Origin of the sequence: Sphingobium sp. BS19 (assembly GCF_027925545.1) — a bacterium.
GTDB lineage: Bacteria > Pseudomonadota > Alphaproteobacteria > Sphingomonadales > Sphingomonadaceae > Sphingobium.
This window is the reverse complement of the sequence record NZ_BSEF01000020.1, coordinates 1-57,671: the sequence shown is the minus strand read 5'-3', so window position 1 is coordinate 57,671 and position 57,671 is coordinate 1. Positions and strand designations below refer to the sequence as shown.

Here is a 57,671-nt window from a genome sequence, read left to right as displayed (position 1 = left end):
CCCAGCATGGCAGCGTAAAAACGTGCGCGGCGTCCGATTGGAGTGCGGCGTCGTGCTATGGCAAGGGTCAGCGCCCAAACCAGAGTGAACCCTCCAAAAACAAGCGCGCCGACAAGATGCCAGGACGCAAAATTTGACCACTGCATCTCTGCAGACTTCAGATAGGCAATGTCGCTAAGGAGGGCAGCAACAAAGAAGGTGACCGGAAAGGCCAGCAGAAGGGCGTGCAAGGGATGCAGGAACGGCCGGGGGGCAAGCGGGCGATGAGACAAGGGTTTTTCCTAAAAAGGCAGGATAGGAGTGTCGGAATTCACAATGCCCGGGAACGCCCTTTGGTTGCCTGACTTTGCCGCAGACAGGTACTTGGTCAACGATCCTCTATTGAGCATAAGGGGAACGACTTCGTGCCGAAGGCACTTCTGTCTGCGTGAAAATCGCGACCTACAATGTGAACGGCATCAATAGCCACCTTGCCGTGCTGCTGCGCTGGCTTGAACTGGCCGAGCCGGACGTGGTTTGCCTGCAAGAACTGAAAGCGCCCGATGCTGGGTTCCCCGAGGCCGCCATCCGCGATCTTGGCTATGATGTAATCTGGCAAGGACAGCCGCGCTGGAATGGCGTGGCGATCCTCAGCCGGGTCGGGGACATCCACGAAACCCGCCGCGGCCTCCCCGGCGATGCGGACGACAACCAGAGCCGTTACATCGAGGCGGCGGTCAACGGCGTCCTTATCGCAGGCCTCTACCTTCCCAATGGCAATCCCCGGCCAGGCCCCAAGTTCGACTACAAGTTGCGCTGGTTCGAGCGCTTGCATGATCATCTGGTAGGCCTCTACGCACTGGATGCGCCCGTCGTCGTCGCCGGCGACTTCAACGTCATGCCGACCGACCTGGATGTCTACGCGCCCGAGCGCTGGCGCGAGGATGCGCTGTTCGCGCCCGAGGTGCGGCAGGCTTATGCGGGCCTGATCGCACAGGGATGGACCGACGCCTTGCGCCATCTCCATCCTGACGAACGGATCTACACCTTCTGGAAATATTGGCGTCAGTCCTTCGAACGGGACGCCGGGCTGCGGATCGATCACATCCTGCTCAATCCACCAGCCGCCGCGCGGCTTGCCGCAGCCGACGTCGACCGTCGCCCGCGTGGCTGGGAAAAGACCAGCGACCATGCGCCGCTATGGGTTGAATTGGCCGCCAAGGCCAAACGTCGTGGTAAGAGCTAATCGTCTTCTTTGGCGACCTTCGCATACCAGTCTGCATAGGGGCCGGTGCGGGCGAGATGACGGTTGAAGTCAGGTGCGCCGTCGTCCCACCAGACCGGACCGCGTTCGCCAAGTGCGACCTTGGCGCGATCGACCGCGTCATGGGCCGCCTTTTCCGCCACGCGATCATTCGTTCGCTTTGCAACGCCAACGGCACGGCGGGCGTCCATAAGCGCGCCAACCAGGCGTTCGCGAAGCATAGGCTCGAGCGCGGGATTGCTCGTCCGCCACAGCCGCCCCCGCACGACGAAATAACGACCGTCGGGGGTCTTGGGATAGTCCTGCCCGCTCACTGTCTACGGTTCCGGTCGGAAAGGCTGCGAAAGGTGATCGACCATCGCGGCTGTTCGATGGGGGCAATGCTATGCTCCCAATGATGCCGCACTTCCCCGGACAGCTGATAAACCGAGCGGGGTGGAAGCGCGGCTTTCGCGCGTTCAAACCCATTGGCGGTCCGGCGTCGCAGCCGCAGGGTTGCTTCGTGTCCCAGCGATATGCCGACGACATGCGCAAAGACCGGGCGATCCTTGTGCCATCCGATCCCGGCGCCCGGATCGTATCGGATCAGCAGGGCCTGGACGAGGTCCGCCGGGCATAAGTCTGCGACCTGTGCCGCGCGCGCTCGGACATCGTCGAGCCATTCCGGCATCGGCTCAGTGGGCGCGAACAGGCCGGTCTCGAAATCATAGCGCCAGCCATAGGAACGGGTAAGCCGCTTGCCGGTCCATCGCTGGAAACGGAAAGGGCTGAGGCTGGTCTCTTCAATGTGGGCGATGAGCGCCGCTTCCTCGGCCGCCGAGAGAAAGGCGTCGTGCGTCGACAGCCCGGGCACGACAGGCGTTGCGAAGAGATCGAGCATCATGTTCCCCCTGGTTTTCCTTGGCGGCCCTGGGTACCGCTCGCGGCCCGCAGCAGCGTGCAGCGTGCCACGACAGGATCGTAGTCACCCCTGCTGGCGCGGCAGGTCAGCGTCTTGCCCATCACGATCCGTTCGAGGCGGCTCTTGGCGTCGATCCCGCCGGGTGCGTGCAGTGCCCGTGCATAGAAGCCAGCGAGCCGGACTTCGATCCAGCGTGCCGGCCGACCAGCGGGGCTGACGCACAGGCCGTCGCTATCCCCGACATAGCCCACCGGACCAGAGAAAGCGCAGCCCATAAACGGCAGCACAGCTTCACACGGATCGGCAAGTGCCGGTGAGGCCCGGGCGCCTGCGGCACAGGTGGCGATGATGGCGATGATGGCGATAGTGCCGTTCATGGTGCTGGGGATATAGGAAGCGTGTCTTCTCATTTCACAGTAGCGCCCCTGCTGCGGACCTGCCGGACGATGCCGTTATAGGCGGCGTGAAGTCCCTGGCTTCGACCGATGTCGTGATCCGATCCGGCCGCTTCCCAGAAGGAGACCAGCCAGTCGTCGGCGACCCAAGGCCGCAGGTTCCAGAGCGCCAGGGCGACACCGCGCGACTGCGTCTGTCCCCGTGCTGCGGTCGCTTCGCGAAGGACGTTGAGGGCGCGGCTGATCGTGCCCGCCGTGCGTGGGTCGGTATTAATGGAAGTCATGGCTGCGGATGCGGAGAATCTCTTCCTGCTCCTGGATGTTGCCGAATGGCGGCGACGCGCCTGTGCGGGCCTTGGGGAATGTGGGGTCGCGCGGGTCGGGACCGCCGCCGCTGGTCGCGCCATCGCCATGCCCTGGCATCACCTTGAAATCTCGTCCGGCGATCGACCGCAGCATTGGATCGTGGTCGGTGATGCGATCGCAGATGACATGGATGACTTCGCCTTCCTTCTGAAGCCGCCCACGCATTGCGATCATCGAAGCGGACATGACCTGACGGCGATAGATTTCGAAGCGATCTGGCCACAGAATTCCTTGTGCGACACCGGTCTCGTCCTCGATCGTCACGAACAGCACGCCCTTGGCCGAACCGGGGCGCTGGCGCACGAGAATGACGCCAGCGACCTCGACATTGCGGCCGTCGCGGATCAAGGCGAGATCGGCGCATGTGACCATGCGCATGGCGTCCAGTTCGGCCCTAAGGAACTGGAGCGGATGCCCGCGCAGCGAAAGGCCGATCGATCGATAGTCCTCGACCACTTCGCGACCCTGGGTCATCGCCCTGAGCGAGACTGTCGGCTCCATGCCCTCGGGCAAGAAACCGCCCTCCCGTGCATCGGCGGCAGCAAAAAGTGGCAGCGGTGCCTCGCCGAGGCCCTTCACCTTCCACAGTCCCTGGCGGCGATTCTCGGCGAAGCAGTGGAAGGCGTCGGCCTCCGCCAGCTTTTCGATCGCGGCGCGCGGCGTGCCAGCGCGGCGCCAGACGTCCTCGACATTGTCATAAGGGGCTGGGCCACGGGCGCCGACGATCGCCGCGCCATGGCCGTTGGCAAGCCCGAGAATCTGCCCAAGGCCAAGGCGCACGGCCATGTATCGCCCGTCGGTCGGTTCAAGCGTGCAGTCCCAATGGCTGTGGTTGACGCAGACAGGCCGCACTTCGACGCCATGCTTGCGGGCATCGGCAACGATCTGCGCTGGCGCATAGAAGCCCATGGGCTGCGCGTTGAGCAAAGCAGCGCAAAAGACGTCGGGGTGATGATGCTTCATCCAGCAGGACGCATAAGCGATCTTGGCGAACGACGCTGCGTGGCTCTCGGGAAAACCGTAGGAGCCGAACCCCTCGATCTGCTTGAACGTCCTCTCGGCAAAATCCTTGGGATAGCCGCGTTCGATCATGCCTCCCACCAATTTATCGTAGAAATGGCTGACTCCCCCTGTAAGCTTGAACGTTGCCATGGCCCGGCGAAGCTGGTCCGCTTCCGCTGGCGTGAACCCGGCGCCGACGATCGCAACCTTCATCGCCTGTTCCTGGAAAAGTGGCACGCCCAGCGTCTTTTCGAGCACCGCGCGCAGTTCGGGGCGGGGATATTCCGGCTTCTCCTTGCCCTCGCGGCGTCGCAGATAAGGGTGGACCATGTCGCCCTGGATGGGGCCCGGCCGCACGATCGCCACCTCGATCACGAGATCGTAGAATTCACGCGGTTTCATGCGCGGGAGCATCGACATCTGCGCGCGGCTTTCGATCTGGAACACGCCAAGCGTGTCGGCTTTCTGGATCATCGCATAGACGGCCGGATCGTCGTCCTGCAGGTCGGCCATGCCGACCGTGATGCCCTTTTCTTGCTCGAGGAGAGTGAAGGCGCGATTCATGCAGCCGAGCATGCCAAGGCCCAGAATGTCCACCTTCATGAACTTGAGCGCATCGATATCGTCCTTGTCCCACTCGATGATCTGCCGGTCCTCCATCCGGGCCGGTTCGATCGGCACGAGATCGTCGAGCCGGTCGTGGGTCAGCACGAAGCCGCCGGGATGTTGCGAGAGGTGGCGCGGTGTGCCGATCAACTGGCGTGCCAGCTCCAGCGTCAGCTTGAGGCGATGATCGTCGGCGTTGAGGTTGAGGCTTTCGACCTGTTCCTGCGGGATACCATCCATGCTCCAACCCCAGACGAGGCCCGTCAACATCTTTGTCAGGTCTCGCGGCAGTCCTAGCGCCTTGCCGACCTCAGCCACCGCGCCCCGGGTGCGATAGCGCGTGACGACGGCCGTCAGCGCCGAGCGGTGACGGCCATAAGTCTCGTAGATCCACTGGATGATTTCTTCGCGCCGCTCATGCTCGAAGTCGACGTCGATGTCGGGCGGTTCCTTGCGCTCGCCCGACACGAACCGCTCGAAGAGCAGCTCATGCTGGATCGGGTCGATCGAAGTGATGCCGAGCAGGAAGCAGACGCAGCTATTCGCAGCGGACCCGCGCCCCTGGCACAGGATGCCGCGCCGTCGGCTTTCGGCAACGATGCTGTTCACCGTCAGGAAATAGGGCGCATAGCCAAGCCGGGCGATGAGCCTGAGCTCATGGTCGATCTGGTCGCGATAGCGCTGCGGGACGCCGTCTGGAAAACGCTCCGACGCGGCCTTTTCGGTGAGGCAGGAAAGCGCCTCCTGCGCCGTGCGGCCCTCCATCACCTGCTCATAGGGATATTGGTACTCGATCTCGCCGAGGTCGAAGCGACAGATGCCAGCGATATCGGCGCTGGCCTGGATCGCATCGGGGAAGGCCGCGAACCGACGCTCCATCTCCTGGGGTGACTTGAGGTTCCGGTCCATGAACCGCTCGCGCCGAAAGCCCAGTTCCTCGACCTGGCACTTCTCGCGGATCGCGCTCATGACATCCTGTAACGGGCGGCGTTCGGGCGTATGATAGAGCACATCGCCGGTCGCGACCGCACGCAGGCCTGACGTGCGGATCATATCGTCCAGCAAATGCAGTCGGGCGACATCGTCGGGCCGCCGCCGGAACGACAGGGCCGCATAGCCCCGCATACCGAAAACCCGACGCATGTCATCGAGCTGCGCTGCGGTGACGGCATCGGGCGTGTCGGGCAGAAGGATGCCGATCATGCCCTCGGCGTGGGCGGCTATGTCTGCAAGATCAAGAAGGCACAAGCCCTTGCCGCCGCGCGCTTTGCCGATCGACAGCAATCGGGTCAGTTGCGACCAGGTCGCGCGGTTGGTCGGATAAGCCAGGAGCGCATGACCCTCGCGCGTGTCGATACGGGCGCCCGGTATCATCCGGCAGCCGGTGGCTTTCTGGCCATCCCAACCCCGCACGACGCCCGCGACCGAACCCCGGTCCACCAGGCCCAGCGCGCGATGGCCGAGCAATGCGCCGGCGGCGAACAATTCCTCGGGCGACGATGCACCGCGCAGAAACGAGAAATGGCTGGTGACCTGGAGTTCGACGTAACGCGTTTGAGGGTTGCCCATCAGCCGAAGACCCCGTGCATATACCAGCTCAGATCGCCGGTCGGGCCATCGATGCCATCGCCGCGACGGAACACCCAGAATCGCGCGCCGCCCTCGGCCTCGACCCGGAAATAGTCGCGGACAGCCCAAAGCTCCCCAGGCCGGCGCCACCACTCGCCATGTATGCGTTCCGGTCCATCACCCGCGATTACGCGATAATCCTGCCGCCGCCATGTGAACCGGCGCGGCGGATGATCAGGCAGCAATGCGATGACATTGCGCAATATCTCGGGACGGGGCAGCAGGCGTGTGGGTCGCTTCCATATCGGCCAGCCTTGCGGCTCGGTAAGTGGCCCGACCCGCTTGACAGCGCGTTCGGGCACGTCGCTTTCCTGGCTCGCGAGGCGGAACAGTGCAGACGCCCCGGACCGGCCGATAAGCTGATCGACCAGAAGCGTGAGGTCCGGCGATTGTGTGCGATCCTCCAGCAACCCTGCCACCGCACTGGCGCCGAGCGGCTCGCTATGCGGCACCGCGAGGTGCATGGCTTCGATACCCAGGCCTGGCTCGATTTCGGCAAGCTTCAGCGCGAACATGCGCTTGAGATGCTTTGCGTCCCGCGTCGCCTGGGAAGCGCCAACCCCGATATGCTGGACCGCGCTATCGACCCGGTCGAGCGCCAGAGTGATCTTGCGTGCGCCCAGCCCGCGCAGGCGCAGCACTGGCACGAGATCGTCGACGAGGTCGGATATGACCTGGGTGATGCTTTCGGGCGTGCCGATCGGTTCGAGCAGTCGGCGCGTCACCCTGGGGTGTTCGAACGCTATGACCGGTATGATTGGCTCGGCGACCATGCCGCGGGCCTGGTCGAGCCGCTCGACGGTCGCAAGGCCCAGCCGACGCGCCAGCGGCCCGCGTGGCATCGAGTAGAGATCGCCGATATTTTCGAGCCCGAACCGCGCTGCCGACAGCAGCGCACCCGGCGCGAGCCGCAATGCCGCCAAGGGCAGGGGCCCGAGCGCCTCTGCTTCATGGCCCGGCGGCAGCAGGATGATCGGTGCACCGCCATGGCGCGCCAATGCATGGGCTGCCCCAGGCGTGCCAGCGATCGCGATCTGGGCACTGAATCCCAGACGTTTGAGGAAGCCAAGCAACCGGCGGCAGAAGCGTGCCTCGCCGCCGAACAGGTGCGTCGTGCCGGTAAGGTCGAACCACAGGCCGTCCGGTCCCGAAACGGCAGCCATGGGGGTCCATTTGCGGACAGCATGCAGTGCGAGACGGTCAAGCCAGGCACGATCGGCATCGGGCTCGGCGTCCAGGACCTCTAGGCCGGAAACCAGCGCGCGAGCGTGGGCAGCAGCCATTCCAGGGTGCAGGCCTAACTCCAGAGCCTGAAGGCAGGCGGCGGTCACGACGTCTTTCTGTCCAGTGCGGGCGATCAGGATCGTGGGCGTGCCCCAAAGATTTGACCACGTCAGCGGTGCCGGTGCCTTCGATGGGCTCGATGCGCCATCATCGCCACGCAGCGTGCGGAAGGGCGGGTCGGCAGCTTCGCTGCGTCGGCCCATCTCGCGCATTGTCGGGCGCTGATGTGCCGCGAGCCGGTCGATGTCCGCCGCATTCGGCTTCGCGACGATCGCCTTGTCCCGCGCCCATCGCGCGCCCGGGCGCCAGCCTCCGCCGCGGGGAACTGAGCAAGCGCCAGCATTGTCGTCGACCGGAGGCGCGAGCGCTGCGGCGATGAGCCGCAGCGCGTCAGGCGGCCTGGGCGACCGCTCTTCCGCGCGCAGCCGCTCGATCGGGAGCTGCGGCAGGAAGAGCGAGGCGACCCTGTTCATCGCAGGCCTCCAGTTCGAGAGAAAAGGGATTACCGGCACGCTGGCGGGCCAATTCGACTGACCAGCGGGACCGGCCAAGACCGGGGAAAGGCAATCGCGCAGACTCGACACAGCCGATCCGCCACCGCGTCATCGCTGCCGACACTGTGCGCAAGGGACAGCGCTCGCGGGTGCGATGGCGGCGAAAGAGCAATATGGGTGTTCGTCCGTCCGATGCCGCAAGCTGGAGCCGTCGGGTAGCGGTCATGTCCGCCGCCTTTACCTCAGCGATCACGCAGGCGAGCGAGCCGTCTCGCAGGCCATCTTCGGCCATCGCCAGCACCTGCGTGTCCTTGCTGCCCTGTGCATACAGGATGCGACCGGGGCAAAGCCCGACCTGCTCCAGTCCCGGCGCGTAAAGGTCGAACTGTGAGAGTGCCCAGAGCACTGTATCGCCGCGCTTGCTCGCAAATCTGGCAGCTATGCCAGCTGCAAATAGCGTCGCGGCTGCATCGTCATTGAGACTAGCAGTCGCCGCCGCGATTTCGTGCAGCCCCGCGCTTGCAAGACCGCGATCGGCAAGCCGATCGTCCACGGCTGCGATGCCGAACGCCAAGGCTGGCCCGCGCGTCTCGTTGGCGCTCGAAAGCGCGGCGCGTAGCGACGCAATTTGTTCGGCCGAGGGCCGATCGGGCAAGGATAGAGAGGAGGGCATAGGCTGGGATACGACTCATATGTTCCCTTTATGTTCCTATGAGTCCGGTCTGCCGTCAAGTCGGTTGCGGTGAGCGGGGGGCAAGACCATGGGATCGCCGCTATCCGGGTCATTCTGCAAGACGCGGGAGGATATGATCAACATAGCAGCACGCCAACAGCCGCAGGCCTGGCTAGCTTGCCATCAGCACAGGCGGCGCTTACGCGGCAAAGGCAATTCACGAAGATCGCAGTCCTGCAATGACGCATGTCCCAGTATAAGAGCGGATGCAACGGACATGGCGGCGCTTGTATCTACCGGCAATGAGCGGCAGGCGCGGTTCGAGCCGGTGCCGGCGCTCCGCAGCAGCGTGTCCTCGGCCGGTTGTACCAGTCTATTATTGCGTCGCTATCGACGAGATGACCATTCGTATCGGTCCCGCTTGATCTTTGGTCCTTATGAAACGTGCCAACCATATTTGGACAGGTAAATTCGATACCCCCCCTTGGGCGGCGATGGCATGTCCAGGCGATCGCATGCCGAGGGCGGCAGGCCCCCTTCACTGATGGTGCAGCGTCTTCTCGAACCCTGCATGTGCCTTCGTCATCTTGGCGAGCTTCCTGAGATGGGTGCGAACATGCCGTTCGAACCGGGCATCGTCATGGATGCCTGTCACAGGATATTCCTCCTGGCTGATGAGTTCCTTGACGCGCTTGGCGAACAGGACTTGTACATTCGTGCAATCGGCATTCTTCAGCGCGCGGCAGACCCATTCCTCTGCGGCGGCCTTGTCATAATCGTCGCGCGCTTCGTAGCCACGCCGGTCCGCTGCAGCCTGATCCAGCCTTGAGGCTTCACACCGGCGCTCAAGCCATTTGCGGACCTGTGCTCCATCCCATGGCGTCGATGCTTCGGTCATTTCTTTATCTTGTCCCCATTTGCTCCGGCGACCGCCGGTTTTCGACAAGGGGTCGATGAATGCGCTTGCCAATATGATGCGGAAGGTCGCATCGCGCTGGCTGAACCGTCATCAAGGCCCTTAAATCGAACCATGGCACGCAAGCATTCGAAATACGATCCCGGCGATCATCCCTCGCAGGAAGACGACGCTCCAGAAGCGGTGGTGACCTGCTGGCTATGCAGCCGCCCGACCGGCAAGACCATCGTTTGGCATCACCCCATACCCAAGAGTCGTGGCGGTCGCGATGTCGTGCCGATGCACGCTATCTGCCAGCAGACGCTGATAGCCAATTTCACCAATTCTGAACTGCAGCGCCACGGAATGGAGGTGGCGGGCATCCTGGAAAATGCGAATGGTCGCAAATTCGTCGACTGGGTAGCAAAGAAGGATCCGGACTTCACGGCCACCATCGCAAAGAAGCAACGCTGATTGCGCAGGTATAAGGGGCCTCAAGCGGTTACAGGTCCGGAAACCCAATAATCTTCGCGTCGCCAAGCTAAACCCGGCGGCAGGGCGGATGACGGATGCCGATTGGCCCTAGCAGCTATATCGTAGGTCGGGTCGGCGATGTGCTTTCGCACTGACGGTGCTTTACCAGATCAATCACGAGATGCGTCTTATAAACCACCGCTATTGCGCTCGGTCGCCTCCAAAAGTGCCGTTTGCCTGGTAAGTGCCATCGACACTGCGGACTTGAAATTCTCCGATTGTCGCGCCAGGCAGCGCTCGTGCGGTCGGAACATCCACCAGTTCTCCGCTCACTTTAGCTTGTCGGCTGTCGACCAGTAAAGACGTTCCGCCGTAGGCCAAACCCGTAGTACCGGATACCGCCAGCGGAATAGCCTGGAAGGCGCGCGCATCGAAGGCCAGGTCCATCGTACCTGTCCTCGCATTCAAGTCCCATTGCTGGGTGAAAGACCCGACCTTGACGGCCGCACTTGCGCTTGGGTCTGAAAGCACTGTGCCTATCGCATGTCCGCTGAAACTGACCGAACCCCTTATCGAAGAATCCGCGCCCACGTCGGCATTGTTGCCTGTAAATCGTTTACCTGCGACCCAGGTGGAGAGCGCGCTGTGGTTGCGACGCTCTGCCCCGGATGGGTCTGAGGGCAAGACATCACCAAAAAAGAAGCCCCACTGCAAATGCTGATACGAACCGATTGCTGCGCCTTGCGTGCCAAGGCCAGCCTTTACAGCGTCACCGGCGATCAAGGCGGCATTGCCTCCACCTGTCGTGCTCGCTGCCCCATATGCGCCATCTTTTATGAACGTGCTGAGGTCGCTTCCGGATCCGAAGTTCATGGTTCTGGCAGAACCGTCATTATAACTGATGCTGGCAGCGACCGTGTTGGCCACCGGATTGAGCGTGAGGTCCGAAATGGTGCCGAGATAAGGTTGCACCGTTACGCTTCCTGTCGTCCCAACCTTTTCGATGGCGCCGGCGACATAGCCTTGGAAAATAGCCGACGACGCCCCGTTAACCGTGTCGGCATCGCTTTGGCTGCTATATCCTGCAGCAAGTCGCAGGTAGCCATATTCGTCGGAGCTGCTGGCGCCGAGCTGACTGGCCTTGCCAGTAACAAGGCTGGACGAAGAATTGGCCGCACCCTCTAATACAAGGTATCCAGCATATCCGCTGCGCAACTGCGTGCCATTCCCCGGTTGCCAGTCGCGTCCGCCGCCGATTGCCGTTGCCGTCACCGGCCCCGCGAACAAGGTAGAGGCTCCAATGGTTGGTTGACTCGATCCGATTGTCGTCCCCTCCAAGGTCACCTTTGCACGCGGATCGCTGACGTTGATTGCCAAATTATCAGGGGGAACATCGTCATCGGGACCAGAATATGAATCGTCCTGGTAGGTTGGAATGCGGTCTGGGTAGCCGGCATTGTCGTAGACTAGCGTGCCAAATGTCGCCGATACGGACACGGAGGTTCCGTTAGCCGATGCACCAAGATCGGCGTGGAACAGGCGAGACGTGGAAAGGTTCCCACCCGCCGCCGGATTGGCTACAAGAACATTGGTCTGGACGATGTTTGCGATGGGTACGTCGCCGGCGCTATTTTGCGGCAAAAATGCCCGGAAATTGAGGGTTGATGTAGGCTGTCCAGTAAGTTGGACAGCGTCCTGCGCAGACAGTCCGCGGCTGAGGCCGAAGGTATCGATGGTCGCCCCGCCGGTGCGTGTTTTACCGACGTCGCCCGTTGCAAACAATATGGACCGGCCAGCCTGATCAAATATCTGCGCAAAAAGAAAATTGTCGAGCGCACGGCCCCCCAATTCGTTTTCCGCGCCTGTGCCGCCGAACCCGCTCCGCAACGTGACAGAAGAATGTGTGCCGGTACGTGAAAAGCCATTACCGCTATCTGCATCGACGATATCCACGGTTATGATGCTGTCCAGGTAATCCGTCAGCGAATTTTCTACATCTTCGAATGTCGTATAATTTTTGTTCGCAAAGAAATCACTATAGTCGTTTTCATCGAACGAATTGAATGCGCTGGCTGCGACCTGTGAAGGCAAGTTGGACGTGCGAACGATCTGTCCGTCAGCGCCAAGCGCGTTAAAGGGCAGATAAGCCTGACCATCGGAAAAACTGCTGAAGAAATCGAGCCCAATAGTGGCGCCCAGAACGAGGACATTGCTCTCCAGATATCGGCTTTTATCGGGGACTTCCAGGTCGATCATGTAGACTTCGGTACTGCCGAATTGATCGCGCCGTATCGTCCGGCCTTGACTGTCTTCGTACCCCAGGCCCAAGCCCTGTGTATCGGTAAAAGTAACACCGCCGAAGGTTATCGAGACCGGAGGATCGAGGCCGACACCAGGGGTTATCGTATCGGGCGTTATCCTCACATCGATAAAGTCTCTGATGTCGTTGAAACCATTCAAAACAGACAAACCTGTTGAGACGGCATAGCTGATGTCTGAATTGCCAAACTTGGGAAGACTGGCGAGACCTGCCGAACCATAGTCAAAACTGCCGGACGGTAGCAGCCGGCTGGTTGTCAGCGACCGGGCGCGACTTGCGTACGCGCCAGTGCTGCCTCCCTCTCCGTTGAACCCGGCGCCGTAATCCGTGATCACGAAATTCTGTGCCACGACGATATCGTCCGCGTTATCGCCCGTGCTTCCGCTTCCACTTGACGCGACCACGCCCGTAGCAGGCAAGCCAAGCGCAAGCTCGCCTCCAGCGGGAACACCTACTGGCGTGTTACCGAACCCGATGGGCGTTGGTGTCGGCGTGGGTGTTGGCGTTGGCGTTGGCGTGGGTGTCGGCGTTGGCGTTGGCGTGGGTGTCGGCGTTGGTGTCGGCGTGGGTGTCGGCGTGGGTGTCGGCGTGGGTGTCGGCGTGGGTGTTGGCGTTGGTGTTGGTGTTGGCGCCGGTGTCGGCGTGGGTGTCGGCGTGGGTGTTGGCGTCGGTGTTGGCGTTGGTGTCGGTGTTGGCGCCGGTGTCGGCGTGGGTGTTGGTGTTGGCGTTGGTGTCGGTGTCGGCGCCGGTGTCGGCATGGGTGTTGGTGTCGGCGTTGGCGCCGGTGTCGGTGTCGGTGTCGGTGTTGGTGTTGGCTTCGGTGTCGGCGTGGGTGTTGGCGTCGCGTCCTGTGAGGCCACCTCGGTGCGAGTCAGCGATCCATCGTCGCTCTTTCTGGCGAGGGCTTCTGCTTCAGCGTCCGAGCCGCCTAGGATCCTGGCCAGCCCCCCAGACGTCAGGCCGGGATTGACTGCACTTGCGTCCGCGAATGCTTGCCCTTCAGGTTGCCGTCGTGGGCCCGAAGGGCTTCCGTCAGCGGACGTCCTGAGCTCAAAGCCGGGCCGCACAATCTCTTGTGTCTGTCCAGCGCCACTGGCAACCAACGGTCCACCAAGCAATAACGACGCGCGATCGCCTCCGGGCTCACGACTTATAAACATGCCCCCCGAACTGAGACGGAATGTCGTACCTCCCGACTGAACAGTCACAGGACCGCTGGCAGCCGCGTTTCCTGCCATAAGCCGCAACGATCCCGACTGTAGCGTGAGGGAAAGTGTCCCTTTTCCGTCGGCAAAGACATAACTGTCGATCACGATCTCGGATCCCGGCGCCAATACTATCGAGCCGCCGTCCGATAGCATGATCTCCAATGTCTCGCCCGCCTTGGCGCGCAGCGGTTCGGCCGTTGCCGTTGATCGTTCGATCCGGACGACCGTCCGCTGGGCTTCGGCCTTGAGCTGCTGCGTCACGGGAGGTGTGTCGGCGTGTGCCGGAATGGTCGCCAATGCAGCCAGGCACGCGCCGGACATCAGCACCCTCAATGCTGTTGAAGTGCGACGAAAACGGAATGGAACAGCCTGAAATTCAGTCATGTCGTTTTACCTCGGTTACACAAGGGCGTCAAAAACGGTAGCTAACGCCAACCGCGCCAAGGGTGTTCTTGTAGTCGTAGTTGGGCAGATTGGACGTGTTCCAGGCTTGCGAGGCACGCAAATCCATCGACAGCCTCTGGGTCATTGGAATGCTGAGCAGCAGCTCCAGATCAAACCTGTCTTCGTCTCGCTTTTTTAAAGCATCGACCAGGGGATCGGCGGCATCATAGTCGCTGCGTCGATAGCTTCCGTTGGCGCGCAATAATACGCTCTTCGCCCCCGCTCCGAAGGCATACAGCGCTCCCACCTGGCCGCCAAAGGTTGACCGGCTCCAATAGCTGCGATTGGCATCAACATGTTCGAACAGGCCGCCGACGGTCACCCGCATACGGGCGGAGAGCTGTTGCGTCAGATCGAGCGAACCGCTCGTATAGGTCCCGCCTTGTTCTTCTGCTGTCGGACGGCGTCGGGAATTATGAAAATCGCGTTTCTCAACGGAGATCTGCCCGGCGATGTTTGTGACGATAGACGGACGAAAGAGAAATTCGACACCGCCCCCTAGGGCTCCAAAATAGCGTGCATGTCCCAGCGCGAGGAATGTGCCTGTAACGACCGGACGAATGAAACCTGTCGGTGCATTTGCTGGTCCCGTAAAGAAGCGCGGCCCGATGCGGGCGTTCACATATGTCGCATCCAATTCAGTCGTATCATTATAATTGGTTTGCGAGAGAGCTATGTCGGCCATGATGTCGTTTCCGCGCTGACTGTTAAGGCCATATCGCAGCTGCAGCGAACCGCCCAACGAAGCAGAGACGTCCGTTCCGCGCGGAATATTAAGGTCGTCACCTGATATGATTATGGGAATGCCTCCAGCGCCCGCCACGCTGACTGCACCAGGTGAGCCATTTGGATTAGATTGTACCTGCGCCCCGGCAAACAGACTGCCCGATAGCGTGAAGCCGCCCAGTCCTCCGTTGGCGCTGCCCAGGGCAATCCGCGCACGCTCGCGCGCCAATCCCGGCGCATTGGGCGAATTCACTGCTTGGCGCAGATACGACTTGGCAAGATCGACATTGCCTGCCCGTAAATACAGCAGCCCAAGTTCCAGTTTGACGTTGTCGAGATCCGGGTTGTTCTGCAAGACCCGTTCCAACGCCGATATCGCACCGACAATGTTTCCTGCCGCAGCCGCATCTGCGGCATAGCGGAAAGACTGTTCGGCATCATCGGCATTGATCTTGGCAGCCGCAGTACTGTCAATTTCCTGAGCGTATAAGCCACTGGAACTAAACAATACTGCCAAAACCGCGGATACACAAACACTGCCCCCAAATACGCGCCGCACCGAGCTTCCTTTCATATGGAAATGAGCACAGAAACGGTCGCGCGACCCCCCGCCGACTCTTTTAGCCCTCGCCTTTGCGGCGATTTCATTATTCTGTAGATGAGAATGTAAATAATTCGCAAGCAAGATCTTACAGTTTGTTTCTGGTTCATGATACGGATGGCAATGCGAGGACGGCGAACTCTCTCCCTTTTCTGCGCAGCGTGCTTGGCGGAACCCTCCGTCACATACGGTAATCCTGTTGATCTTATCACAGCAGCGCGTGAAAGTGCCGCCCGTTGCGACATCACCACGGCATATGGCCTGAGCGTCGCAGCGCTCGCCGAAGCGCAGGATCAGTGGCGTCCTGACGATGCGCGCTTCCTTATAGCCCATCAAGATATTGCCACGTTCGCCAATCGTGGACTTGATTTCAAGCGAGCCGAAGACAGTGCACGAATTGCGCTGGGTTTCGCCACGCGCAAGGCGACTCCAAATGCACTGGAAAAGGCGCTGGTCACACAGAATCTTGCAGTCGCCCTGGCCGGGCAGGGAAAGCGCACCGAAGCGGCGATATTATTTGCACAACTCGTTGCAGAGATGGCCAAGTCGGGCACGCCCGAGATGATAGCCAATGCCGAGCTTGCCTATAGCGACTTCGAATATGGAGCCGGTCGTCCGTCTAGCGGTTTGCACCATGCGCAGAAGGCTGCAGCCGTTGCCGCAACGAATGCCATCGGTCCCGATCTAAAGGCGAACATCCTCCTTCGGTTGGCCGCTGCCTATCGCCGTACTTTGCTGTTCGATAAAGCCGCACAGGCACTGGCAGATGCACGCCGTTTGGACAGTCGGCTGGGGTCGTCTGCTCGGATTGCATTGATCAATGCTGATGTCGCCTATGAGAAAGGCCAACTCAATCAGTCGCTCAACGCGATTAGTGACATCGAACAATCGGCCCCGGCCTTTGACGCTTGCGATCCGACGTTGATGGCCGACGTTGCACAGCGTCGCGGTACTTTACACATGGTCCGGCGCGAACTTCCCGAAGCCGCCGCTGCATTTACCACAGCGTTAGCCCTGCTGAGCAAAATCAAACTTAACGACAATCAGCGCAGCGGAGAAATTACCTACGGGCTTGCCATCATATCGGGAATGTCGCGAGACTTCGATCAATCTGCGCGCCTCTTTGATAGCGCGGGCGCTTCCTTCCGCAAAATTTATGGAGGCGACAGCGAAGCAGAAGCGCTCGTGCTAATGGAAAAGGCATTGATGCTTGGCGAAGCGCAACGGGGTGCACAAGCCGTCGCAAGCGCGCGTGCAGCTCTCTCAATTGTGCTGGGCAAGGTTGAGCAGGGGCCGCTAACCCGTGCTTACGCACATGCATCGCTGGGATTGTCGCTCCAAAAGACCGGCCATGTGGCTGAGGCGGAAAGCGAGCTGAAGATGGCCCTGTCGGCTTTCGAACAGGCACGCGGCGCCAAATCGTTCGACCTTGGGCCGGGACTGCGTGCTCTGGGCACAATGGCGCAAGATCAGGGTAATCTTAGAGCCGCGGAAGCATATTTCATGCGGGCGCTGACGATAGAAAGGCGTTGGGGTGGCGACAGCGCCCTTTCTTTGGGGACGACCTTATCGAACCTCGCGGGCGTATTGGAACGGCGCGGTGATCATGACCAGGCACTCGCGCGAAGCGCAGAGGCCGTCGAGGTGCTGCAACGCAGATTGGCGATCGGGGAAGCGCGCCCTTGGAATGACGCACAGGCTGAACGCATCGCGGCGCGTTCCATTCTGACGAATGATCTGGCGTTGGCGACGTCTGGTCTGAAGCCCGATGACATTAGCGAAGATCCGCAATTGGTAGCGCTCATGCTGGCGGCGGCGCAACTCGCCAATGCCACCACAACGGGAGGCGCCATCGCGCAAATGACGTCGAGGCTGCAAACAGGCAATCCAGCGCTCGGCGCACTTCTTGGGCAACGCAATGATCTATCGGCAGAATGGCGCGCCATACAGGATGCGCTCGTTGGCAGTCTTGCGCAAAGCGCCGGCGACGATGACGGGATGCGAGATAGCTTACTGACGCGACAGCAGGCAGTTGCGACACAGTTGAGCAAAATCGATGGCCAACTCCTTGCCCGCGATGCCAAGCTCGACCTTCTGATCAAGTCTCGCGTCGTCACACTCGCTGCCATTCAGCGCGCGTTGAAACCCAGGGAAGCGCTGATCAGTTTTACGCCCGACGCCACCGCCACCTTCGTTATCGTGGTGACGCCCACCAGGACCGTGGCTTTTCGTTCCACACTTACGCAATCCCGGACTGCCGAACTGGTGGCCAGCGTACGCTCCGCACTTGACCCCAATCGCTGGCGCGCAGAGCTTCCGATATTCGATGTTGAAGCGGCTTATCGTCTTTATTCGGCGCTGATTGCGCCTGCCGCATCGGCATTAGCGGACATCGATGAATTGATCACGGTTACTGAAGGGCCAATGGCGAGCTTACCGCTTTCCGTTTTGCTAACCGCACCGCCGCCGGACATCATTGGCGACAAAGGCGAGTATCAATCCCTCCCGTGGCTCGTTCGGCGCTATGCCACAACGACCTATCCCTCAGTGGCGGCTATTGTCGCACTGCGTACTATGGCTGTCACCACAAACAGCACAAATACCATGTTGGGGGTAGGCGACCCAATTTTCCTCGGCAAGAAAGGCGGCAGCTTACAAAGTTCGCAAGTCCTGCGCAAACTCGGGCAAACCAGACTGGCAGATGTCAGTATTCTATCTCAGTTGGCCGCGCTCCCTGATACCCGTGCCGAGCTTACCACGATGGCGCAATCCTTTGGCACGGGGCGCTCACGCCTTATGCTAGGGATAGAGGCTACTGAAGGGGCCGTGCGCTCCACGCCGCTCGATGCGTACGGAACGATCGTATTTGCTACCCACGGTCTGGTAGCAGGGGAACTGTCCGGTTATGCCGAACCGGGGCTGGCTCTTACCCCGCCTTCGGTGCCTTCCGCATCGGATGATGGATTGCTCTCGGCTAGTGAGGTCGCGATGCTGAAGCTGCGCGCGCGATGGGTAGTCCTTTCCGCCTGTAACACCGCAGCGGGCGATGGCTCGCCAAGTGGAGAACCACTTTCCGGTCTGGCAAAATCGTTTTTCTACGCTGGCGCCAGGTCGCTGCTCGTCTCGCATTGGTCTGTCGACTCACAAGCAGCCGCCCGGCTGACGTCGCAAACAGTGGCGCTTGCAGCTAGCGGGCAGGCAGCAACAAGGGCGCTTCGCGATGCCGAGCTAGCGTTTATCAATGACGCTGACGGCAGTTATCGCACGCATCCTTTTTTTTGGGCCCCATTTGCCCTGATCGGCGACTAAAAGGGTATATTGTCGCCAGATTCCGCTCGCGCCATCTAGGAAGGGCAGGGGGCCCCACTGCATCGCAGGAACCAGTCCCTTGAGATGTCCTGCTTGTTTTAACGTACTGCTTACCCGTAGTCGAAAAATACTGATAAACTGTGACTTCTGTCTCCTGAAGCCAGCTTCAATGTTTGCAGTTGCGTGCGACAAGTTCGCGTCATGGCAAACAGCGGGAAGGGTAATTCGGCCGTTCAAAGCCGCGCTAAACTGTCCGCCAAATCACTCTGTTTGAAAGGCTTGGGCAGTCTGGGCAAATCCAGTGCAATGCCTTTTGCTTCTGCATAACCTGAAATTATCAGCACCCGGACCTCAGGCCTTACCCGGCGTGAATGCAGCGCAAGGTCAGTGCCAGTTATGCCCGGCATCAGATGATCTGTAACAAGCAAATCAATAGTTTGCGCTCCGTCAAGTAACTGAATCGCTGCCTCGCCGGAATTTGCTTCCAGGACCGAATAGCCCATCTCCCCTAGCATGTGCGCGGTGCTGGCCCGGACCAGGTCCTCATCATCGACCACCAAAACCACGCCGCGATCTTGCTGAGATATCGCCGCGTCTGGAACCGGCTCTGCCACCGGACAAGCGTCGGTCACGGGAAGCCAGAGATGGACTGTAGTCCCGCGGCCGATTTCGCTGTCGATAGCCAGGCCACCTCCTAGCTGCGCCGCAAGCCCATGCACCATCGAAAGGCCTAGGCCGGTTCCCTGGCCAATACCCTTAGTCGTGAAAAATGGCTCGATAGCTTTGGCGACTGTATCCTGGTCCATTCCCGAACCGGTATCGGCAACGCACAGAAGGACATATTCGCCCTCTGCAAGCCCGACCGCATTATTCCGGTGAACGGGGCGTTCCTCGACGCTGATGGTCAGAGTGCCTCCTGTCTCCATGGCGTCTCGTGCATTGACCGCCAGATTGAGAAGCGCCATCTCGATTTGGTTGGCATCGGCCTTGGCAGGCTTAAGGTCGTCGGCGATGTCGAACAGCACCTGGATACGCGGCCCACAGGTGCTTATGATCAGATCGCGCATCTCATTGACAAGCGTGCCCACGTTGATGGCCGTGGCCTGTAATGGCTGTCGTCGCGCAAATGCCAGCAGGCGCTGTACGAGGGTCCGCGCACGGTCTGCCGACTTTATCGCACCCTCTATGAGTCGCTGCTCGCGGTCCGTTCCGACACCTTTCCGGCGCAGGAGGTCAAGACTGCCGACTATCGGAGTAAGCAGATTGTTGAAGTCATGGGCAACACCGCCTGTAAGTTGCCCCATGGCTTCCAACTTCTGGGACTGCCGGAGCGCGTCTTGCGCTAATTCCAGCGCGCGGGTGCGCTCCTGAACACGATCCTCCAATGTATCGTTAAGACGCCGTAACCGATTCTGGCTCTCTTGCAGGGCGTTGTCCATTTTTCGGCGTTCGGAAATGTCGTTGAACAAGATGGCCACCCGCGCAGCGGACGGGTCGCCGACACGGAAGGCATAGACGTCGTACCAAATGTCGCCCAACGCCTTGGCGTGCTCCTCGAAGCGAGCATGGTCCCCCGTCTTGGCAACGGCGCCGTAGATATCGAACCAATGCTGCTCATGCCCGGGAACCATCGATCGTATGGACTTGCCGACCGCGTTCACCAGCCCGGTCTGGCGAACGAATGCCGGATTGGCCTCTACGAACACGTAATCGACCGGCATGCCTTGTGAATCAAAAATTACGTCAATGATGCAGAAACCGGCGTCTATCGATTCAAACAGAGACCGGTATTTGGCGGCTCCGCGATGGAGTTCGTCAAGGCGAGACCGCGCATCATACTGACGTCGTCGGCCTCGCAAGGCAGATTGCGCCAAACTGACAAGCGTAGTGGGATGAAATGGACGCTCAAGAAAGGTCACATTCCCAAGTATGTCGAGCAGCCTTTTGGCAGCAGGGTTCCTTTCAATCCCTCCGCCCTTTTGCGTTAGCAGAACAAAGGGAAAATCAGACCATTCCGGTTGCCTGTCCAGCCAGTGCGCCAAAGGCACAAGATTGGCAGAACGCAGGCCATCCTCGGTCATGAGCGCAAAACCCGCTCCCCTTTCAAGTTCCGATACCAATTCGTCAAGAGAGGAGGTTACAGCAGATGTAAGTCCTGCATCGCGCAGCAGAGTTGCTGCAATTGACGAATCCCGCCCGCCAGGCGCAAGAATGACGGCTCGCTCCGACAGAAGAAGATTCATTCGCGTTCGTCTTCGAGCAGAGCAGATTTTCCTTTATTACCAACAAAGGTTGGCACGCCGCGCAGTACGCCTTGGAAATCAGTCAGAGGCTCGCCAAGCCTGATCCCATAGCTGCCGATCCGATATTCACGGATGGTGTCTTCATGTGCGCCCGTACGCTTCTTGATGATGGAGATAGCGCGCCGTACCCGCCCTAAAGCCTCAAAATAGCGAAGGAGAATAACGGTGTCCGCCAAATAGGTAACATCGACCGGCGAGCGCATGTCGCCCACCAACCCATGCTGAGCGACAGTCAGGAAGGTCGTCGCCCCCTTGCGATTCAGATATTGCAGCATCTCGTGCATATGAAGGATCAGCGAATTTTCTTCAGGCATCGCCGCCTGATATCCGTTCAAACTATCGACTACGACAGTCCGCGCACCATGTGTCTCGACGCAGTTCCGAACGCGTTGCGAGAATTCCCCCGGAGACAATTCGGCAGCATCGACCTGCTCTATAATGAGGTCTCCGGCATCAACCATGGCTTGCATGTCAATACCCAGCATCATCGCGCGATCGAACAACAGAGTGATTTCTTCGTCGAAGACGAACATTGCGGCTCGTTCCCCCCGGGCAATTGCCGCAGTCACGAATGTAAGGACAAGCAAAGATTTGCCGGTGCCTGCCGGTCCTAACACCAGGACGCTGGATCCCCGCTCTACCCCGCCGCCTAAAAGTGCGTCCATTTCCGCAGAGTCGCTTTTGATGACTTCGCGTACAAAAGCATTTTTGTGCTCGGCAGATACCAATCGCGGGAAGACGCGGACACCACCTGTGTCAATGAGGAAATCGTGGAAGCCGCCGCGAAACCGTCGGCCACGATATTTTATAATGCGAAGCCGACGCCGTTCGGATCCATAGTCGGGGGCCAGTTCTTCAAGTCGGATCACGCCGTGCGCCACGCTGTGGACAGTTTTGTCGGCAACGTCCGCCGTCAAATCATCGAGCATCAGAACCGTCGTATTCTTTGTGGAAAAAAAATGCTTCAGCGACAGGATCTGGCGACGATAGCGCAGGGAGCTTTGTGCCAGGAGACGGATTTCCGATAGGCTATCCAGCACGACCCGGTCCGGCTTTATTCGCTCGAATATCTCGAAAATGCGCCGCGTCGTCTCGCCCAGTTCCAGATCCGACGAGTAGAGCAAACTTTGTTGCTGCTCCTCATCCAACAGACTTTCAGGAGGGACCAACTCGTGGACCTCGACCCCATCAAGATCCCAACCATGTGACTGTGCGCTCTCTCGCATCTCATCTTCGGTTTCAGACAAAGTTATGTGGAGCGACCGCTCGCCTTTTGCCGCCCCTTCCATCAAAAATTGCATGGAAATGGTTGTTTTGCCTGTACCCGGACTACCTTCGAGCAGAAAAACCCGGCCGCGGGTGAGACCTCCCGCCAATATGTCGTCCAGGCCTGCCACACCGGTCAGCGCCAGATCAGTCGATTTATTCACCATTTTAGCCTTATGTTCTCCCATACCGGCTACGACGTGAAACCGGTGCCAGCACAGAAATACAATCTCGTGCCAACTGAGATACGCTTAAGTGGCATTTTGGCTGCATCGGATCCATAAAAGCTCATTCTATCGCGCCTAGGCTCTTAGGCAATATAAGCCGTCGCTTTTGGACCATCCCGTTGCGTCCTGCCGGTACCGACGATGCATCCAAGAATGGCCAATATGTTGATTTGCCCGACTGCCTTGCTGGATTTGTGAACGGAAGGACCGGCCATATTGCACGAAGGGTTTACTCGCCATTTTTGTTGAAGGCGGGCATCGCCTCCGACCTCGTCGAGTGGGCTGTCGGTCTTTGGCAATCATCATCAACAGGAAACGGCCTGCGAAAGCAGCGACCAGGAAAGCGTCACTGATCTGAATGCTCGGTCTGCCGGAACACTTGCTCCCATCATTGCCTTCCAGGGTGAACCCAGAATAGAGGCTCGGCTACAGCGTCACTATCTCCAGCGTCCAACGTCGCCATTTCCGCACAATTTCGAAAGACTCGTCGCCCCGAGTTTTTTCTTCGACAGTCTCGCGCTGACGGAACCGGCGACATCCTCTCGCAGTTTGCTGCCTGCCGCAGGAGAGCCTGAAGATGGAAGCGAAAAGACTAGGTAAGAATCAGCAAGCAGATCCGCCGATAGCCCAGACGGGTAGCTCTCATCAGAAAGTCGCGCCGACATACAACCTTTGCTCATCCGATAAGGAACGACAATGATCAAGGCTGCGCGCAGGAAAGCCGATCGCAATCTCGCTGAGATACCCGCATTGGGCCATGGTGATCCTCTGGGCGAAGACGGGTTTTGAGCCGGTTTGCTGTCTGGTCACCGCAGGTCGACGCCTTCAAGGCTGCAGCAAGATGAGCGCTTCCTTGGGTCTGGGCGAAACCATTTTGATGCTGGTAGATGCGCTCGGCGAAGGTGATCTGCTCTATCTTGCCGATGACGAGCAGGATGCCGAAGCAATAGCAAATGGGCTTATGCAGGTTTTGCCTGGTGTCCATGTCGTCTGCTTACCGTCGAGCGATACCTTGCCAGGGGACAGCGCGCCTGCTTCTCCAGCAAACATAGGAAGACGCGTGGCGGCCTTGCGGCACATTCGGCGGCTCGCGCACACGTCGCCCCGCCCCCCTCTTGCAGTCATTATGAGCGGGGAAGGGGCCGCGCGGCTTTACGCGAACCCCGGTGCATTCGACGTTGCCCCTCCTAGCCTGCGTCGGGGCGACCAGGTCAATCCAGTAGAATTCGCAACGCACATGGAGCGGCTTGGCTATGTAGCCGACGATCGGGTTGATGAACCAGGCGAAGTAGCCGTACGGGGAGAGGTCATAGATATCTTCCCGGCAGATTCCGGGCTACCGGCCCGCATCGATATTGCTGACGGTCATATTGTGGGCATTCGACACTATGATGCAGCCAGTCAGCGGACGCTAGAACCGTGCGAAGTTCTCGAGATCGGCCGGGCATCCGAACCGGAATCGCACCGACACGTGACCATTCTGGCGCACCTGCGGCCGGGCCGGATCTACTTCTCGGCGAAGGCCGAGCAGCGTCGCAAGCGTTTCATTCGCTTGGCAACCGAAGCTTCAGCCAGTTCCGCTTCGGCGATCGATGCTGCCTCTGACGCGTTATGGGCAAAGGATCTTGCGCCTTGGCATATGGGCGATCAAGGGGCTTTTGCCGTATCTTCCATTCCCCGTTTTGGAGAAGAACGTTCGCCATTAGCGGCACTCAAGCGCTTTGCTGTACCGCATTTGCAAGAAGGTAAACGTTTGCTTTTGGTCGGCAGCGAGCGTGACGTACGTTTTTTGAGACCAAAGTTCGCTAAGACGTTCCAAACCGCCGTCGAGCCCATAGAGTCGATCGCCGCTGTAGAAGCACTGTCCCCTAACGCCATAGCCGGACTGGTCGCGCCGGTCACGAAAGGCGCTCTTAGCGCGACCCTGGTGCTTATTGCGGCCGCCGATGTTCTGGGCAGCCGTGCACTTTCCAACCCGGGGAAGGGGGGCGCGGCAGCAGGTCTCGCCCATGCAGGCAGTGACGTGCGCGCAGGTGACCTGGTAGTGCATGAGGATCGGGGTGTGGGGCGGGTCCTTGGTCTTGAGCCAGCGCCCGGCGGGAGCGATGCTGAAATGATTGCCCTTGAGTATGCCGGTGGTGCGAGGCGGCTCCTGCCGTCTCAAGAAGCAGGGCTGCTTTGGCGCTATGGTGCCGATGCTGAAGCAGTGCGGCTCGACAAGCTGGACGGTTCGACCTGGTCGAAACGTCGCGGTACGATCGACGAGGCGGTTGCCCAAAGCGCGCGCGTGCTCCTTCAATTGGCGCTGGAAAGAGATACGGTTAAAGCTGCTATTATCGAGCCAGATAGCGCAGCTTACGAACGATTTGTCTCCACATTTGCGTTTAATGAAACCGCCGATCAGGCCCGAGCGATCCAGTCGGTGCGAGATGACCTTGCCAGCGGGCGGCCAATGGATCGCCTCGTGATTGGCGATGTGGGCTACGGAAAGACGGAAATTGCTTTGCGCGCCGCTGCTTTGGCCTCTCTTGCGGGATATCAGGTCATTCTGGCTGCGCCCACCACGGTTCTCGTGCGTCAGCACCTCGAAACATTCCACCGCCGTTTTGCAGATACGGGCATAAACGTCGCCGCGCTCTCGCGCCTGTCCACCGCCGCGGAGAAGAAAGCGGCTAAGGAAGGGCTGGCTGATGGTTCCATCGGCATCGTGATCGGAACAGCCTCGGTGATGGCGAAAGACATTCGCTATGCAAAATTGGGGCTTGTCATCATTGACGAGGAGCAGCGCTTCGGGGCTGCTGACAAGGCAAAGCTGCGGGGGCGCGCAGACCTCCATCTTTTGGCGATGAGCGCGACGCCCATCCCAAGAACCTTGCATCGTGCCATGATTGGACTGCAACAAATGTCGGTGATAGCGAGCCCGCCCGCACGTCGTCAGCCGATCCGCACCAGTCTGAGCAGCCCCGATGATGCAATGATCAGGACAGCGCTGCTGCGCGAGCGGACGCGCGGCGGACAGAGTTTCGTGGTGGTTCCCCGCATCGAGGATCTCGCGTCCATTTCCGCGCGTTTGGCGCGCATTGTACCAGACTTGGTACTGATCGAAGCCCATGGCCGGATGCCTGTAGCGGCGATCGATGACGCGATGGTGCGCTTTGGTGCCGGGCAGGGCGACGTTCTTCTCGCTACCAATATCATCGAGGCTGGTCTCGACGTGCCGCGGGCCAACACGATGATCGTATGGCGGGCGGACCGGTTCGGCCTTGCGCAGCTTCATCAACTGCGCGGCAGGGTGGGTCGCGGCAATCGCCGGGGCCAGGTCATTCTGCTTACGCAACCTGGAGCGATCGCCGAACGGACTGTGAAGCGGTTGCGAACGCTCGCCACCTACGATCGGCTCGGCGCGGGCTTCGGGATTAGCGCAGCCGACCTGGATCAGCGAGGTTCTGGCGATCCGCTGGCTGATACCCAGGCAGGCCACATGAAGTTGATTGGCGTGGAACTCTATCAACATCTCTTCGAAGCTGCCTTGAAGGAAGCCCGTGGAAAGGACGCTGGCCTCTGGACGCCGGAACTTAATCTAGGCTGCGCTGCGGGACTGCCATCGGATTGGATTCCCGACCCTGATATCCGCTTAGGCCTGTACGTCAGGCTTTCCCGACTTGTCGATGAAACCGGACTTGAGGCGATGGAAGAGGAACTAACTGACCGGTTCGGTCCGCTGCCCTTGGCTGCTGAACGTTTGGTCGCAGTCACCAGGATTGCCATTCTGGCGCGTGCGGCGGGCATTGCCCGCGTTGATGCAGGCCCAGCTGCGATAGCGCTGACCCCGCGCGACGCTACCGCCGACTTAAGCGACTGCCCGCAGCTCCACCGCAAAGACGGCCGCTGGCTTCTTAAGCAGCAGAGTGACGAGGCTGATCGGCTTGTCAAGCTGGCCACTCTCCTCGAAAGCCTGACGACTTTGGACCCTCAAGAATGTTCGGCCGCATAGCCCGCGACTGTCTGGCGGTGGAAGTGCGAACGACTGCCAACAGCGCAGCCCTATAGCGCGCGCACGCGCGTCACCCTGGATGCCGGCTGTGGACGCCCATCATCGGGCATCAAACCGGTGTTTTACAAAAGTTAAATTTCGCTTTGTGATCGGTTTTTCGTCGTGGACATTTTGACTACAAAGAAATGCGATGGGTCTGGCAGGGCGCTCAAGCGGGCAGCACTAACGTACATCATGACGATTGTTTACTGCGCTTTTGCAACAGGCTGCCTCGTCGCCCGTTAGTTGCGAGCGGCACGTAAGCCATTACGTCTTCACATGGTTGAAGGCGGCTGATCCGAGCCTTCTAAGCTCTTTCTTGCTTGTCTTTCTAGGGTGACCAACATGACCGCCAGCTCTCTGATCCAGCCAGAATCCGAGCCCGGAATCGCGAGTGCGGAGGCGGGCTTTGTTGTCCTTGAAGGTCCCGGTGGGATAGCTGCGACGATGACGGTCCAGGCAGCCGAACTGACCGCGCTAAGCCTGCACCGCGCCGCAATGGCAGCCGCTGATGGCTTGCGGCGGGAAAGTGACAAGGTGAAATAGCTCTGCGCACGCCCGATGCATCTCATGTGTTCTTGCGTCTAAGTGCATCGACGTTTGTTTCGCCAGATGCCCTGTCTAATAGGCTGCAAAGTCTTCGTAAAAAGCCCAACTCACAGGATGCTTGCGCGCACATGGAGACTGTATGGAAAGCATAGCGGGATGGATCGCGCCGATTGCGACGATGGCTGCAGCGATGATGACCGCAGCGAATTTGGGAGCGCGGGTTACCGGATGTGGCTTTGTCGTCTTCGCGCTCGGCTCGGTGTGTTGGGTAGTCGTCGGCATCAATACTGGCCAAACTAATCTGTTGGCAACCAATGGCTTTCTGCTGTTCGTCAATATGATAGGCATTTGGCGCTGGCTTGGAAAACAGCGTGCCTATGAAGATGGGGGCAGGTCAGCGACGATTGCAAGCCGCCGCTCGTCGGTCCCGACGCTTTTCACCGCCACGGGTATTGCCGGCATGATGACGCAGGACGCCCAAGGCGAGTCATTAGGAAAGGCGGTCGAGGCTTTAATCGAATGTGTCTCCGGACGAATAAGCTATGTCGTGATTGCTTCGGAGCACCATGGATTAAGAGAAGACTTACGGGCGATACCTCTGGATCGCATCACATTGGGTCCTGATCGCATCCGCGTTGGAATGGACAAGTGTGAATTTCATGCTTGGCCCGTTTTGGCGTCCGACGCCTGGCCAGCCGCAGCGGCGCACCGCGAACCCCCTGCCATATCGACAGGAACGGGCTGTAGGACCGGTGCGTGAATGGACCACGACGATCCGCTAGCTATTGCCCAGCAGGTAAGGTCGAAAGAACGTGACGCATAAGCGCGCTCTTTGAGGGTAATGAACGCTTATAAACGAGAGGATTGCCTGGCCACGACTCCAATGGTTTTTTCCATGCCTGCTTGGTTAGCAAGCCTCGGCCATGGATAGAGAAAGGACCAGCAGTGTGACGGCGTTGCGCCTCACAGCGCCCCACCCTGGAAGCGTGTCATTTCTGAGCTGCCAAGGGCGCCATCGTCCTGCACAATACGGGGAAATTTCCACGGTTTTGTGTCGATGTGCAGATAGTCCCGGTCAAACTCGCCGATTGCAACAAGGGCGTCCCAGTCCAGAATGTCAAGCATCCTGTCGGTTGATGTGGCGACCACATTAGCGTCCCGAAGCTCCCGAAACACCCTGTTGACGTGCACATTGGTTAGGCCAAGCGCATCGGCCAGATGCAGCTGAGTGGGCTGGAGCCGATATTTCGTTTTCGTTCCCAGGCCAGCCTCCTCCAATCTTAGCCCCAATTCGGCAAGAAGATGAGCAAGGCGGCCAACTGCAGATTTGCGCCCTAGATTGACTACCCATTGCGCCAGTACGCACGCATCCACAGCACATTCCCGCCAGAACGCGTCTGCGAGTGCCGGAAATAGTGTCACAGCAGACTTCAACGCATAATGGGGCATCTTGATAATCGTGACAGGGGTCAAAGCCTGTAATGACTGCGCCGTGCTGGGAAAGACGACTGATTGCAGGTTTGCCATGTGACCCGCCACATAGAAGGCGGTGATCTGCCGCCGGCCATCCCGCATTTGCCCGAACCGACCGACAAGCCCTTTAACGACGAGACACGCATGATCGACTTGCTCACCTGGACGAACTAGGTCGCGATCACCCCCAGCGGTAACTGTCTCGTTGGGCAAATGTAGGATCGTGTCGATCTCTTCTTTGCCTAGCTTTGTCCGCGAAGCGAGACGTTCGACAAATATCTGAATGGCCAGATGAGTAGAATAGGGCATGGGCATACTCCGGATAAAGCGGGAGCACTCCAGTGTCTCTCTGTCACCGTTTACTAAGACATTTTACGGCAATGCCCGGGTATAGAATGAACTTCTGAATGATAGCAAATTGCGGTTTGGTATGAAGGCGTTGTTCGCGGGCCGATGCGTTGTATCCACTGAACGCGCGCCTGTGACCTGTTTCTGGCTGTTCCGTGCGGATGGCTGCCGCGTTTCGCTCAAAAATAATAACCTCGTCGATGGTTGGTAATATTGTCTGTCCGGCTTGGCTAGAACGATATGAACAGGCTGTCCTTCCTATCGACCGGGGCCAAACGTCCCGACTCGTTTGCAGCGATACTACCCGCGCAAGCGGAAGCCGCACGTACGATAAAGGGCAGGCCCTTGAGGAGCCCGCCGTCCCTTTCACGTGCTTTACCGGCTGCACAGTGGCCAGCAATTGCTACAGCTTCACAGATCATGTGGCTTTGAACGACATTCCACAATGTTCTACGATCCGCCTACCGCTTCGGGTGGCAATCGGCCCCTGCGGGCGAGCCGGGCAGGCATTTTCAATCCTCAGGTTGGGACCTCGTCTGGACCAATGACGACAATGAACAAGGCGCGATAACGACTGTAACTTTCGAGGCCCAAGACCAACGGACATTACTTCGTTTCCATGAGGTCTATCCATCCAGAGAAGCCTTGGAAGAAGCACTGGAGGGCTCGGCGGCAGGCTTGTCCGAGCAATGGGAGTAGCGCGACGCGTTGATGGCTCGACAAGTCGCTGAGAACCGATCGGAAACCTCAACCGGAGGGACGGATATCTCGGACAGGTAATCTTATGGACCCTTTGATCGTAGTTGGCACATCGCATGCGTTTTTACCGACCAGTCGGTGTCGCCAGTGAGAAGGTCGTTTTCGCTCTCCAAGAGTGGACGGACAGTTGTCGCTCCTTCAGGACTCAGAAGCGGCCAAAGATCTGCTTCCTGTGCGGCAAACCCCTCGAGCCTTTTTTTCGATTTGAGCGTTGTTGCCTTATGAGGACTGTCACTTTGGAACGGCTCGGGGGCTGCGCATGTGATGCGCTGCGATTTATCGTGCGAGGTGAGGCATTGCGGGTAGGAATCTGCCACTGTCTCGTGTGCCAGAAGGCGCATGGTGCGCCGTATTTCGCTTTCGCCGTATTCCCCCGCGCTGCCGTCAGTCTGTCTGGCCCGCATGTACGATGGGAAAGCAGTCTCAACTATCACCGGCTATACTGCGCTGCGTGCGGATCGCGCTTCGCGAACCTCGTCGGAGATGAGGTGGAGCTCCCTGTCGCGAGCTTCGCCGAAGCGGCTGGGCTCGTACCGCAATATGAAAACTGGACTATCCGACGACTGCCTTGGGTCACGCCTCTTGCGGTTCGCCAATTCGAGCGTGATCCAGAAAAGTGAACCTTCACATAAGAGGCACCATGCGGCAGACTACGATGATCCTCACGATCGAAACACCAGGGCAGGGGCTCCATGAGGTGACCAGGCCGATCCTGCGTTGGGTTCATGACAGTGGGATCGTTGCAGGTCTTCTCACAATCTTTTGCCAGCACACCTCCGCTTCGCTTCTTATCCAGGAGAATGCCGCCCCCGCCGCCCGGCGGGACCTCGAAGCCTATTTCGCGTGTATCGCGCCGGAAGACGCGGGGCGCTATGACCATGACGATGAAGGGCCGGACGATATGCCTGCTCATCTGCGCGCGGCATTGACGCACGTGCAACTCACCGTGCCGGTCATCAATAGGGCCCCGGCGCTTGGAACATGGCAGGGCATCTACCTGTTTGAGCATCGACGGGCAGCACATACGAGACATCTTGCGCTCCATCTCATGGGCGAGTGAGTAGCGCGCCGAACGAGGAGACAGAATAATGACTAAGATAGGTGATCTTCGAAACAATGAGTCCGAAGGACGCTATGAGTTGATGATCGACGGACAATTGGCGATTGCCGCCTATGACCGACGGGATGGCGCTTTGGTCTTTACACATACCGAAGTGCCCCACGCCCTCGAAGGGCAAGGCGTGGGCAGTCGCATCGTCAAAGCTGCGCTTGCCGACGTGCGCGAAAAAGGGCTCAAGGTCGTTCCCCTCTGCGAATTTGTCGCGGCCTATATCGAACGCCATCCTGACGATCAGGATTTGCTTGCGCTCGACGCGCCGGGATAGACCTGCAGCGACCTCCTCCGCTCGTTTCCAGAGGTGCACAATGTCAGGAGGGGCTTTCGGTAAATATGTAGACATGCTGGCCGTCACGGAGCGTCAGTGTGCGTTTGCCATTTTGCATGCCCACTAGCAGCTCAATACCAATGAGTTCAGCGTCGCTGGTAATCAAGGAAACAGTGCCGTCATCGTTGCGGCGCGTTACGATCGCGCTGTCCCAGGGGGTAGCGTAAATCCGGGTGGCGTTGCCTTTCTGCTTGATCTGCAGGGGACCCAGATCAGGATTTTCGTAGCGGGGAGCGAGGCCCGCGAGAACCTTTGGGTCGCCCGGTACCGTGAGTTTTGAACGATACTCGGCGCTTTCGGCGGCTACGCGCTTCACTGCAGCAGCGACATCGCCTTCCGCTTCAGGCTTGCCATCATAGAGGACCTCGAGGAGCCGGCGCATAAAGGGCCCACGCAAATAAGGGCCATTATCCGCGTTGGTCAGGATGACCGCAGCAACACCCGCTGCCGGGATCGCATACATGTCGCTGTGATAGCCTGCCAGGTCGCCACCATGATGGATAACGGAGACGCCCCACCGCGCATTCTCTTCCAGCCCCATGCCATACCAGATATCCTCGCCGGTCGGTACGCCCCGTGTCCGCCGGGCGAGGAGCGCTTCTTTGGACAGAAGTTGCCTACCGTTGGGCAGCAGCCCTTCTTCCAGTTCGTTGCGCATATAAAGGATCATGTCGTGCGGCGACGACCAGGCACCGCCCGCCGGACGATAGGGTGCAATTGCGCTGTTCAGGTTTTGCGGCAAGATGGTCAACCTGCTGTCCACATCCTCGCCGTGCGGGCTTGCATGATCAGCGGCGAGCGCAGTTTTCATCGACATGGTCGAATCCCTCATATCCAGCGGATTCCATATCTGCTCCTGCACGGCGCGATCGAATGCGGCGCCTACCTCCATGTCCGGATAGTAAAGATGGGCTGCAACATAACCGGCAGCCGCCGCCATCAAATTATTGTACTGAAAGGCTTCACCGAATTTACTCGTCGGCTGCGTGGTGGCGAGTTGTTTGAACGTGTCGGCAGCCGGCGTTTGGGGGGTGGTACTGAACAACCATTCCATGTCCTTACGCGGCAAGCCTGTGCAAGCGCACACAAGATGACGGATCAGGACCGACTTCGTCGTCGCATCGTTGCCGAGGCGAAAGGACGGGTAGACCTTCGTAACGGGATCGTCCCAACCGAGGCGCCCTTCGCTGACCAGCTTTGCAAGCAGCAAGGTCGCCATACTTTTCGTGTTCGACGCGATCATGAAGCGGGTGTGGGCATCGACCCGATCGGATTTGCCTGCTTCCTTTACGCCGACACCCCCTTCATAGACGATCTTACCTCCCGAATAGAGGGCCAGGCCGACACCGGGAATTTTCAGGTCCGCCGCACCCTTCTGCACAAAGTCGATCAGCGTCGCGACACGGGTTTCATCCAGGGGATGGGCTGTTTTGCCAACAAAGCTTTCGCGCTGATAACCAGCCGGTCGCAGGCTCTGGTTGATCTGTCCGATAGCGCCGCTACGTTTTTCGGATGTGGCTTCGCTTCCGTCTAGGATCAGAACCGTCCAGCCGTCGCCTTTACGCCTGGCAATGGAGCGAAGGTCGAGGTGTTCGTTGGGTGAGCTTTCATAGTCGACAACCATCTGCTCGTCCCAACCGTTGCGAGGTGGGCGCAAAGTAGCCAATTTGAACGGATGCGCCTTGCCCGGCCGGTAAGCGTCCCAGGCAGCGGCGGCTGCCGCCTTTCCATCCACCGCCTTGCCAACCTCCACTATCGCTATTTTCAGGTCAGATTCGGGCGGTGACAACACAATGCCGGCCTTCGTTACCGCAGCCATCCATCCTTCAGGAAGGATATAGGTCGTTTTGCCAGTTGTGCTGGATGGTGTATCCGCCGCCGCCGTAGCCTGGGCCAGAGCAGTTTGGTTACAGATGACAGCCACGCTACACAGCAGTATGGCACAGATCGAAAGCGACCAACTCTTCATAGCTTCCCCCCGATAAACCAACAGATTAGTCGCCTCCGCGAAGCCTTTTTGCAAGAGGCAAACAAATCTCCCGAGTTGCCCATTCGAAGCTGGCGCATCCAGGACATTTCAGTGCGGTCATGAGCGTCCTGAGCGGACGACTATGGGTTATCGGTACGCTATGGCGCACGAAGATCAGGCCGCCTTTTGACGCGCGTGGGATTATGCGATCGACAATCGCTCACCGCCCCGCCTGGCGTTGCGATGCCGACATGAGAATACAGTCTAATCGCGTAGGCGCAGGGACCGTTTAAAAACGTAGCCGCTGTCCCATCACGGCTCGTAAGCGTTCCAACACTTAACCGCCTACATCTGCCCCATGGGTCGCCAGAATTTTTAGATGCAACGGCCCATATCCGCCATTCGTTATAGCTGTGTCTGGCATTCGCCCCTCCTGTCAGGACTGGGGTCGATCCATCGTCATGATGTTTCGGTGGATCAACGGTTGGCACTTTTGTCGATTGCCGATGGTTGCATCAATAAGGAGCGAATCGATAATGGACAGACATCAGATTATTGCCGTTGGCTTGCTCACCCAGCGCGACATCGATCGGCTCGGCGAAGGGTTCAGCAGGATGTTTCCTCTTGAAGGGGCGCACGACTTCGAAGATCTGCTGAAGGCGATTGATCAGGCGGATATTGCCCGGGGCAGCGGTACCGGAAATTTGGAATGCTCGAAATAATAGCTGTCGGGTGGCAGATCACAGCATATTCTCCTGCGCTGCAGTTGCCTCCGCTCCTTTTCGCCTGAACCAAGGCTCGTCCGTCCGATCCAGCACAATCAAATCATCTGAAAAAGTTCGTGACTGGAAGGCGAGGACATCATCGAGTGAGCCATGCAGCCACTGGTCATACTCATCTGTTTGCAGCAGCACGGGCATCCGATCATGCACGGGACGTATCGCCTCATTGCATTCTGTCATCAGACCGGAATAGACCGGCCCCCATTCATCACTGACGCGCCACATGCCGGCCCAGGCGAATAGTTCTTGATCCTTCAGGCTGATCCATGTGCGCGTCATCCTGCCTGCCGCGCCTTCGGCTTCGGCAAATGCCGTCACGGGTATCAGGCAGCGCCACTGTGGTTCGGGAGCGATGCCCTGCCACATAAAGTTCGACAGATCGGCGATATTGTTGACCGGCCTGGGCTTCAAAGGCAGCCCGGTTTTCTTGCTTTTCATAGGCCTTGGGAAGCCCCAGACCATCGACTGCAAGATGCGCCGACCGTCCTGTTCGCGCGCGACTATTCCAGGATAGCCGGGGTACACTTCATCGGCTGAGTTGAATGCCACAGGAATTTGTGCGCCGAACAGGCTGGCAATCTCGGCAGCGGGCTTCTTGGCGTGGTAGAGGTTGCAGATGTGGACGACCCTCCACTTGCTAGGGCTCGAGCAGCGTTTCGACTCGATCGCTTGCTATCAGATGTCCGGCCTGTTGGCGCGGGAAAATCCCGCTGGCCGAGATGGTGTTCGCTACGCGCATTCCAAACACATGGGCGACATCAAATGTGCCAGTGCAACCTTCGGAGTATTTCGCGTCTCGATCGACCGATCGTTCCATCTACTCGTTCCTGCAGGTTCGACTACGGTCCACAGTGGCAGGTACCTTGTCAGCTCGCCTGCTGGGGCCCGCCAACCCGCTCAAGACATTTGGCAAGGTGCTACGGAACCACTGCATTTCTTAAAACCCGTCGGCCGCGTACCATGAACGTCCTTCCGAGACTGCAGTCGACGGGTGCGATGGCGTTCCAGCGGGTTAGGGGGGGGGGCTGCGTCAAATCGATGATTCGGTTTCAATCTCAAACGCAGTTTTTGCCATCGTCTGTCCGTTCACGATCAGCTCGACCTCATGACAGCCCGGATGGTGGCGACGCGTGCTAAAATTCCGGATAGCCTGCCGAACGCCAAGCGTGGCAGCCTGCCCGGCGGGAAGGTCGAATGTCTTCAGCTTGAAAACTTTGCCCGCAGTCCTGCCGCCAGCGCGTGCATAATGAACGCGATAATCCACGACCAGACGTTGAGCATCCGGCGATGTCGAGATCAGCTCGACATTGATGGTGATAGCCTGCCCGAGCCGCACATTTCGTGGTTTGATCGAGAAGTCTTGTATGGTGACTGCGGCACCATCGCCAACGCCAATGAGGGCCAGCGCACGCGGGTTACCCTCCTTTATCAAGGTACGCAGGGCATGGCGGATGATCCAGGTTGTGCCGGGATCGCCGTTTTGCCAATCCGCAAGTCGGTGCAATAGCCAGTCCGGGCGATCCTTTGCGATATCGTTCAGATGATTGGCGACCGACTTGCGAACATAGGTGCTGGGATCGGCTTTGAGCGATTCTAGGATCGCTACTGCAAGCGTCGGATTGGCCTTGAACGCCGGGATGCGGGAAGCCCATGGTAATCGCGGCCTGCTACCTTCGCTCGCGAGCCGGCGAACATGTTCGTCTGGGCTACCGGTCCAGCGCGCCATTATGGCAAGGGTTCGCTCTGTGTCCTGAGCCAGAAACGGACGCACGGCAAACTCGGCGGAGCCGAAGCGGGTCAAATGGGCAAGCGCATCCAACGACCTGTCGACATCATCGAGCCCATATCGCGCCACAAACTCAGTGACCGCAATCGCCTGGAAACCATGGGTGAGTTGTGGCGCCATGGCGCCTACGATCTCAAGCGCATCCTCAAACCGGTCGGGGAGTGCGGCTTTGAGGGCATCAGCGATATGGCGGACGCGGCCCATGATCGAGAGCCCGGCAAGTCCGTTAGATGCTGAGCTGAGAAATACGGCTTGGTCGAAGTGCCTTGATACCGAAGCTCCAGCGCTGGCGATGACTCTAAGCGCCGGCGGTCCAAGAATGTCCTTGAGAAGCGCAGGCGTGGTTGTGTTGGTCATCGTAGGGGCGCTTATAATCAGATCGAAGCTATATGGCGATTGTGCAATGCGCTTGGCCGACCTTGCAAACACCGCTCACTATGATCCCGCGATTTGGCGCACCGGTAGGTGACCAGCATACACCGTTCTGTAGCAGGACCACGAACGGTGGCTTCTTCCAAGACCGGTCATTCGCCTGCCATCAACCTTCGCCGCCGTAATGCGCCATGTCTTGTTAATCCGGTGCGATAGCGCTGCGCTACAATCAGCCTTTTGCTGCCGGGCAGCAACTAGAAGGCCATGGTCAATGTTGCCCTGGACATCGTGCTTAAGGTGAGGACAACGCGATGCGCGCCCGAAGGCCAATATGTCCTTGCGCGTAACGGTGGGGGGGGGGCGCAGCCCCGAAAATAGCCGAGCAGAGTTAGGCGGCGACGCGTTTTTCATCCAGCTTGCAAAGCAAGGCATCAACTTCGGAAGCTGGAATTGGTCGACTGAATAGGTAGCCTTGTATCTGGCCGCAGCCTTCGGCACGCAGGATGTCTAGCTGCTCGCTGCTTTCCACGCCCTCGGCTGTAGTTTCCATACCGAGCGCATCGGCCAATGACGTGATCGCCCGGATAATAGCAGTTGCGCCGTCATGGGCAAGCAGATCGACGATGAAGCTACGGTCTATCTTCAACTTGTCGAACGGGAAGCTGCGCAAATAACTAAGCGAAGAATAGCCCGTTCCGAAATCGTCGAGCGCTACCCGCACACCCAGCGCGCGCAAAGAATGAAGGGAGGCCAGCGTGGCTTCAACATTGTCGATAAACAGGCTTTCGGTGATTTCCAGCTCCAGCCGTTGCGGCTCCAGGCCAGACCGCGCAAGTGCCTGCAGAACAATGCTGTTCAGCATTGAATTTCGGAACTGAACCGGTGAAATGTTGACCGCAATTCGGATGTCGCTCGCCCATGTCCCTGCGATACGGCAGGCCTCGTGAAGTACCCATTCGCCGATCGGAATGATGAGCCCTGTTTCCTCTGCCAACGGAATAAAATCGGCCGGCGAAACCATGCCGCGCGCCGGGTGGTTCCAGCGTAACAGCGCTTCAAAGGCTGTAACGCGATTTTGCGAGAGGCCGAACAGAGGCTGAAAATGCAGCTCTAGCTCGCCTTTGTTAAGCGCATCGTGCAAATCTACTTCCATCGCCCTGCGTGCCTGGGCTTCCGCGTCCATTGTGCTTTCGAAAAAGCGGTGACTGGCCTTCCCGTCATGCTTGGCGCGATAAAGCGCAAGATCGGCGTTTTTCAGCAAAGATGTGGCGTCCCGCCCGTCTTGAGGGGCAAGGGAGATACCCACGCTCGTCCCGGTGACAATACGGTGGCCGTTGACTGCGAAGGGTCGACCCAGCGCCTTAACCAGGGAGCGGCCTGTCTGATCGGCGCTTGTACAGCCATCTTGAACGATGATTGCAAATTCGTCGCCGCCAAGGCGGGCGATAAAGCCGTTGGGACAAGTCTGCGTCAATCGCGTTGCAACCTCACACAACAGTGCATCGCCTGTTGGATGACCCAGAGTGTCATTCACGCCCTTGAAATTGTCGAGGTCGAGGCAGAATAATGCAAAGCCGGACCCGCCCGGCCGTTGCAGTGCCAGAGCAATCTGCTCGCGCAGCAATACGCGGTTTGCAAGCCCGGTCAGTGAATCGTGGAAAGCCATATGAGCGATCTGTCGCTCGCGCGTTTCAACAGCATTGACCATGCGGTTGAAACTGCGTGCCAAACGGCCAATTTCGTCGCGCGTTTCTACATTCACTTCGGCATGTTCGCCTGCACTCACCTTTCGAGCGGCGCGTTCCAACGCGACGATAGGTTTTGTGAGGTTACGCGATGCTACCCAAGCACCGACGATTGCCGTGATTCCGCCCAAGCCACCAAAACCGAAGAGCGCCCACAAAATTGGTGAATAGCTAGCGAGCGCATCGGTTAGGCTATATTTCAGCACCAGCAATTCACGGTCGGATTTTATCAGAGTCGGGACGGCCCGGCTCTGGATGAGTATCCGCTTTCCGTCTTGCTCGACCTCGCGTGTCTTGATCCCGACGCCTGATTTGTCTGCCCGCGGTACAAGCTGTGGAGCCAAGTCGATCGACGTCAGCTTGGCCAACGCCTGAAGGTCCCGTGGACCCATATTACGAGCAAACACGACCCACCCCATGAGTGCCGGTGCTTGGATCCGAGCTGCAGCGACCATGTGGCTCTCTCCAGCCCATCGCACAATGCCCTGTTGCTGACCTGCGTCCAATGCATCGTACAGTTGCGTTCGTTCCCGCCCGGAAATTTGCGACAAATCTCCAGCGAGAGTACCATCAACGCCCACGAATATTGCTCGGTCGAGCTGGAACCGCCCCCGAAGACTGTGCAGTGCGGATTCGATTGTCGGCACATCGCCGGTCCCCACAGCCTCACGAAATCCAAAATCCCCGGCCAGTACGTTGCCTGCCTGACCTAATTGATGGAACTGCAAAATCGCAATCCTGTCGAACAGGGCGCTACCAACTGCCATTTCCCGGCGTATGACGCTTTCTGCATAGCTTTCAATCGCCTTGCGCGTACCATAGAGTGACAATATCGATACTGCGACGAATAGCGCGCCGTAGAACATCGTCATCTTCAATGTCAGCGTGGACTGCATCCGCAATATCCATCGCAGCCACGTTCGGCGCAACCTGGCAGACGCGATCATCCGGCGCTGCGCAGAGCTAATGTGATCGTTTTTGTCGCGCTGCCGCGGGGCGGGATCGGAACGTTGATGACCAACTCATTGTCTTTAGCTTTTAGCAGCGGGTGCCATACGGTCATCTTGGCCGTACCGGTGGCGAGGCCGCCGAGATGCGCTTGGCCCGCCGCATTGCTCTTCGTTGCAAAGGGCGTATCGACCACCTTGATGAACCCGCTCATCTGATCGTGAATGTTGCAGCCCAAGGCGACAGCGCCTGCGCTTGTGAAGGTGTAGCTGCGGCTCTCATCCTGGCCAAACAGTTTGATCTCGAACTTTGCGGGCTTGGAGAAAGAATAGATGTGGTGACGAACCTTATCCTTATTGGGAAAACGCACAGTCGCGCCGACAGGCACAATTAGGACATGGGGCACGAACGCGATGTTCTGCTGTACCATGCTGGTGCCCCATGGGAAGCGGATCGGCTCCGACGGTACACCTCCAGCCGGCCGAACTGTAATGACTGCGTCGCTCACCGCTTTGCCCGCGGCATCAACAATTTTCAGGTCGAGATCCCCTGCCAGCGCGGGACTGGAAAGAAGAGAGAGCGATGTGACAAAAAAGCGAAAGATATGCATATGCAGCATCTTAACGCCCAATATTGAATAAATACTTAGTCCGGGCCGAAGGTCGCCAGTGGGCGGTAACATGGTGCGACACACGATTTTTTAACCACGTTTGGCATAACAACACAGCATGACCTATCGCCGCGCTTTAGTATTTGTCGCCACCACACTCACTGTCATTTCTCCGCAAGCAGGTTTTGCCAAATCGCTCCGTCATGGGGGAAAGCTACTGCTCACTAGCGGCATATCCTCGCTGGAGGGGGCTGCGGGCGGCGGGCTTACTCCCTGGGCCGTGATTGCGGGCAACGAAACCAATGAAGGTATTGGCCTTTCGGTGCATGGAACGCTGGTAGAGATGAAGGATTACGACTATCAGAGTGCAGGTATCGCATTGGGGTTCCGTGACCGGTTGGAACTCAGTTACGCGCATCAATATTTCAACACGAATGACATCGGGACCGCGCTGGCCTTAGGTAAGGACTATGGCTTCTCGCAAGATGTGATCGGCGCAAAGTGGCGCGTGGCGGGTGACATTGCCTATGACCGAATGCCCGCTGTTGCTGTGGGCGTGCAGTACAAGAAGAACAATAATGGCGCGGTCGTACGTCTGCTGGGCGCACGCCAGGACGAAGGCGTCGATTACTATGCGTCCATCAGCAAGCTGTTTCTATCGCGTTCCATATTGCTATCAGGCACTGCGCGGTTGACCAAGGCGAACCAACTTGGCCTTCTGGGTTTTGGTGGCGACAAGAACAAAAACTATACGCTTCAGTTGGAAGGATCGGCTGCGTGGCAATTGTCGCGCCATCTGGTGGTGGGCAGCGAATTTCGCAGCAAGCCTGACAATCTCGGCATCGCCAGGGAAGACGACTGGTTTGACGCCTTCGCCGCGCTCGCCGTTACGCGCAATGTGACGGCCACGATTGCCTATACCGACCTTGGGTCAATCGCCACGGTTTCGGGCCAACGCGGCGTCATGTTGTCGCTTCAAACTTCCTTTTAAGGGTTGCCGGTCATGTCACTTCTGTTTGCCTTGCTCCTGCTTCAGGCTTCACCAGTTGCCACATCTCCCGCTCGCCCTTATGCGGTTCCCGGGGAAGAAGCAGTCGATCCGTATACGGTTGAAGATGTTAACGTCGGCGCAAAGCCCTTCGACGGTGATGGCATGGCAGAGGCGTTCCACGGGCAGGAAGGTATACGGCGTATCGTGGACCGCATGGTCACATTGTCCTATGGCGATTCGGAAATCGGTGAAATTTTCAAGTGGCATGATAAAGTCCGGCTCAAGCGCACCTTGTTCGAACAGTTCTGCTACATCCTGAACGCCAGTTGCATATATACTGGACGTGACATGGTGCGTTCGCACAAGGATCTTGGTGTGCACCGCAAGGATATGAATCGGCTGGTCGAATTGCTCCAGCAGGCAATGCGCGAGGAGGGCGTCGACTTCCAGGCGCAGAACCGGCTCTTGTCAAAGCTCGCACCAATGCACCATGATATTGTTGGTCGATGACATCGATCTTCGACCTTAGCACAACCGCAGATACTCAAAACTGAGCGCTTTGGAAGCCATCAGGCAGCCTTCCAGACGCGGTTTAAAATTTCGGCAACTAGCGCAGGTTTGTCGTAAGGCAGAAAGCAACGGTTATTCGCTGTCCTTTCCCCATAGTTGACGTAAGCTGAAAGCTAGGATTGTAGGATCAAAGGGCTTGGTTATGATGCCATTGGCACCCTTGTCACTATAGCGGGCAATATCCGACGCCCGTGCGCTGGCTGTGATGAAGTAGATCGGCAGTTTCGTCATTGTGGGGCGACTGCGCAGCTTTCCAAGCAGTTCGATACCGCTCATGTCGGGCATCATCATATCGATCAGCGCCATGTCTGGCTCGAACCCGCCTGCATCCAGCAGAGCAAGTGCTTCTGCACCAGACGACAAAGACCGCAATTCTATGTTCGGGTCGAGTCGCAGTGCCATTTCGACGATCGTTCTTATGTCGTTCTCGTCATCCACATATAGGATCCGCAGCCTGTCGTTCATGGCCTTTTCTCAGCAGGATGCCGCTGCGTGAGGCTTATGACGGTCTCGACCAGACTGGGTAAGGAGCGTTTCGATTTCAGCAGCACGGCCTTGACGTTCGGTGCGAAGGAAGCAGAGCCTGTATATTGCGCCGAATACACTATGACGGGAATGATCCGGTCCGATCCCGCCCGATCGAGATCGGCCAGGATATCTAGGCCCGACCCATCCGGAAGCGCGATATCCACGATCAGAAGATCGACATTTTGCTCGGCGAGAATATGTCGTGCTGTCGAAAGGTCGCTAGCCTTTGCAATGCGCGCATGACCGCTAAGCGCGCGTGCTGTTAATTCCAGTGTGTCGGTGTCGTCGTCGATGTGCAGAACGAGTGGCATGGCCACCGCCGCACGCTCGACCGCCGTGCCCAAGGCATGATCGAGGCGGGATGAGGCGATAGGCTTGGCAATCCAGTCTATAACATCGAGCGCAGCTGTTTCCTTCGCAGGGAGCGCCGGTATTTCGCTCGCGATTGCAATGATGGGCAGCGATCTATGCTGCGGATCGGCGCGGATATCCTTCAATGTCGCCAAAGCGTTCTGTCCGGCAAACTGAACATCCAATATCAGCGCTACATAGTGGCGATTGGCTAGAGCAGCGAGTGCCGCATTGCGATCGGCCACTACGTCCGTCAGTATCTCCCGGCGGGAGATAGTGGCGCGGATAGTCTCCGCCTCAACCGTATCGCAAAAGAGTAGAAGGCGTGGCGCGCCGATCCTGTCCCTTTGCCTGCTAAAGCCATTCCACAGCGGCACAGTGAACGTGAAAACGCTGCCCGTGCCCGTTGCCGTATTCCGCGCGGGTTCCCACCATATCTGCCCACTATGACTGTGCACAATCTCTCTTGAAATAGCGAGGCCAAGACCTGTACCGGGGGTCGGTCCAATCCGGTGCGCGCTTTGGGCAAAGCGCGTAAACAAACGCTCGCGCAAGTCGGGTGGGATGCCTGGTCCCTGATCGATGACCGCGACTTGGCCGTGGCCGGATTGCGTGTCCAACCGCAATGTAACGGTCCCGCCTTCTGGCGAATAGCTAATAGCATTGGACAGCAAGTTTAGCACGACCTGCATCAGGCGGTCGGTATCGCCATGGATAGGCATAGGACCCGCACCGCTGATCAAGTCGAGATAAATATTGCGCGTCGCCGCCATACCGCGAACAGCATCCAGGCTGCGACCTGCAATATCGTGCATGTCCCATTGCGCGAAATCGAACGTCATCAGGCCGGCCTGCATCTTTTCCACGTCGAGCAGATCGTTGACCAGCCGGATCAGGCGGTGGGCATTATTTTCTGCGATCACCACCAACCGCTGCGCATCGGGCGGAAGTTCTTGGTCCGCCCCGCCGCGCAGCAGCCCAAGAGAACCAAGTATCGAGGTCAACGGGGTGCGCAGCTCATGGCTTATGGTGGAAAGGAACTGATCCCTCATTTGCTCCGCCTTTGCCCGCTCCGAAATGTCACGAAAGGCCGCAACGATATGCATGCCATCATCCAGCGGCATGGTACCCAGTGCCACTTCCACGGGCACGACCGCACCGGTCGCGGTACGGGCTTCCAGCGGGGTACGCAGGGGAGCTGCTATGACATCACCTACCACACCCAGCCTGTCAAGAAACCGACCTTCCCCCGGCGCAATATCGACGATCAGCGACAGGTCGCGTCGCAGCAATTGCTGCGACGGATACCCAAACAGCCGTTCGGCAGCAGGATTGAGCATTTCCATGCTGCCGCTGGGGTTCACCAATATTATGGCATCGAGACTATGACGGAAAATGGCAGTCTGCCGCGCTGTGGCATCGGCCACCTGTTGCTGCGCCCGGTAACGGGCCGCCCTTGCTGCGTGAACAATAAATGCGCCCAGTATCGCCAATATAGCGGACAGGAGCACGACAACCCATGCGGCAGTGCGAATGATAGTGTTACGCTTATCCTCAGCTGCAAGATTCCGGGCGAGCATCGCGTTTTGATCGCGCACCATGGTCGCGACATGAGCGCGAAATTCATCCATGATCGTTTTGCCGCGCCCCTGTATAACCATGGACGCTGCGGCAGCTTGCCCGGCCGCATTCCGTGCCGTCAGTACCCGCTCCATTTCCTTAAACTTCAGGTCGATCAGGCGGCGCAGTTTCGGCAACTGCGCAAAACTACTCGGATCATCGGCCAAGATTCGTTCCAGCGACGCCAGATCTTTGGGAAGTGTGAGACTGGCCCGTCGATAGGGCTCAAGAAAAGTGCGATCACCTGTAATGACATAACCGCGTTGCGCGGTTTCCGCGTCCTGCACAGCCGAGAACACCGATTCGATCGCGATCTGCCGTCGGAATGATTGGTACACAGCATCATTTGTTTGCGCGGCGCGTCGATACTCGCTGGCAAACCAGAGCGTCAAACCAGCCAAAAGCATCGGAATAAGCGATGCGCCAACCATGCTGCGCCATAGGCGCGGTGCCGTAAGTGGCACGGGCATCGCCGTCACAGTGACGATTCTGCGTAGGGATCGATCAGGGGACGCATGGCCAACATAGCCTGCAATCTATTGGTCACGCCAAGTTTGCGAAAAATGGACGTCAAATGTGCTTTGACGGTCGCTTCGGTAAGATTGAGGTCGGCCGCAATCTGTTTGTTGAGATGACCGCTAGCCAGCGCGGACAGCACACGGGACTGCGCCGCCGATAGGCTCTGCAACCGCGCATTGAGATCGGCAATGTTGGCGGGCACTCCAATATTACTGGGGAAAATTTGCTTTCCCGTAAGCAGCATGTCGATGTCGCGCACCAGCTCTTCAAGGGGCTGGGATTTGAAAAGAAAGCCAGCGGCCCCCAAAGCCCGTGCAGTCGCGATGATCGAGGGTTGCGTATAGGCGGACAGAAGCGCGATTGGCGTATCGCTCAGCGCATGCCGCATGCGAAACAGACCGTTGAAGCCAATGCTGTCCGACAAACGATAGTCCAGTACCAGCAGCTTGTAGGGTTTGCGCCGTCGTGCCAAATCTTCGGCGGCTGCTATGGTATCTGCAACATCGACCATATATTCTGGATGACGGATACGTATCGCCATCTGCAATCCTTCCCGGATCAACGGATGGTCGTCCGCCAGTAATATTCGGCCCTCTCGCATATCGTTTCCATTCACCGTCTGCGCGTTGTGTCGGAACGTGTAAGTGATAATACGTATGATTGACGATTTTCGAGAGGGAAGTCCATGATTTTCATGGAAAAACTCTATATTTACCGCTTATGCAGATTATGGACCACAATGCCCTCTATCTCCTGAGTGTGGACGATACTTGCCGTCGACTGATAGAGATGTGGATGACCGACTGCTCATGGTCGTGCCATTATAAGGAAAATGTGGGGCAGTTACTGGCTGATGTCTCGGACCGGGTGCCTGCCATCGTGCTGATCGATAGCGGGGTCGTAAGCGATATTGCGACAACGGTGCGCGCGCTTCGAAGTTTGCTAGGATCGGCGTCTGCGCTGCCGATACTGTTGCTGACACCGCATGTCGAAGAAGCGGGACAGGGTTGCAACGCTGTGCTCCATATGCCGCTAGTGCAGGACAGGCTGCTGGACGCGGTGAGCGAATGGACCGGGCCGCTAGACGACAAAGCATTCCGGTCCTTAGACAATCCTTATTATCGACTGATACGGGTCGTCGGTCAGAGCAGGGCCGCGGGAATGCTGACGCGCTGTATTGCAGCATTGCGCCAGGCACTGGAAAAGATTGCAAAAGGCGCAGCGCCGCAAGCCATTGCCCATGATGTTGCCGGGATGTGCGGAATGATGGGATTTGAGAAGCTCAGCACGGCTTGGTCTGCGGTGGAATATGATGAACCGGATGCGTTGGAAAAGGCCATTGAACTGACGCAGGCGACTATTGAACGTAAACCAAGCCGCTGAATTTCCCACGTTTCTTCCAAAAGAAATTTAGACATTAGTCTAAATATTCTCTATTTGTTCTCATTTTGGAGAACTTTCTTAATCAGATGGCGCGCTTAGTTGATGGCAGTCAAATGGCGGGGAAAGCCTTATGGATATGCGTTTATTTTTGAAGCATGGCGTTGCGGCTCTGGCTGCGGCAGCAAGCATGGGGGTCGCTCCACCGGCTCAGGCGGGCAGCAGCACCGGAACGATCAATGTTCAACTGACGATAACGTCGGCCTGCCTCGTCAACGGAACGGCATCGACCGCGTCGTTCGGATCGGCTGGCACGATCGCATTCCCGAATGAGCCGGGCACGTTCACGCAGACCGATGCGCAACTTGTCGGATCGCTTGGCGATCTAGCCATTCGCTGTTCGCCCGGCACGACGCCGACATTGACGATCGGCAACGGCCTCAACGACGATAGTGGTGTGCGGCGGATGGCGTCGGGTACCAACCGTATCGCATACCGCCTCTACACGGACGCCGGGCGCTCGCAGGAAGTGACTGTCGGTCATAGCATTGCGTTGGGCACGATGGGGCAAACGGCCGTCACTGTGCCGCTTTACGCACGCGCCACGAACAGCGGTGTGCTGCCTGCGGGAGCCTATGCGGATACCGTGCAGGTCACTTTGGCTTGGTAACGTGCACTTGATCGAGACAAGCCATGGCACGTTGTTTTGCCTCCATTATGTCGGTGCCATGCCTATTGTGGACCGCGTGGTCGCCAGCCTATGCGGAACTGACGCGGGATGTGCCGGTGTCTGCCGATGTTGTGGCTGGTTGCCGGATCGCGACGACGGGCAGCGGAGCTTTGGGAAACGCTGACTTCGGCACCCATCCCGGCACAGCCACGACAACGCTTGACGCCACGGTCATCGGTGCCAGCGGGAGCGGTCTGCGTATCGAATGCACGCCGGGGGTAACACTCAGCATCGCAGCCGATGCCGGCGCGCATGCCGTGAGCGGGCAGCGGTATCTGGCCGGTCCGGCAAGCAGCACTCCCGTCGCTTACGATCTTTATGCCAATGGCGGCACGACGCCTTGGACCAGCAACGCGCTCTCGCTGGGCTTTACTGCCGCCAACACGATCCTGACAGTGCCCATCGTCGCCCGCCTCACGCTTCCGGGCAATGCGCGCGCAGGGGCTTACACAGATACAGTCCATGTCACGCTCACATGGTGATTATGCGAAGGACAACGCGATGAAACTACTCGTCATGCCGCTTGGCATACTATGTGCAAGTCTGGCTGCAATCTCACCGGCATTTGCGGCGTCATCGGTGGTGATCTGGCCCATCGATCCCTCAATGGACGTACAGGACAAGGCAACGCCGCTCTGGATCGAAAATCGGGGACGGAACCGGTCACCCTGCAGGTTCGCACCTATCGCTGGGCACAGAACGACAGCGAGAATGTGCATGAGCCACAAAGCGACGTCATCGCGAGCCCGCCAGTCGCGAAGGTCGAGCCAGGCGCAAGACAATTGATCCGCATTATAAAGGTGAACGGCCCCAGCAAGGGTACCGAATCCGCCTATCGCCTGCTGATCGACGAACTGCCGAAGCCGCCTGCGGAAGGAGAGCAAAGTGCGCGGCGTGCCGATCTGGCTGTCCAGATGCGCTATTCCATTCCGCTGTTCGTGCGGGGCGAAACATTGAGTGCAGCGAGCCCGGCTACAGCCCTTGACGCGGCAATGGTTATCGAGCGCGGCCAACGCCACGTCGTAATCCGCAATCGCGGTACCATTCACGCTCGGTTGACGGACCTGCGGCTCTTCACGCGGGGTCATGAAACGGCCGTGCGCGACGGTCTGATCGGTTATGTCCTGCCCGGCGCCACGATATATCTGCCGTTGCCGTCCGATGCGCCAGCCGATGCAGCCGTCCGCGTGGGCGTCAATGGGCAGGATCGTCTGCTGGCATCCGGTACCTGACGCGTGCCTGCGGACCATGGAGGACTGTCTGATCTCGCGCCGCTGCCGCGCACTGGTGCACGCGGTATTGGCGCTCTGCATAGCGGCGATTCCGGTATCGGGTTGGGCTCAGACACCTTCCTTTGCGGATATCGCATCCTCCGCCACGCAGCTTTTCCTGAAAGTCGATGTCAACGGCACGCGCGATGGCCCAGTTGTGTTCGTGGAGCAGCATGGCGAGCAATTTCGTATAAAACGCGACGATTTGCGTGCTGTAGGTCTGCACCTTGAAGGGGCAGCGGAAGATATGATCGATATAACAGCACTTACAGGAGCGAAAGTTGCCTATGATGCCGGACAACAGAGTCTGTCTGTCACCGTACCGCCTTCGCTCTTGCCCACGCAGCAACTGGGCGACATCTCTGCGTCACTAGCGCCTGCCATTTCTGGCAGCGGTGCGCTCATCAGCTATGATTTATACGTCCAGACCATCGGTGGCCGCACAACGGCATCCCTATGGAGCGAACAGCGCATCTTCGGACGTTCGGGCACTGCGTCCAACACCGGCACATTGCGGACATTCCGCGGCGCAGCAAGGTATTTGCGATACGATACGCGGCTGCGCGTGCAGGATGAAGGCCGTGCGCTATCCGCTACCGTGGGCGATCTGGTCACAGGCGCGCTCAGTTGGGGCAGCGCGGTAAGGATGGGCGGCATCCAGATAGGACGCAACTTCCGTATCCGGCCAGATCTCGTGCTGACACCTTTGCCACAATTTGCCGGGCAAGCGAGCGTGCCTTCCGCCGTTGATCTTTTCATCAATGGGCAGCGATCCCGGACAGACAGCGTGCGCCCTGGCCCGTTTCTCCTCGATGCGCGTCCTTCTATCAACGGCGCCGGAGAGGCAGTCGTCGTGACCACCGACGCAGTGGGACGCCGGATCGCCGCCAGCATACCGTTCTATGTTTCCAACGATCTGCTGCGTCCTGGCCTTGTAGATTTTTCACTGGAAGCCGGCGCTCTACGTCGCGACTACGGCCTGCGGTCCTTTGCATATGGCATGGCGGCAGCGAGCAGTGTCGCGCGTGTCGGCATCACGCGTCATCTGACGCTTGAGGCGCAAAGCCAGATATCCCGCAAGGTACAAATGGCGGGAGTGGGGGCAATAGTTGCGCCGGGCGTCTTTGGCACCGTCAATCTCTCTGTCAGTGCCAGCCGCAAAGCGACCGGTGCAAACGGCAAACAAGTCGTCATGGGATATGATTATGTGGGGCGCCGCTTCGGCATCTCCTTGCAACATGTGGAACGAAGCGTGGCCTACAGCGATCTGGCATCGTTCGATTTGGACCTGCTCTCGGCGGCGCGCCGCAGCACCCGTGCCTTTGCATCTGCATCGCTGGATTCCGCTGGATCAATCAGTGCCGGTTATATAGATGCAGTGTATCGCAACGCACCGCGCACCCGCCTGGCCACGGCGTCCTACACGACGACGCTAATGGGGCGTCTTAGCGTAATTGCAAGCGCTGACGTAGATGTTAGGACTGGACGTGCAGGTGGACAGTTCCGTCTGCTTTTGCCGTTCGGTCGAAACAGCGTGTCGGCGGGCGTGCAGCGCACATCGACCGGCACAACTCGCACGCAGGCCGATTTCGTTCGATCCATCCACAGCGAAGGCGGCGTGGGGATGTCCGCCAGTATCGCACGCGAAGAAAAAAGTGGGACGCTTGCACAAGGTGAAGCTGTGTGGCGCACGCCTGTCGCTCAATTGACGGCAGGAGGATCGCGAGGGCGCAGCGACACCGCACTTTGGGGCAGTGCGAGTGGGTCGCTGATCGTTCTCGGCGGGCAGGTTATGCCAACCGCACAAGTCAGCGACGCCTTTGCACTCGTCTCCACCGATGGCATACAAGGTGTGCCGGTTTATTATGAAAATCAGCGTGTCGGTGTGAGCAATCGTCATGGGTACGCTTTCGTACCTAGCGTTACATCGCATTATTCGGGTCGATACAGCATCGACCCGATGGCGCTTGACCAGACTATTTCGGTGCCGGTTGCCGAAAAGCGCGTAAACATTCGTACCGGCGGCGGCGCTGTCGTCCATTTCGCGCTTGGCAAGCAACGTGCCATCGCCCTGACACTAATCGATGGCATAAACCGCCCACTTCCGGTCGGCAGCATTGTCGAAAAGATAGGGCCGGAGGGCTCCGTGGTGGTCGGCTGGGATGGCCTATTATATCTTGAAAATGTACAATCTGGTGCGGTTCTCGATGTGCTTCGCGCCGATGGCGGGCACTGCCGTGCATTAGTGCCGACGCTTTCAACAGAATCTGTAACGCCCTCGGTGGTGTCATGCCTGTAATCGTTCCATTGGTCCGTATCCTTATGATCATATTCGGATTAATGGCTTTGCCTGAAACGGCATCAGCGGCTTGCACGGTTAGCGCTGTCAGCGGTAGTCTCGGCACGCAGTCATCCTATAGCGTCCAGACAGGCGGCGCTGCACGTACCAAGATTGGTGCGGGCTTCACGTGTTCCGGAGCACTCATCACGCTTGTATCCAGCAACAGTGCGAATGCAACGATGACCACCACGAACCAGTTCAAGCTCAAGCGTGCAGGAAGCAGCGACGCTATACAGTACGCAGTATCTGCCGATCCGGGTGGCACATTGCCATTTTCCAACAACAGCACCGTCAACTATATGAGTTCTTCAACGCTGGCGTTGCTGGGCATATTGGATCAGGGCAATTTTGCGCCATCCATCTACATCCTGCCACAGTCCGGTGCCAACGTATCGGCTGGGACCTATACCGATACAATGCGTATCGACTGGGTGTGGTCGGTTTGCCATGGTGTCAACGTCCTGGGTATCTGCATCCTAAGCGAAAATGGCACGGGAACGGCCCTTGTTACCCTGACGATGATTGTCAGTGCCGATTGCCGGATCAGCGTGCAGCCGATCAGCTTCGGCTCGGCTGCGTTGGTCGATCAATTTACCGAGAAAAGCGGCAGCTTTGCTGTGGATTGCACCAAGGACAGCACGTTCAGCATTAGCGTTACCAATGGCAATTCAGGCGCATCGACGCCATGGCGGAAGATGAGTAATGGCTCTGGCGGAACGCTGGACTATAATATTTACTGGGCCGATGGGCACACCATATGGAATGCCGCCGCACCCGTCGTCGGTGCTGCACCCGGCATAGGTGCTGCCGTGCCGGGGCAAAATTATCTGTTCAAGGCCCGCATCAATCCTGCGCAGATCGCTCCGCCGGCGGGGCATTACACCGATTTAGTAAGCGTACTGGTGATGTTTTAGACTGATTGGATAAAGATCGTTCGATTGGTTCGCGGCTATGGGGGCAGCAAGACAAGCGTTCAAACGCAAATTGCCGGATCGCTGAGCGAAAGCACGGCGTCCTGAAGCGAACGCTAGAGCACCAGCGCAATCCGTAGCTATCGGCTAAATGCAACTGAAGTCATCGAGATATCTGGACCTCAACGAATTTGGACCAAGGACGGCTTTCCGAACTGTAACGCGGTCATAATGGAACGTCGAGGCTCAGTTCCCCATGCGGTGGTTCTCAGGCAGTCACGCGCCACGATGCGTCTTGCAAATCACCGCTCGACGGCGTCTCCCACGCCAATGAGCTGACTGCTGGCCAGCATGAACAGCCCGCGCTTGCCTCTTGCCCGTGCCTAGAGCCCCCCTTCAAGGGCCACAGGGACAATAATTCAGCGAAGTTGTCGTTGTCACACAGAAACTCGACTTCGTTACACTTTTATCTCTTGACTAGGCCACAAAGCGAAGTGCACTTTGATATTCAGGCGATTAAGCAGAACGGATTCGAATAACGATCCTCTTATCCGCTGAGGGCTAATGTCGGTCGTTTTCGACCATCCAAAAAGTACGGCGTCTGCAGGCTTGATCGGTCCAGGATGAAGATTGCGACGAGCGGCTGCCGTGATCGCTGAGAATTGATGCATGGGACAGACAATTTGTCTTGCTCATTCAAAAGTGCTGGCTGGGGGAAATTTGATGAGCAGCAATATACACTTTATGTATCTATCACGCTCGGCGATAGCAGCATCGTTGGCCGTTTTAGCTTTGTTGCCCTTGCCTGTGCATGCTAAAAATGCCGGCACGCCGATTGCCGACATAGTGATTAGTAACGGAAAGATATTCTCTTCCATCGCCAGTAAACCGTGGGGCGAAGCGCTTGCGATCAAAGATAAAAAGATTATCGCTATCGGTTCAACGCAGGATATAAAAGAATATATTGACCTAGCACCGAGGTAATTGACGCTCAAAAACATCTAGTCATTCCTGGTATTATTGATGCTCATGTCCATCTTTCAAATTCCATAAAAGATATCATAGCCTTCAACTGCTCGTCTCCAAACGATGCCAGCCTTGATCAACTTATAGTGAATGTTGCGGCATGCGCTAAAGGGCGCAAGCCCGGTGAATGGGTGACGGTCAATGCGTATAGCAGCCGCCTGATACCGCAACTGACCGCATCGGATGCCTTGCAGAAGTTGGATGCGGCGACGCCCGATAACCCAGTGGTTATTCGCAGCGACTCCGTTCATGATCGCTGGGTGAACTCGGCGGCCCTTAAACTTGCCAATATCACCAAGCAAACGACAGTCGCTGACGGCACGATCGGGAAAGATCCGAGCAGCGGTGAACTTAACGGGCTGTTGATAGAGTGGGGTGCGGCTGGTTTGGTCGACACGATCAGCCCGCTGGGTAAATTCAACAGCACTGACGACAGTGGACTTCTCGAACAAGGCGCGGTCTTGCTCAACAGCTTTGGGGTTACTGGCTGGGTAGAGGCCATGTCCTCCGTGTAAAGCGCTGCGGCGTATCGCAAAGCTGACGAAAGTGGCAATTTTCACGGTCGGGTGGGCATCTCCATCCTACTGGACCCTAACAAGGTTGCGCCGTCCGAACTGCCAGCTCTTTTCAAGGCCGCATCGGCTTCTGATGATGCCCATCTCTCCACCAAGTTTGCGAAGATATTTCTGGACGGTACTCCGGTTACGCAGACAGCGTCAGTGTTGGAGCCTTACTTGCCCAACAAGGAACATGGCGCGCATTATCATGGGGAGCAAAAGGTTTCACAGGATCTGCTCAATCAGACTGTTACCGCTCTCGATGCGCTTGGCGTATCGGTTAAGATGCACGTCACAGGCGATGGCTCGGTGCGTGAAGCCCTCAATGCAGTCATGGCAGCCAGAGCTGCCAACGGCAATCGTGGCCCCACGCACACCTTGGCACACGCCGGACATCTCGCGCCGGAAGATATCAGGCGCTTCGCCACGTTGAATGTCGCTTTTGAAGCGTCGCCAACGATGTGGTTTCCAGGACCAATCATGGACGCCATGATCGCTATGCTCGGTAAGGACAGGGCCGAGAACTTCTGGCTGTTCCGCACCTATATGAAGAATGGAGCGCTGGTTGCCGGGGGCACCGACTGGAAAACGATCCCGGGAGAATATTCTGATCTATGGTCGGGGATCGAGGGCATGGTCACGCGCCGCAATCCAACCGGCAAATTTCCCGGTGTCCTGCATCCTGAAGAGGCGTTGGATGTTGCAACCGCCTTGCAACTCTACACGATCAATTCCGCAAGGGTCCTTCGCGTCGATGATGTTGCCGGCTCGCTGGAGCCAGGAAAGTCGGCCGACGTCGTCATCCTGAATCAGGATATATTTACGGTAAACCCCGACTGTATTTCAGAAACCGCGCCACTTATGACCGTCTTTGAAGGGGCAGTTGTCTATAAAAATCCCAAAAAGGATGCTCCTGCCTGCTCCTAAGACAATAGACCAACAAAGACGATTGAATGAATTTGATTAATTGCATCGAGTAATATTCAAATAAGGGGGAATTATATGAAAAATGACAAGATGTCTTTGATTAGACTACTTTCGACGGCTGCAATATTGTCGGTGGGATCGGCGCCTGCATGGGCGCAGGATCAAGCGGGTGCATCAACCTCGTCCGCTTCCGACGCGACTGGCGGCGAAATCATCGTGACGGCACAAAAGCGTTCGCAGTCGATCAACAATGTCGGAATGTCGATCACTGCAGCTACGGGCGACGAACTTCTGGCAAAAGGCGTGGTCGACGTTTCGCAGTTGTCCAAGATCGTGCCGGGCTTCAACTATAACCTGACTGCCTACGGAACACCGGTCTATACAATCCGCGGTGTCGGGTTCCAGGATAACAGTCTCGGCGCCAGCCCGACCGTCAGCGTGTATGTGGATGAAGCGCCTGTCGCCTTTTCATCGCAAACGCTGGGGGCGGCGCTTGATATCGAACGCGTCGAAGTCTTGAAGGGACCGCAGGGCACATTGTTCGGTGGAAATTCGACCGGCGGTGCAATCAACTATATTGCCGCGAAGCCCACGGATTCCTTCAAATGGGGCGTTGACGCATCCTATGGCCGCTTCAATACCGTCGATCTTTCGGGATTTGTCAGCGGCCCGATTAGCGACACATTGAAAGTGCGCGTGGCTGCCAGAACGCAACAGGCCAACGCCTGGCAATATAGCTATACGCGCGATGATCAGATCGGCGTTGTGAACCAGTTCATCGGTCGCATCCTGGCTGATTGGACCCCGACCGACAATCTCAAGATCTCGCTAAATGTGAACGGATGGCGGGACCGTTCCGACACTCCGGCCGCCCAGGCGGTCAAGCTTTCGCCGACAAGTCCTTTTCCGCCGCCATCGGCAGCGCTTGTGAACTATCCTCTTTCACCTCGAAACAGCCGGGCTGCTGATTGGGACCCAGGCATTTCGTTCAGACAGGATAGCCACTTTTATCAGGCCTCGGGACGTATCGATCTCGATCTGTCCTCCGACATCGTGCTGACCTCGATCACCTCTTATCAGAAGTATAAGAGATTTCAGCCGATGGATACGGATGGCACGGCCCTGGCCAATTTCCGTATTGGATTGAAGGGGGGCACGTCGACCTTCTTCCAGGAGTTGCGCGTCGCCGGTAATGCTCCGGGCGTTAACTGGATGCTTGGCGCGAACTATCAGAGAGATAAAATCCACGATATCAATACCTTCTTCATTCCTTTCGCAGTTACGTCATTCCTGGGTAATCCTGAAAATGTGTCGCGGCAGACTGTCGATACGAAGGCTGTCTTCGCCAATGGCGATTATGAAATTATGGATGGCCTGACAGTTCTCGGTGGAATTCGTTACACCGAAGCGGATCGTGATTATCGCGGCTGCACACAGGACTATGACGGCACGGTTGCAGGTTCGGGCTTCTTCCCAGGAGCGACGCGCGGGAGCTGCATCACGCTCCTCAACAACTTCACACTAGGCGAAGTGACTGACACACTCGACCAAAATAATATCTCCTGGAAAGCCGGCCTGAACTACAAGCCTTCCAACGGCACGCTTTTGTACGCCAACGTCAGTAGGGGCTACAAGTCCGGCAGCTATCCTATTCTGTCGCTGGCGTTCGAGCCGCAATCGAGCCCGGTGACGCAGGAAAGTGTCTTAGCCTATGAAGTCGGCGCGAAGCTCAATCTGGGCTCGACGCTGCAACTGAATGGTGCCGCGTTCTACTATGATTACACCAACAAGCAGATCCGCGGCAGGGGCGTATTCGCTATCTTTGGTGTGCTTGAGCTGCTGGTGAATATACCACAGTCGCGCGTTATTGGTTTCGAATTGGATGCTGCCTGGAAGCCGATCACCGGCCTGACGATTGCCCCGTCGGTAACGATGGTCGATTCCAAAATTCGTGGCAACTTCACGAACTTTGATGTCGCTGGAAATCAGGAGAACTTTAGCGGCCAGGCATTTCCTTTTACGCCGAAATGGTCGGGCAATACGGATATCGAATATCGTTGGGCGATGCGTAGCGATTTGACCGCATTCGTGGGTGGTAATGTGAACTACCAGTCGGTCAGCTACGGCGATCTGGCCCGCTCTGCGCCCTTCAAGATTGCCAGCTATGCGCTCGTTGATTTGCGCGCCGGTATTGAAGGGGACAAATGGACAGCAAGTCTCTGGGGCCGGAACGTCTTCAACAAGACGTATGAAACGTCGACAGGCAACATTGGCGACTTCATTACACGCTATGCGGGCCGCCCAGCAACCTATGGCGTACGCCTGAGCTATCGCTACTGACTTTGTCTCAGGGTCGTTATCGCAATGGTTTAGGCCAGGGCGGTAATGACCTGAAAGGCGCCTTTTGCGACAGCGAATATCCAATCCCAAACCAAGTGGACGATCGGTATGAAAACGAAATACACCGCCGGGCTCATTCCGATCGCCCTGGCTTTTGCTGCACCCGGTGTCAGTGCAGAGGTTCCAGGATCGGCGGGTCAAAAGGATCTGGTGAGCGCTCATGCAGCATGGCTCGCCAGGGTGAATGCCAATGACCAGGTTGAAGGCGTCAAGGATTTTACAGACGATGCTCTGATCGTCGGAGGGGAAGGCCCCATCGTCGAAGGCCGTGACGCTGTTCGCGACTATGTGGCAATATTAGGAGGGCGTCCTGGGTTTAACGTTGCCTTTGATCTTGAGCGTGCGACGGTCTCGTCAGACGGGGCAATTGGATATGTTATCGGCAGCGCCATGATTACTTCGCTCGACAGTAACAGGCGGCGGGTAGGGGGGCGCGTGCGGCTCCTGACAGTTTGGCGAAAAATTGACGGCGTTTGGAAGTGCTATATCGATGCACCTCTATCGGTGCCCTCTTGACCTCTGGCGATATCACGCACTTCAGCCGTTTGACGTCCAATCATTATTGAAAAAGACCATATTGTTGCCGCGGGTCGGTAACGATCATGGTCTTTTTCGGTGTTCGCTTACCGTTAAATGTTCGCGCGCTATCGTTTTGCCACGCTATTCTCAGGCTATTGTGCCACCGCGATCGTGCTGTCTGCACGCGATCGGCTAGACGCGATTAAACTGACAGTCTTTCGTGCCTCACTCGTGATGGTCGGGCTGTGACGCATCTCCAAAAGGGGTGGCAGATAATTCGCCAGATAAGATGTTGAGCCAATGATTGCCTGATCGAGCATTTGCTGGGTGATAATGCCATCTTCCAACACCGAAAGGCTGAAAAAGGTATCAGCAATCTGAACGGCGTAGAAGCAAGTCAGCACCGGGTCTTTCATTTGGGGAAGGTGGTAGAAGGATTCCAAAGCGCTGCTCAACACGGCGCCAAAACGCAAATCGTCATGACAGGCTGCTCGCTTGATATCGGACGCACTTTGGGGACCGAGCAGCAACTGACGGGCTGCGGCGTCTGAATTGAAATAGGCGGCCGAGGCTCGCAAGAAGGTGGTGACGCAATCCTGCCAACGCTCATAGGCAATGGCCTCTGGCGCCATCAGGCTCATTTCGTCAGCGATATTCCGAGCCAGCTCTTTGTAAAGCACGCGTATATCGGGGAAAAAATGGTAAGTTGAGCTTGTGGGAATTGCCGCGCGTTCGGCAATCATCGGTAGGGTGATTTCGTGCATTGCGCGCTCCTCAAGCAATGCGCGCGCTGCCGTCAGTAATGCTTCTCGCCGCGCTCGGCCGCGGGCCTGTGTGTATCTCTTATTATTTCGGGTTTCTGCCATGTAGAGCGGTATATCGGGAGCTCTGAACTGCGACAACCACAATAGAGTCGGATCCGCACAGCGTCTTGTTGCCAAGTGGCTCTGGCTAAAAAGTAGCGGAGCCAATGCTCGAGATCGTTCTGCTACCCCCTACCGATAGCCAGCCTATATCAACGCCGGCTTCCTGTGAATTCCGCATTCTTCGCGAAGTGACGAGCGTGCATCCGACGAAAAAGGAGCCGCGGCATTCTTCGCAGCAGGACTTGCAAGCTCACAGCAAATTCCGACGGTGCTGCCCCGCGCCATCCCATCCCAGCTTCTGCCACTCCCATTTGAAATTTGAATGGTGGCTGAGTGCGGCGACCACGGGGTATAGGGTGTGCACTTGCTGCTCTCCATACATCAGTAGCTCAGAGGTGACCCGCTCCCGCGATTACCCCATGTTCGTTCAGCCAACCGAGACATGGCAGCAAGGCGCCGCATCCAAACCGTTCTTGAGACGATTGCGTGTTCCCAAAAGCACCATAATCTCCCCGGCGAGGTGGAACCCGACGAAAACCAGAATAAGTGTATCACTCCTGTTCAGCCTCTGGCTGGTCCGGTTATGGCTAACCCACGCTAGGCGGTGTAATCATCGATGGCGTTTAATATGCCCGGATCCTCGATGCCCGCAGCATCAGCCCCCTGATGGCTCGCTATGAGCAGGGGCCGCTAATTTTTTCGAAGAAACTTTCCTAGGAAAATCCAATGTGAGGACTCTATTGGGACAAGGGTGCCCTGCGAAGAGATTTTATGGCGAAACCAGCTGACAGACCTGCGCTCGCGAATTGGATTGGTGCCTCGGTCATGCCGCACGAGCCCAAGGTGATCTGCCCCCTTCTGAGTGGTCCAGAATCTCTGTTATTTTGGATTATGAAGGAGTTTGGAAATGGGCAAGAGGCACAAGCCGGAAGAGATTATCGGCAAGCTGCGTGAGGCTGAGATCGTGTTGGCGCAGGGC

The 57,671-nt window shown here is 58.0% G+C and carries 46 protein-coding genes and 1 pseudogene (1 of these 47 running past the window's edge); 23 read left to right on the top strand and 24 right to left on the bottom strand.

From position 1 onward, the window contains the following. Window positions 1-272, bottom strand: the 5' portion of a protein-coding gene (locus tag QMG56_RS19080; RefSeq protein ID WP_281824114.1) for a DUF2231 domain-containing protein. It extends 160 nt beyond the left edge of the window; 272 of the gene's 432 nt are visible here — the first part of the coding sequence; it begins with the start codon at window positions 270-272; its stop codon lies beyond the left edge, outside the window. A 155-nt stretch (window positions 273-427) separates the two neighbouring features. Between QMG56_RS19080 and xth the strand changes: the two genes are divergently transcribed. Then, the gene (gene xth, locus QMG56_RS19075) at window positions 428-1,225 is read left to right on the top strand and encodes an exodeoxyribonuclease III (RefSeq protein ID WP_281824113.1); all 798 of its coding nucleotides are present in this window, start codon (window positions 428-430) and stop codon (window positions 1,223-1,225) included. On the opposite strand, the gene QMG56_RS19070 is transcribed toward xth, so the two are convergent. From QMG56_RS19070 to QMG56_RS19035, 8 genes are all read right to left on the bottom strand, one after another. Continuing rightward, entirely contained in the window at window positions 1,222-1,557 is a 336-nt protein-coding gene (locus tag QMG56_RS19070) for a hypothetical protein (RefSeq protein ID WP_281824111.1), read from the bottom strand. The genes xth and QMG56_RS19070 overlap by 4 nt on opposite strands. Then, window positions 1,554-2,126, bottom strand: a complete 573-nt coding sequence (locus QMG56_RS19065) for an alpha-ketoglutarate-dependent dioxygenase AlkB (RefSeq protein WP_281824109.1) — start codon at window positions 2,124-2,126, stop codon at window positions 1,554-1,556. The genes QMG56_RS19070 and QMG56_RS19065 overlap by 4 nt, the downstream gene beginning before the upstream one ends. After that, window positions 2,123-2,554: a nuclease gene (locus QMG56_RS19060; RefSeq protein WP_281824108.1), complete on the bottom strand. Its 432-nt coding sequence runs from the start codon at window positions 2,552-2,554 to the stop codon at window positions 2,123-2,125. The genes QMG56_RS19065 and QMG56_RS19060 overlap by 4 nt, the downstream gene beginning before the upstream one ends. Then, window positions 2,551-2,823, bottom strand: coding sequence for a hypothetical protein (locus QMG56_RS19055; protein WP_281824106.1), 273 nt, complete (start codon window positions 2,821-2,823; stop codon window positions 2,551-2,553). The genes QMG56_RS19060 and QMG56_RS19055 overlap by 4 nt, the downstream gene beginning before the upstream one ends. Continuing rightward, window positions 2,810-6,082, bottom strand: coding sequence for an error-prone DNA polymerase (locus QMG56_RS19050; protein ID WP_281824104.1), 3,273 nt, complete (start codon window positions 6,080-6,082; stop codon window positions 2,810-2,812). Before QMG56_RS19050 ends, QMG56_RS19055 begins: the two co-directional genes overlap by 14 nt. Next, window positions 6,082-7,899: a DNA polymerase Y family protein gene (locus QMG56_RS19045; RefSeq protein ID WP_309298587.1), complete on the bottom strand. Its 1,818-nt coding sequence runs from the start codon at window positions 7,897-7,899 to the stop codon at window positions 6,082-6,084. Before QMG56_RS19045 ends, QMG56_RS19050 begins: the two co-directional genes overlap by 1 nt. Further along, window positions 7,817-8,593, bottom strand: coding sequence for an ImuA family protein (locus QMG56_RS19040; RefSeq protein ID WP_281824102.1), 777 nt, complete (start codon window positions 8,591-8,593; stop codon window positions 7,817-7,819). Before QMG56_RS19040 ends, QMG56_RS19045 begins: the two co-directional genes overlap by 83 nt. A gap of 538 nt (window positions 8,594-9,131) precedes the next feature. Beyond that, window positions 9,132-9,491 carry a hypothetical protein gene (locus QMG56_RS19035; RefSeq protein ID WP_281824100.1) on the bottom strand — a complete coding sequence of 120 codons (360 nt, stop codon included), beginning with the start codon at window positions 9,489-9,491 and terminating at the stop codon, window positions 9,132-9,134. A 132-nt stretch (window positions 9,492-9,623) separates the two neighbouring features. Here QMG56_RS19035 and QMG56_RS19030 point away from each other — a divergent pair, with 132 nt between their 5' ends. After that, window positions 9,624-9,962 (top strand): hypothetical protein, encoded by a 339-nt coding sequence (locus QMG56_RS19030; RefSeq protein ID WP_281824098.1) that lies wholly within the window; start codon window positions 9,624-9,626, stop codon window positions 9,960-9,962. Window positions 9,963-10,163: 201 nt separating this feature from the next. Here the strand turns inward: QMG56_RS19030 and QMG56_RS19025 are convergent, their stop codons facing one another. Then, on the bottom strand, window positions 10,164-12,701 hold the full coding sequence (locus QMG56_RS19025; protein WP_281824096.1) for a hypothetical protein: 2,538 nt from the start codon (window positions 12,699-12,701) through the stop codon (window positions 10,164-10,166). Window positions 12,702-12,781: 80 nt separating this feature from the next. On the opposite strand from QMG56_RS19025, the gene QMG56_RS19020 reads away from it, so the two are divergent. Beyond that, complete coding sequence (locus QMG56_RS19020; protein ID WP_281824094.1) at window positions 12,782-13,252, top strand: hypothetical protein; 471 nt, start codon at window positions 12,782-12,784, stop codon at window positions 13,250-13,252. 650 nt (window positions 13,253-13,902) lie between these two features. Here QMG56_RS19020 and QMG56_RS19015 read toward each other — a convergent pair. Next, on the bottom strand, window positions 13,903-15,219 hold the full coding sequence (locus QMG56_RS19015) for a porin family protein (protein ID WP_281824092.1): 1,317 nt from the start codon (window positions 15,217-15,219) through the stop codon (window positions 13,903-13,905). A gap of 207 nt (window positions 15,220-15,426) precedes the next feature. On the opposite strand from QMG56_RS19015, the gene QMG56_RS19010 reads away from it, so the two are divergent. Continuing rightward, window positions 15,427-18,570, top strand: coding sequence for a CHAT domain-containing tetratricopeptide repeat protein (locus tag QMG56_RS19010; RefSeq protein ID WP_281824090.1), 3,144 nt, complete (start codon window positions 15,427-15,429; stop codon window positions 18,568-18,570). 233 nt (window positions 18,571-18,803) lie between these two features. Here QMG56_RS19010 and QMG56_RS19005 read toward each other — a convergent pair whose 3' ends face one another. The 3 genes from QMG56_RS19005 to QMG56_RS18995 all read right to left on the bottom strand — a co-directional run bounded on the left by QMG56_RS19005 (window position 18,804) and on the right by QMG56_RS18995 (window position 23,351). Continuing rightward, window positions 18,804-20,813, bottom strand: a complete 2,010-nt coding sequence (locus tag QMG56_RS19005) for an ATP-binding protein (protein WP_281824088.1) — start codon at window positions 20,811-20,813, stop codon at window positions 18,804-18,806. Continuing rightward, window positions 20,810-22,327, bottom strand: a complete 1,518-nt coding sequence (locus QMG56_RS19000; protein ID WP_281824086.1) for an ATPase domain-containing protein — start codon at window positions 22,325-22,327, stop codon at window positions 20,810-20,812. The genes QMG56_RS19005 and QMG56_RS19000 overlap by 4 nt, the downstream gene beginning before the upstream one ends. A 739-nt stretch (window positions 22,328-23,066) precedes the next feature. Beyond that, on the bottom strand, window positions 23,067-23,351 hold the full coding sequence (locus tag QMG56_RS18995; protein ID WP_281824084.1) for a hypothetical protein: 285 nt from the start codon (window positions 23,349-23,351) through the stop codon (window positions 23,067-23,069). A 141-nt stretch (window positions 23,352-23,492) separates the two neighbouring features. Between QMG56_RS18995 and QMG56_RS18990 the strand changes: the two genes are divergently transcribed. The 3 genes from QMG56_RS18990 to QMG56_RS18980 all read left to right on the top strand — a co-directional run bounded on the left by QMG56_RS18990 (window position 23,493) and on the right by QMG56_RS18980 (window position 27,708). After that, a complete protein-coding gene (locus QMG56_RS18990; protein WP_281824083.1) occupies window positions 23,493-26,360 on the top strand; it encodes a DEAD/DEAH box helicase in 2,868 nt (955 codons plus the stop codon). A gap of 384 nt (window positions 26,361-26,744) precedes the next feature. Then, window positions 26,745-26,945: a hypothetical protein gene (locus tag QMG56_RS18985; RefSeq protein ID WP_230189528.1), complete on the top strand. Its 201-nt coding sequence runs from the start codon at window positions 26,745-26,747 to the stop codon at window positions 26,943-26,945. Window positions 26,946-27,126: 181 nt separating this feature from the next. Next, entirely contained in the window at window positions 27,127-27,708 is a 582-nt protein-coding gene (locus tag QMG56_RS18980) for a PRC-barrel domain-containing protein (protein WP_281824081.1), read from the top strand. 203 nt (window positions 27,709-27,911) lie between these two features. Here QMG56_RS18980 and QMG56_RS18975 read toward each other — a convergent pair whose 3' ends face one another. After that, the gene (locus QMG56_RS18975; protein WP_281824080.1) at window positions 27,912-28,730 is read right to left on the bottom strand and encodes a Crp/Fnr family transcriptional regulator; all 819 of its coding nucleotides are present in this window, start codon (window positions 28,728-28,730) and stop codon (window positions 27,912-27,914) included. A gap of 854 nt (window positions 28,731-29,584) precedes the next feature. Between QMG56_RS18975 and QMG56_RS23515 the strand changes: the two genes are divergently transcribed. The 3 genes from QMG56_RS23515 to QMG56_RS18965 are packed head-to-tail and all read left to right on the top strand — an operon-like array spanning window position 29,585 to window position 30,913. Next, on the top strand, window positions 29,585-30,148 hold the full coding sequence (locus tag QMG56_RS23515) for a GFA family protein (protein WP_375713728.1): 564 nt from the start codon (window positions 29,585-29,587) through the stop codon (window positions 30,146-30,148). A gap of 20 nt (window positions 30,149-30,168) precedes the next feature. Beyond that, window positions 30,169-30,588 carry a secondary thiamine-phosphate synthase enzyme YjbQ gene (locus QMG56_RS18970; RefSeq protein WP_281824079.1) on the top strand — a complete coding sequence of 140 codons (420 nt, stop codon included), beginning with the start codon at window positions 30,169-30,171 and terminating at the stop codon, window positions 30,586-30,588. A 28-nt stretch (window positions 30,589-30,616) separates the two neighbouring features. Continuing rightward, window positions 30,617-30,913, top strand: coding sequence for a GNAT family N-acetyltransferase (locus QMG56_RS18965; protein WP_230189530.1), 297 nt, complete (start codon window positions 30,617-30,619; stop codon window positions 30,911-30,913). Window positions 30,914-30,956: 43 nt separating this feature from the next. Here the strand turns inward: QMG56_RS18965 and QMG56_RS18960 are convergent, their stop codons facing one another. Beyond that, window positions 30,957-32,996, bottom strand: a complete 2,040-nt coding sequence (locus QMG56_RS18960) for a serine hydrolase (RefSeq protein WP_281824077.1) — start codon at window positions 32,994-32,996, stop codon at window positions 30,957-30,959. A 482-nt stretch (window positions 32,997-33,478) separates the two neighbouring features. On the opposite strand from QMG56_RS18960, the gene QMG56_RS18955 reads away from it, so the two are divergent. Next, window positions 33,479-33,664: a hypothetical protein gene (locus QMG56_RS18955; protein WP_230189532.1), complete on the top strand. Its 186-nt coding sequence runs from the start codon at window positions 33,479-33,481 to the stop codon at window positions 33,662-33,664. 18 nt (window positions 33,665-33,682) lie between these two features. On the opposite strand, the gene QMG56_RS18950 is transcribed toward QMG56_RS18955, so the two are convergent. The 4 genes from QMG56_RS18950 to QMG56_RS18935 form a co-directional block, all read right to left on the bottom strand. Next, window positions 33,683-34,342: an SOS response-associated peptidase family protein gene (locus QMG56_RS18950; protein WP_281824132.1), complete on the bottom strand. Its 660-nt coding sequence runs from the start codon at window positions 34,340-34,342 to the stop codon at window positions 33,683-33,685. A gap of 412 nt (window positions 34,343-34,754) precedes the next feature. After that, complete coding sequence (locus tag QMG56_RS18945; RefSeq protein ID WP_281824076.1) at window positions 34,755-35,867, bottom strand: DNA alkylation repair protein; 1,113 nt, start codon at window positions 35,865-35,867, stop codon at window positions 34,755-34,757. A gap of 403 nt (window positions 35,868-36,270) precedes the next feature. Continuing rightward, entirely contained in the window at window positions 36,271-38,019 is a 1,749-nt protein-coding gene (locus QMG56_RS18940) for an EAL domain-containing protein (protein ID WP_281824130.1), read from the bottom strand. A 551-nt stretch (window positions 38,020-38,570) separates the two neighbouring features. Beyond that, window positions 38,571-39,194, bottom strand: coding sequence for a methylamine utilization protein (locus QMG56_RS18935; protein WP_281824074.1), 624 nt, complete (start codon window positions 39,192-39,194; stop codon window positions 38,571-38,573). 109 nt (window positions 39,195-39,303) lie between these two features. Here QMG56_RS18935 and QMG56_RS18930 point away from each other — a divergent pair, with 109 nt between their 5' ends. Continuing rightward, the gene (locus tag QMG56_RS18930; RefSeq protein ID WP_281824072.1) at window positions 39,304-40,176 is read left to right on the top strand and encodes a DUF3034 family protein; all 873 of its coding nucleotides are present in this window, start codon (window positions 39,304-39,306) and stop codon (window positions 40,174-40,176) included. 30 nt (window positions 40,177-40,206) lie between these two features. Next, window positions 40,207-40,686 carry a group 1 truncated hemoglobin gene (locus QMG56_RS18925; RefSeq protein ID WP_309298585.1) on the top strand — a complete coding sequence of 160 codons (480 nt, stop codon included), beginning with the start codon at window positions 40,207-40,209 and terminating at the stop codon, window positions 40,684-40,686. Window positions 40,687-40,818: 132 nt separating this feature from the next. Here QMG56_RS18925 and QMG56_RS18920 read toward each other — a convergent pair whose 3' ends face one another. Genes QMG56_RS18920 through QMG56_RS18910 form a run of 3 tightly spaced genes read right to left on the bottom strand, consistent with a single transcriptional unit; the run spans window position 40,819 to window position 44,365 of the window. Further along, window positions 40,819-41,211, bottom strand: coding sequence for a response regulator (locus QMG56_RS18920; RefSeq protein ID WP_281824069.1), 393 nt, complete (start codon window positions 41,209-41,211; stop codon window positions 40,819-40,821). Continuing rightward, a complete protein-coding gene (locus tag QMG56_RS18915) occupies window positions 41,208-43,715 on the bottom strand; it encodes a CHASE3 domain-containing protein (protein WP_281824128.1) in 2,508 nt (835 codons plus the stop codon). The genes QMG56_RS18920 and QMG56_RS18915 overlap by 4 nt, the downstream gene beginning before the upstream one ends. Before the next feature lie 5 nt (window positions 43,716-43,720). Next, complete coding sequence (locus QMG56_RS18910; protein ID WP_281824067.1) at window positions 43,721-44,365, bottom strand: response regulator transcription factor; 645 nt, start codon at window positions 44,363-44,365, stop codon at window positions 43,721-43,723. Between the two features lie 128 nt (window positions 44,366-44,493). On the opposite strand from QMG56_RS18910, the gene QMG56_RS18905 reads away from it, so the two are divergent. The 10 genes and pseudogenes from QMG56_RS18905 (at window position 44,494) to QMG56_RS18860 (ending at window position 55,823) form a co-directional block, all read left to right on the top strand. After that, complete coding sequence (locus QMG56_RS18905; protein ID WP_281824065.1) at window positions 44,494-45,147, top strand: Hpt domain-containing protein; 654 nt, start codon at window positions 44,494-44,496, stop codon at window positions 45,145-45,147. Between the two features lie 130 nt (window positions 45,148-45,277). Continuing rightward, entirely contained in the window at window positions 45,278-45,814 is a 537-nt protein-coding gene (locus QMG56_RS18900; RefSeq protein ID WP_230189542.1) for a spore coat U domain-containing protein, read from the top strand. A 23-nt stretch (window positions 45,815-45,837) separates the two neighbouring features. Beyond that, entirely contained in the window at window positions 45,838-46,356 is a 519-nt protein-coding gene (locus QMG56_RS18895; RefSeq protein ID WP_281824063.1) for a spore coat U domain-containing protein, read from the top strand. Between the two features lie 51 nt (window positions 46,357-46,407). Beyond that, a complete protein-coding gene (locus QMG56_RS18890) occupies window positions 46,408-47,106 on the top strand; it encodes a molecular chaperone (protein ID WP_281824061.1) in 699 nt (232 codons plus the stop codon). 16 nt (window positions 47,107-47,122) lie between these two features. After that, on the top strand, window positions 47,123-49,444 hold the full coding sequence (locus tag QMG56_RS18885) for a fimbria/pilus outer membrane usher protein (protein ID WP_281824059.1): 2,322 nt from the start codon (window positions 47,123-47,125) through the stop codon (window positions 49,442-49,444). A gap of 41 nt (window positions 49,445-49,485) precedes the next feature. Continuing rightward, window positions 49,486-50,400: a spore coat U domain-containing protein gene (locus tag QMG56_RS18880; protein WP_281824058.1), complete on the top strand. Its 915-nt coding sequence runs from the start codon at window positions 49,486-49,488 to the stop codon at window positions 50,398-50,400. Between the two features lie 666 nt (window positions 50,401-51,066). Next, window positions 51,067-51,381 carry a hypothetical protein gene (locus tag QMG56_RS18875; RefSeq protein ID WP_281824057.1) on the top strand — a complete coding sequence of 105 codons (315 nt, stop codon included), beginning with the start codon at window positions 51,067-51,069 and terminating at the stop codon, window positions 51,379-51,381. Next, a pseudogene (locus QMG56_RS18870) lies at window positions 51,381-52,907 on the top strand (amidohydrolase). The gene QMG56_RS18875 and the pseudogene QMG56_RS18870 overlap by 1 nt, the downstream one beginning before the upstream one ends. Before the next feature lie 75 nt (window positions 52,908-52,982). Next, window positions 52,983-55,247: a TonB-dependent receptor gene (locus tag QMG56_RS18865; protein WP_281824056.1), complete on the top strand. Its 2,265-nt coding sequence runs from the start codon at window positions 52,983-52,985 to the stop codon at window positions 55,245-55,247. A 108-nt stretch (window positions 55,248-55,355) separates the two neighbouring features. Next, the gene (locus tag QMG56_RS18860; protein WP_281824055.1) at window positions 55,356-55,823 is read left to right on the top strand and encodes a DUF4440 domain-containing protein; all 468 of its coding nucleotides are present in this window, start codon (window positions 55,356-55,358) and stop codon (window positions 55,821-55,823) included. A gap of 155 nt (window positions 55,824-55,978) precedes the next feature. Here the strand turns inward: QMG56_RS18860 and QMG56_RS18855 are convergent, their stop codons facing one another. After that, the gene (locus tag QMG56_RS18855; protein WP_281824053.1) at window positions 55,979-56,692 is read right to left on the bottom strand and encodes a TetR/AcrR family transcriptional regulator; all 714 of its coding nucleotides are present in this window, start codon (window positions 56,690-56,692) and stop codon (window positions 55,979-55,981) included. Window positions 56,693-57,671: the final 979 nt, after the last annotated feature.

What these genes read in the sequence shown, in the direction of transcription:
- QMG56_RS19065 (WP_281824109.1), bottom strand. Translation starts at nt 2,126, where the DNA reads ATGATGCTCGATCTCTTCGCAACGCCTGTCGTGCCCGGGCTGTCGACG.
- QMG56_RS19060 (WP_281824108.1), bottom strand. Translation starts at nt 2,554, where the DNA reads ATGAGAAGACACGCTTCCTATATCCCCAGCACCATGAACGGCACTATC.
- QMG56_RS19055 (WP_281824106.1), bottom strand. Translation starts at nt 2,823, where the DNA reads ATGACTTCCATTAATACCGACCCACGCACGGCGGGCACGATCAGCCGC.
- QMG56_RS19050 (WP_281824104.1), bottom strand. Translation starts at nt 6,082, where the DNA reads ATGGGCAACCCTCAAACGCGTTACGTCGAACTCCAGGTCACCAGCCAT.
- QMG56_RS19045 (WP_309298587.1), bottom strand. Translation starts at nt 7,899, where the DNA reads ATGAACAGGGTCGCCTCGCTCTTCCTGCCGCAGCTCCCGATCGAGCGG.
- QMG56_RS19040 (WP_281824102.1), bottom strand. Translation starts at nt 8,593, where the DNA reads ATGCCCTCCTCTCTATCCTTGCCCGATCGGCCCTCGGCCGAACAAATT.
- QMG56_RS19035 (WP_281824100.1), bottom strand. Translation starts at nt 9,491, where the DNA reads ATGACCGAAGCATCGACGCCATGGGATGGAGCACAGGTCCGCAAATGG.
- QMG56_RS19030 (WP_281824098.1), top strand. Translation starts at nt 9,624, where the DNA reads ATGGCACGCAAGCATTCGAAATACGATCCCGGCGATCATCCCTCGCAG.
- QMG56_RS19005 (WP_281824088.1), bottom strand. Translation starts at nt 20,813, where the DNA reads ATGAATCTTCTTCTGTCGGAGCGAGCCGTCATTCTTGCGCCTGGCGGG.
- QMG56_RS19000 (WP_281824086.1), bottom strand. Translation starts at nt 22,327, where the DNA reads ATGGGAGAACATAAGGCTAAAATGGTGAATAAATCGACTGATCTGGCG.
- QMG56_RS18995 (WP_281824084.1), bottom strand. Translation starts at nt 23,351, where the DNA reads ATGGACACCAGGCAAAACCTGCATAAGCCCATTTGCTATTGCTTCGGC.
- QMG56_RS18990 (WP_281824083.1), top strand. Translation starts at nt 23,493, where the DNA reads ATGAGCGGGGAAGGGGCCGCGCGGCTTTACGCGAACCCCGGTGCATTC.
- QMG56_RS18985 (WP_230189528.1), top strand. Translation starts at nt 26,745, where the DNA reads ATGACCGCCAGCTCTCTGATCCAGCCAGAATCCGAGCCCGGAATCGCG.
- QMG56_RS18980 (WP_281824081.1), top strand. Translation starts at nt 27,127, where the DNA reads ATGGCTGCAGCGATGATGACCGCAGCGAATTTGGGAGCGCGGGTTACC.
- QMG56_RS18975 (WP_281824080.1), bottom strand. Translation starts at nt 28,730, where the DNA reads ATGCCCTATTCTACTCATCTGGCCATTCAGATATTTGTCGAACGTCTC.
- QMG56_RS23515 (WP_375713728.1), top strand. Translation starts at nt 29,585, where the DNA reads ATGCGTTTTTACCGACCAGTCGGTGTCGCCAGTGAGAAGGTCGTTTTC.
- QMG56_RS18970 (WP_281824079.1), top strand. Translation starts at nt 30,169, where the DNA reads ATGCGGCAGACTACGATGATCCTCACGATCGAAACACCAGGGCAGGGG.
- QMG56_RS18965 (WP_230189530.1), top strand. Translation starts at nt 30,617, where the DNA reads ATGACTAAGATAGGTGATCTTCGAAACAATGAGTCCGAAGGACGCTAT.
- QMG56_RS18955 (WP_230189532.1), top strand. Translation starts at nt 33,479, where the DNA reads ATGGACAGACATCAGATTATTGCCGTTGGCTTGCTCACCCAGCGCGAC.
- QMG56_RS18945 (WP_281824076.1), bottom strand. Translation starts at nt 35,867, where the DNA reads ATGACCAACACAACCACGCCTGCGCTTCTCAAGGACATTCTTGGACCG.
- QMG56_RS18940 (WP_281824130.1), bottom strand. Translation starts at nt 38,019, where the DNA reads ATGGGTCCACGGGACCTTCAGGCGTTGGCCAAGCTGACGTCGATCGAC.
- QMG56_RS18935 (WP_281824074.1), bottom strand. Translation starts at nt 39,194, where the DNA reads ATGCTGCATATGCATATCTTTCGCTTTTTTGTCACATCGCTCTCTCTT.
- QMG56_RS18930 (WP_281824072.1), top strand. Translation starts at nt 39,304, where the DNA reads ATGACCTATCGCCGCGCTTTAGTATTTGTCGCCACCACACTCACTGTC.
- QMG56_RS18920 (WP_281824069.1), bottom strand. Translation starts at nt 41,211, where the DNA reads ATGAACGACAGGCTGCGGATCCTATATGTGGATGACGAGAACGACATA.
- QMG56_RS18915 (WP_281824128.1), bottom strand. Translation starts at nt 43,715, where the DNA reads ATGCCCGTGCCACTTACGGCACCGCGCCTATGGCGCAGCATGGTTGGC.
- QMG56_RS18910 (WP_281824067.1), bottom strand. Translation starts at nt 44,365, where the DNA reads ATGCGAGAGGGCCGAATATTACTGGCGGACGACCATCCGTTGATCCGG.
- QMG56_RS18905 (WP_281824065.1), top strand. Translation starts at nt 44,494, where the DNA reads ATGGACCACAATGCCCTCTATCTCCTGAGTGTGGACGATACTTGCCGT.
- QMG56_RS18900 (WP_230189542.1), top strand. Translation starts at nt 45,278, where the DNA reads ATGGATATGCGTTTATTTTTGAAGCATGGCGTTGCGGCTCTGGCTGCG.
- QMG56_RS18895 (WP_281824063.1), top strand. Translation starts at nt 45,838, where the DNA reads ATGGCACGTTGTTTTGCCTCCATTATGTCGGTGCCATGCCTATTGTGG.
- QMG56_RS18890 (WP_281824061.1), top strand. Translation starts at nt 46,408, where the DNA reads ATGTGCAAGTCTGGCTGCAATCTCACCGGCATTTGCGGCGTCATCGGT.
- QMG56_RS18885 (WP_281824059.1), top strand. Translation starts at nt 47,123, where the DNA reads ATGGAGGACTGTCTGATCTCGCGCCGCTGCCGCGCACTGGTGCACGCG.
- QMG56_RS18880 (WP_281824058.1), top strand. Translation starts at nt 49,486, where the DNA reads ATGGCTTTGCCTGAAACGGCATCAGCGGCTTGCACGGTTAGCGCTGTC.
- QMG56_RS18875 (WP_281824057.1), top strand. Translation starts at nt 51,067, where the DNA reads ATGGGACAGACAATTTGTCTTGCTCATTCAAAAGTGCTGGCTGGGGGA.
- QMG56_RS18865 (WP_281824056.1), top strand. Translation starts at nt 52,983, where the DNA reads ATGAAAAATGACAAGATGTCTTTGATTAGACTACTTTCGACGGCTGCA.
- QMG56_RS18860 (WP_281824055.1), top strand. Translation starts at nt 55,356, where the DNA reads ATGAAAACGAAATACACCGCCGGGCTCATTCCGATCGCCCTGGCTTTT.
- QMG56_RS18855 (WP_281824053.1), bottom strand. Translation starts at nt 56,692, where the DNA reads ATGGCAGAAACCCGAAATAATAAGAGATACACACAGGCCCGCGGCCGA.